The organism is Luteimonas abyssi, from assembly GCF_001482195.1.
GTDB classification, from domain to species: domain Bacteria; phylum Pseudomonadota; class Gammaproteobacteria; order Xanthomonadales; family Xanthomonadaceae; genus Luteimonas; species Luteimonas abyssi.
The window spans coordinates 3,456,384-3,514,054 of the sequence record NZ_KQ759763.1; the positions used below are offsets into that span (position 1 = coordinate 3,456,384).

The following is a 57,671-nucleotide window of genomic DNA, read 5'->3' on the forward strand; positions in this document are numbered from 1 at the left end:
GCGGCGCGGCCTGCTGACCACCGGGGCCGCCACGCGACGGCCCTCTGGCGCCCTCGGGCCGGGGAGCGCCCGCCGACGGCCTCGAGGTGACGCGCTGCGGCCGTTCGCGATGCTCGACCTGCCGCACCGTATTGCCCAGATCGCGCCACGGCGGCCGGCCCGAACCCTGACGTGGCGGCTCCTGATGCGGAGGACGACCGTGCTCCGGTGGACGACCGTGCCCCGGCGGCCGCGGATGCACCACGACCGGCGGGCGGTAATACCCGGGGTGATGGATGTAGCCCGGCCGGCCGTAGTAATAGCCGGGGCGACCGTAGTAGTAAGGCGCGCCATAGCCGTAACGGGCGCCGGCACCCACGCCCCAGCCGCCATGACGGCTGTAGCCGACGCTGCCGTAAGGTGCGCCGTAGGAATACGTCGCCGGCGCGCCCCGGCCGTAGTAGTAGTCGCCACTTCCGCCACGGTAGCCGTAGCTGGCGCAGCCGCTGAGCAAGACTGCGCCGAGCGCGGCAGCGGCGAGTCCGAACGTGCGCAGTTTCATGATGACGCCCCTTCTGATCCAGCCCCAGCTTCATTGCGGGGCATTGAATCGGTCCTTAATCCTGCCAGATTCGGACAAGTGCATTGCGATAGCTGAACCCATCGGGCTTCGGTACGCTTGCCGCGATGCAGTCCCCCACGCCAGCATCGCCCACCTTCCCCGACGTGCTCGCAGCCGCTGCGCGCATCGTGCGCCACGTGCATGCCACACCGGTGCTGCGCACGCGATCGCTCGACGAACTCGCCGGTTGCACCCTGCACTTCAAGGCCGAACACCTGCAGCGCACCGGTGCGTTCAAGTTCCGCGGGGCGAGCAATGCGGTGTGGGCGCTGTCCGACGCCCGCGCTGCGCTCGGCGTGGTCACGCACTCGTCCGGCAATCATGGCGCGGCACTCGCGCTGGCGGCCCTGTCGCGCGGCATTCCCTGCCACGTGGTGACGCCCGCCAATGCCGTGCCCACCAAACTGGCCGCCATCGCCGCCTACGGCGCTGCCCTGCATCGCTGCGAGCCGACCCTGGCGGCGCGCGAGGCGGCCTGCGCCAGATTGCAGCAGCACAGCGGCGCAACCCTCGTGCATCCCTACACTTCCGCCGACGTGATCACCGGCCAGGGGACCGCGGTGCTCGAGTTGCTGCGCACGGCCGGCCCGCTGGACGACGTGGTCGTTCCGGTCGGTGGCGGCGGCCTGGCCGCCGGGACGGCGCTGACGCTGGCGGGGATCGCCCCGGACACGCGGCTCGTCGTGGCCGAACCGTCGGGCGCCGACGACACCGCGCGCAGCCTCGCCTCGGGCGCACGCGTGACCGAGCTGACACCCGACACCGTCTGCGACGGTCTGCGCGCCACGTTGGGCGCTCCCAATTTCGCCCTGCTGCGTGCCGCCGGCGCCGAGACCCTGGTGGTCGACGACGACGCCACCCTGGCCGCGATGCGCCTGGTGTGGCAACGCATGAAGCAGCTCATCGAGCCGTCGGCGGCGGTGACGCTGGCGGCAGTGCTCGCCCATCCGCAGCGCTTCGCCGGACGCCGCGTCGGCATCGTGCTCAGCGGCGGCAATGCCGACATCGCGGCGCTGACGGGAGCGGCGGCGTGAGGCGGCGTACACGGCGTCGTCTGGGCCCGCTGCGCGCGCTGCTGTGGCTGCTCGCGCTCACCCTGCTGTGGCTGATCGGGGTCGCCGCGCACGTGCTCGTGGTGGGCGGCCGCGACGATGCGGGTCGGGCCGACGTCATCATCGTGCTCGGGGCCGCCGCCTACGATGCCCGCCCTTCGCCCGTGTTCGAAGAGCGCATCCGCCACGGCATCGAGCTCTACCAGCGCGGCCTGGCCCCGATGCTGATCTTCACCGGCGGCTATGGCGGCAGCGCGGCACGCTTCTCCGAATCGCAGGTCGCGCGCCGCTACGCGTTGCGCCAGGACGTGCCCGACGACGCGATCCTGATCGAAAGCGTCTCGCGCACCACGCGCGACAACCTGCGCGAGGCGCGCCGGCTGATGCAGGACCACGACCTGCACCGCGCGATCGTGGTCAGCGACCCGCTGCACATGGCGCGCGCGCTGCGGATGGCGCGCGAGGAAGGCATCGACGCGATGGGCTCGGCCACGCCCACCACGCGCTTCCGCAGCTGGAACGCGAGCTGGCGGTTCCTGGCCCGTGAGGTCTACTTCTTCCATCGCGACCACTGGACCCGCCTGACCGGCCGCCGGACGCTGCCCTGACCGGAACATCCACGGAGACCTGCATGCCTGCCGACACGAGCGCATCGACGCGCGCCGCGACCGACCTGATCGGCGCCTACTACGCCGCATTCAACCGCGCGGACTGGTCCGGCATGCTCGCGCTGCTGACCGACGATGTCGCGCACGACCTCAATCAGGGCGCGCGCGAAACCGGTCGCGAAGCCTTCGCCGCGTTCCTCGCACGCATGGACGCGCATTACGCCGAGCAACTCCACGACATCGTGGTGATGGTGTCGGCCGACGGGCGACAGGCCGCCGCCGAGTACGTGGTCCACGGCGAGTACCGCAGCACCGACGAAGGCCTGCCCGCGGCGCGCGGCCAGCGCTACACGCTGCCGGGCGGCGCCTTCTTCGACCTGCGCGACGGGCGCATCGCGCGCGTCAGCAACTACTACAACCTGCAGGACTGGATCGCCCAGGTCACGCGCGACTGATCCATGCCTCGATGGCGCCGCACCACCCGGGCGCCTGACAGCCCGTCACGACAGCGTGTCCGCAGCCTGGCGGCTGCCGACGCCTGCACAGGCGCCACCGATCCATCAGTCTGCGAAGTGGTGTTCAACACCGCCATGACTGCACATCGTCCTCGGACGCCTCGCTGCAGGTCGCTGGTCGGGACCGACGCGTCGGGTCAGAGCTCGGTGCCGTAGCGGTCGACGCCTTCGCGCAACAGGTATCGGGTCGCCAGGGCCCGCTGTTCCAGCGGGAAATCCTGCATCACATCCACCAGCTGCCGGAACGAGCGACAGCGCGCGTCGCGGCTGGCCGGGTCGTTGCCGGTGGCCGACATGCCGATCATGAAACCGTCGTGCAGCATCATCGCCGTGACACCGGCCTGGCGCAGGACCTGCTCGGCCGCGACCGGGTCGTAGGCCTGTACCGGCGCGTTCTGCGACGACGCCGAGACCGCCAGCGCCAGCACCGCATCCACGAACCGCTGGCGGCTGTCCGGACCCAGCGCATTCGCCGCGCGCGAGAGGCCCGGCAGGCTGCGGTCGGCGTCGGCGTCGAACAGGGCGCACAGCGCCTCGGCCTCGCGATCGTCGCGCGAGGCGGCATGCACGGCGTGGTAGACCCGGTCGATGTCCGCATCCGGTGCGCGCAGGACCACGTCGCCGACGCCCTGCAGGATCAGCGCCGGATCGAAGCCCGACAGATCGATGCTGCCGCCGCGCTGCTGTGCGTGCAGCGGCACGACGGCGAAGGCGCAGACGAGAAACGGAAGCACCAGACGGCGGCGGAGGCGGGACGGCACGATGGGCATGATCGGCGACTCGAGGGCGGACGGTCGGGAGTCTAGGGCGATCGGACTGAATCCTGCGCCACATAGACCCCATCCGATCGCGATCCCACGTCCGCGGGCGGTCCGCACCGGCGGCCGCGCCGATCCGATGCCCCGATACCGGATACCTGATGCCCCGATGGCCGCCGCGATCACCGGCTGCGCGCTACGACGGCGGCGCAGATCGCACGGCTTCGGCGAGCCGGCGCGTCACTCGGGCGAAGACAGCGACCACAAGGTTCCGACGTCGGAGGATCCGCACCCATTCGATCCCCGAACGCGACACCGCGCCGTCACGTACCTCGGTGCGGACGCCTTTCGTCAGCCTTCCGGCGCCGGCCGCCGCCGCACCGGAATCGCGTGGGCCGGAAACCGCGCCACCTCGCTGCCACCCTCGCGGATCGGCGCGCCATGGTCGGGCGCCCAGGCCATCGCGGTGATGATCTCCCAGCTCGACGGCAGGGGCGCGTCGGGCGCCGCTCGCTGGGCGTCGTAGGCCTGCGCCGCGCGTGCGAAGCGGGCGCGGCCGGTCAGCGTCCGCCGCCGCTGTTGCAACGCGTTCGTCGCCCCCATCGCGCGCAGCGCGCGCATCAGCGACCCCAGGTCCGGATGCGGCTGCTGCAGCATCTCGCGATCCAGCACCGGATTGCGAAAGCCGGCCTGCATCAGCGCATCGCCGAACTGGGCGATCCCGACGAAGGGGCTGACGTGAGGCTCGTCGTCGGCCTGTGCGAACGCGGTCCGCAGTTCGTGCAGGGTGTCGTGGCCGAAGGTGGAGACCAGCAGCAGGCCGCCCGGCCGCAGCACGCGCCGGAACCCGGCGAACACCGCGGCGAGATCGCCGGTCCACTGCAGGCACAGGTTGGAGAACAGCAGATCGACGCTGTGATCGGCCAATGGCAATGCGGCCGCATCGGCACAGACACGATCGACGGCGCGCGGCCCGAGCCCGGGCAGGCGCCAGCCGCGCGACCGCGCCTGTGCCTGCAGCATGGGCATCGCCGCATCCAGCGCGACGATGCGCGCCTTCGGCCAGCGCGCCCGCATCGCCTGCGCCGCGCCGCCCAGGCCGCTGCCGACGTCGAGTACGGTGCCGGGCACGGCATCGTCGAGATACATCAGCGATTCGAGCAACCAGCCCTCCACCTCGCGCTGCAAGGCGGAGACATCCGCATAGCTGTGCGCGGCGCGGCCGAAGGCGTGGCGGACGTGGCGGCGGTCGAACGGGTCGGTCATGGCGAAGCGTCGGTCGGAAGTTCGGCGAAGCCGTCGCGCAGCACCTGTGCGACGGCGTCGGGTTCGGTCAGGAACGGCGCGTGGCCGGCGTGTGCGAACACGTGCGTGCGCGCATGCGGTGCCAGCGCCGCGGCGGCGGCCATCGCACGGGGACTCACCAGCCGGTCGCGGCGTCCGGCCAGCCACAGGCTGGGTACGGTCAAGGTCGGCAGCACCGCGCGCAGGTCCTCGTGTTCGAGCAGGCCCAGGCCGTCGGCCAGCACGGAGGCGGCCGGCTCGCCGTGGGCGAACACCGCGTCTCGCAGCGCGCGTATCTCGCCGCGGGCGTCGTCCGAACCGAAGGCTTCCAGCGCGATGAAGCGATCGAGCGTGCCGCGGTAGTCCTCGCGCAAGCCCTCGGCGAACCCGGTGAAGATGTCGCGCGACATGCCATGCGTCCAGTCGTCGTCGCGCACGAACCGCGGACTCGACGCCAGCATCGCCAGACCGCTCACCCGCTGCGGATGCCGCTGCGCCATCGCCAGCGCGAACAACCCGCCCAGCGACCAGCCCAGCCAGCGCGCGACCGGCAACCGCGCCGCGAGCGCATCGGCCACCGGCGCGAGCGCCAACGGCAGATCGGCATCGCGACTGCGACCGTGGCCCGGCAGGTCGACCAGGTGCACGGTGTGGTCGGCACGCAGCGCCTCGACCAATGGCGCGAACACGCCGCCGTGCATGGCCCAGCCATGCACCAGCACCAGGTCGGGCCCCTGGCCCGTGGTGTCGATGTGCAACCCGCTCATGCGCCCTTGTCCGTCCGCAGGACCTGAGTCCGACGCGGGCTGCCTGCCGCCGGCCGCGCCACCACCCAGGCGAACCCCGCAATGCCGGCAATCACCACCGCCGCGCCGATCGACGCGGTCGCGCCCGGCCATGCTTCGCCCAGCAACAAGGCGCCCAGCACCACCGCGAACACCACCTCGGCCCCCTGCATCGCTTCGGCCGCGCCCAGTGCCAACGGTTGATCGCGCACCATGCCGGTGGCCTGGAAGAACAGGATCGTGGCGATCACGCCGGCACACAGCGCCACACCGGCGGCCAGTCCGACCTGCTGCATCGACGGCGCCCCCGTCTGCGTGCCGGCGTACAGCGCGACCAGCAGCCACAGCGGCTGGCTGGCCAGGGTCATGCCGAACACGCGCTGGGTGGCGTTGAGCGACTCGCCGGTCCGCTCCAGATGCAGCAACAGCAGTCGGTTGCCGAGCGGGAACGCGAATGCGGCGACCAGCACGCAGGCCAGCGCGATCCAGGCGGCGCGGTCGAGCGCACCGCTGGCGTGGCCCCACTGCATCAGCAGGACACCGGCGAGGATCACCCCGGCCACCGCCAGCCCCGCCGGTGGAATGCGCCGACGCGCATCGCGGTACAGCATCGGCGCGCACAACATGCCGGCGATGACGGTGAACTGGAACGAGCCGGCCACCAGCCAGGACGGACCGCTGGCCGCCGCGAAACTCAACATGCAGTAGAACAGCACGAAGCCGATCGCCCCGCAGCGCAGCCACGCCCATGGATGCGCGGCGATCGCCCGCAGCACCGGTGCGGCACCGCCCTGCAGGCGCATCAACGGCAGCAGCAGCGGCAGGGTGATGAAGTAACGCAGCGCCGCCATCCACGCCCAGTGCCCGCCACCGCTGGCGCTCGCACGGTTGAGCACGTAGGTCATGGTGAAGAACAGCGCCGACAACAACGCCACGCCCACCGCCGCCAAGGCGAGGCGGCCGGTCGTCTGTTCGGTGCTCATGCGGCGCGGTCGCCGTCGCGGGCCTGCGTGCCGATACGTCCGCGCGCGGCCGCCAGTGCATCGACCAGCGCATCCACCTGGCCATCCTCATGCGCGGCGCTCAGGGTGATGCGCAGGCGGGCGCGGCCCTCGGGCACCGTCGGCGGACGGATCGCGGCCACCCAGAAACCTGCGGTTTCCAGTGCCTGCGACCACGCGACCGCGGTGGCATCGTCGCCACACAGCAACGGCTGGATCGGCGTCTCCGACGGCAGCAACTCGAACCCGTGGCGCCGTGCGCCCTCGCGCAGCCGCGCCACCAGCGTTTGCAGACGCTCGCGACGCCAATGTTCGCGGCGCGCCAGCCGCACCGCGGTCAACGAGGCCGCAGCGAGTGCCGGGGGCAAGGCCGTGGTGTAGATGTACGGGCGCGCGGTCGCGGCGAGGTGCTCGATCAGATCCGCATCGCCGACCACCGCCGCGCCGTAGGTGCCGAGCGCCTTGCCGAACGTCACCAGTTGCAGCGGCTGCGCGGCGTGTTCCAGGCGCGCCGCGGCGACACTGCCGCGCCCGTCCGGCCCGACGACGCCCACCCCGTGCGCATCGTCGACATACAGCAACGCGCGCTGCGCGTGCGCGACCAGCGCCAGCGCGCGCAGCGGCGCGATGTCGCCATCCATGCTGAAGACGCCGTCGGTGGCGAGCATCGCCGCGCCGCCCGGCGCTGCGCGCAGCTGGCGCACCGCACCCTCCGGATCCGCATGCGGATACCGGCGCAGACGGCAGCCGGCCAGCCGCGCGGCATCGATCAGGCTGGCGTGGTTGAGGCGGTCCTGCACGCAGACATCGCCGTCGCCCAGCAAGCCCTGCACCACCGCCAGGTTGGCCATGAAGCCGCTGCCGAACAGCAGCGCGCGCGGCACCTGCAGCCAGTCGGCGATCTCGCGCTCGAGCGCCTCGTGATGCGTGTGGTGGCCGCAGACCAGATGCGAGGCGATACCGCCCACCCCCTCGCGGGCGGCCGCGTCCTGCAGCGCGCCGGCCACCTGGAAGTGCTGGGCGAGACCGAGATAATCGTTGCCGCAGAAATTCAACAGCCGGCGTCCGTCCACATCGGCATGCACGCCGTCGCGATGCGTCACCGTGCGCCGGATGCGCAGGCGTTGCTGCGCACGCGCCTGCTCGCGGCGGGCGTTGGCGCGTGCGCGCAGATCCTCGCGGTCAACCATATTGGCGCGTCCATACCGCCAGCGCGCCCCAGGCGATGCCGGGCAGCACCGCCAGCCGGGTCAGCCCCAGCCAGGGCGGCGGCGCGGGCTGGTCCGGTTCGCGGGCACGCGCGGCCTGCGCGTCCTCGACCGACTTGCGCGCCACCAGCATGGCGGCCACGAACAGCAGTAGCATGTACAGCGTGCCGGCGCCGCCGCGGTAGAACAGCACCACGCCCGCACCGATCACCCCCACCGCCACGAACCGCAACGCCGCGCGCAGCGGCGCATCGCCCGCGCGCAGCTCCACCACCAGATGCAGGACGCCGGCCGCCGCGAGCAGCAGCAGGTACAGCCAGGCGCCCCAGGGAATCACGCCGCGCGGCTCCGCCCGCAGTCGACGATGTCGGCATGCACGGTGCCGCCGTGGTCGTGGTCGTCCGCATCCACGGTCACCTGCATCGGCCGCAGGCCGAGGCGCTCGAACAGCGCCAGATCGCGCTCGGTGTCCGGGTTGCCGGTGGTCAGCAGTTTCTCGCCGTAGAAAATCGAGTTGGCACCGGCCACGAAACACAGCGCCTGCAGCTCGTCGCTCATCTGCTCGCGGCCGGCCGACAGGCGGACCATCGACTTCGGCATCAGGATGCGCGCCACCGCGATCGTGCGCACGAACTCGAACGGGTCCAGCTCGACGGTGCCCTGGTCGGCCAGCGGCGTGCCGGCCACCTGCACCAGCCGGTTGATCGGCACCGAATCCGGGTGGGCCGGCAGCGTCGCCAGCGTGTGCAGCAGGCCGGCGCGCTGCGCGCGCGACTCGCCCATGCCGACGATGCCGCCGCAGCAGGTCTTCATGCCCGCGTCGCGCACGTGCGACAGCGTGTCCAGGCGCTCCTGGATCTCGCGGGTGCGGATGATCGAGTCGTAGAACTCGGGGTCGGTGTCGATGTTGTGGTTGTAGTAGTCCAGGCCGGCCGCGCGCAGCGCCTGCGCCTGGGTGCCGCTGAGCATGCCGAGCGTGGCGCAGGTCTCAAGGCCCAGCGCCTTCACCTCGCGGATCATCTCGGCCACCTTCGGAATGTCGCGGTCCTTCGGCGAACGCCAGGCCGCGCCCATGCAGAAGCGCGACGCGCCGGCGGCCTTGGCCTGGCGTGCCTTGGCCAGCACGGCGTCGGTGGTCATCAGCTTGGTCGCATCGACCCCGGTGTTGTAGCGCTGCGCCTGCGGGCAGTAGGCGCAGTCCTCGGGGCAGCCGCCGGTCTTGACCGACAGCAGCGTGCTCACCTGGACCTCGGCGGGATCGAAGTGGGCGCGATGCACGGCCCCGGCGCGATGCAGCAACTCCGGGAACGGCAGCGCGAACAACGCCTCGATCTCGCGCCGGCTCCAGTCGTAGCGGAGACCGGCATCGCCGGACGCGTCGTGGGCGGGCACTGCGGCATCGACCGGGGGCCGGGGGCTGACAGCGGACATGGCGGGCTCCAACGTATGCGGGCGCGTGGGTACGGACGCGGGCCGGCAGTCTGGAAACCGCCCCCGGGCCTGTCAACCGCACGCAGGTTCGGGAAGTTTACGGCAGCATCCCGGACGCCGTCCGGCTGCGGGTGTCCGTGTAGGATCCACTCTGAGTGGGATTTTTGCCCCCAAAGACTGAGAGCGCTCACCCCAGAGGGCGGGATTTCCCTACCAAACGCCGCGGATCAGGCGGGCCGCCGGCTGATCGCCCCATCCGGGACGACGTCAACTGCCTTCTTCGGTCTCAGGCCGACTGCTAGGCAGCAACCCTGCGCAAATCAGACCGAGAACAGCGACTAGGACTAAGCAGTCACCAGCGCTTCTGGTCCGAACCAATCCAAGGCTACAGCGGCCAAAGGAGGCGCATTAGCTTGAGCCACGGGGACCGGTCAAGCCCATGAGCCCATCGTAACCCCAAAATCCGCGGTACCGGGCAGCGGGAGAGGCAAGGTTCCACGCGTGACGGTACGAACACGGCTTCCTGCTCCGCAAAGGGCGAGCGCCTCAACGACGAGCCATGGACTCGCGATGAAGAGCACGCCAAGGGCGATAAGGCTCGCGGGTTGGCTAATTATTCGCAATTATTCGAGATCGCATAATTGACCATAAAAGCACCTGCCGCGCCTTAGGCGCCGAATTTCGGCTCGGTACGTGGACTGAAGAAATCGTTGATACTGGAAGTCGATGCGCGGCTCGGCGTGGCACTACACCAGGTGTGTCGCAGCTGTGAATCGAGTGGAGAAGAGCGTGGTTTACAGGGGGCGCGCACTTCCTTGCACGTTGATAGATCGCGTCGAGGACAGTACGCGCCATAAGGATGAACTCAGGAGGAGTTTCCGTGGCGAACTTTCTTTACGTACCAATCTTGAGATGGAAGCAAGGCGAACAAGGCGCTTTACGGCATGTGGCGGCAGGGGATCGCCAACGCATGCTCCCGATCGCCGAGGTTCAGAACCTGGAGAGCGGTGTAGCTCAGCCTAAGCTGATCCAGCAAATGTCGAAATCAGCTGGTGAAGAGCACTCCATCGGCGTCGACCTAACAGATGCCTACACAGGTGGTCCTGTGCCTCATGCAGGACTAGCAGACGTGTGTCTTCGTCTGCAGCGCGAAGGGATTCAGGCATGGCCCGCGGTGCGAGCGACGGCAGGTCTTGCAGATCCCGCAGGCATGTCTGTGTTCAAGGGCTTTGATGCCTTAATCATCCGCGCGCGGCCCGGCATCAAAATTAATGAACTGGACTTCGTGATCGCCGAGGCCCGAAAATCCTGTGGGCGGCAGACGGCGATCTATCTGGTTCTGGATCTCTTCGCAGTCGGCGAGCGCGATCCCGTCGCTGAAGCGGCCGCGATCGCAGGCGTTGTTGCGCATTACTGCAGCATGCCGGGGCTGACGCAGGTGGCATTTGCAGCGGGATCCTTCCCGATGAGCCTGGGCGGACTGAAGCCAGGTATCAACAACTTCATCGTGCGTCAGGAAGTGGCTATCTGGCAGGCGCTCAAGGCTAACGCGGGTTGTGAACGCGTGGTGTTCGGCGACTATGGCGTGACGAATCCCGAGCCTCTTGAGGAGATCGATCCCACCAAGATGAATCCTGCGGCTGCCATTCGATATGCACTGCCAACGCAATGGCGAATCATTCGAGGGTCAGGCGTACGAAGCAAGGGCAAGGGCGGCATGGGCCAGTACAATGACCTGTGTCGGCTGCTTGTTGCGCTGCCGGATTACTCAGGCAAAGGATTCAGTTACGGCGATGAGCGGTACAACTTCCACGCTCAGCCGGGCACGTCCTCAGGCAGCTACATGACGTGGCGACGCGATGCCACCAGCCACCACATCGTGTTGACAGTTCGTGCCTTGGCCACAGGGGCGATGTGATCGTGCCTGCAAGTCCTCTCGACTGAGCAGGCTACGGAGCACGCGTCCGCGCACCGCGTCGATGGAGATCTGCTCGGCAATGATTGCCTGAAGGTCTCCCCTGGTAGCTCGGGCCCGCACAACGGGTCCGAGCGTCTCGATGACGAACTCGTAGGCATCTTCCCGCCACAGCATTGCCGCGAGCGACGCAGCTTCCTGGCGGCCGTGGCTCATGGCGCTCCGGCGCTCGTGAAGCATGACCCCGTCTTCCGTGCGCTGGGCAACCCAGACACCCCACCAGATCGGAAGCAGCGCTTCGACCTGCTCGACATAGGCAGATGTCGTCACGATCGTCAGCGCGTCGAACACCTCATGGTAGGCGTGCATCTGCCGCGCCAAGCGATCGAGCGTGTCGAAGTCGCTCTTGATCTCGTACCCACTGAGTCGGTCGGAGGCAACGGCAACATCGACGCGAGCCGAGCCGATTCCAAGCTCTTCGATTAAGACTTGGTCGTGCCCGCCGGACCCTAGCAGTTGCGCGAGGACCGCCGTGCGGATTTCCTGCTCGGTCAACGGGTGGGGGCGGTATACCATGCGCCAATTATCGCATAAGCTATGCGAATATGCAAAATAGGACGCATGCCACCGACCCACTCCTACTCGATCTTCGCGTTGCGTTGCGGGAGGAAATGAGCGCGCGCGGGCATACGCAGTTGGATGTGTCAAAGCTTACAGGTATGCCTCAAAGCCAGATCAGTCGATTCTTGCGTGGCGGGGGCAAGCGTTTGACACCGCATCTGAGCGCTCTATGCACATATGCGGGACTCGACCCCAAAACGCATAGCGCGTGTACTGACGCCAGTTTGGAGCTGTCGCAGCTTTTGCGTGAGGTGATCGGTGACAATGCTGCGGCCGCACAGACATTGCTTGTCGTGGTGAAGGCTCTGGCCCCAGCGCTTCAACGCATGCCGGACCAGCGTGCCAAAGAAAGGAGGGCCTGATGACCGCGCTCAATGACATCTATCGCAGCTTGCGAACGGTCGGCCTGACGAAGGGACAGGTCGCCTCAATCCTGCCTGAGTGGTGGGATCCCGAGTTGGCGCGCACATCGTCGGGCTTGCGCGAAACCGCGTTGTTGCTGGCGCGTCGCCTTAGTCTTGACGCGGTCGCGCTCCTCGACGGTCGTATCGAGCATGCCAAGGAGCTCTCTGCGCCCCGCTACAAGCACACAGTACGTGTGACCGAGGAGCAGCTTCGGCCTGCGACGCTGATTGCCTCGTCGCTGGCCAAGGCGATCGTCGGCGCAATGCCTTCGCGCGATGTTTCGCTTGACCCAAGTGTCGAGGTGATTCGCGAGCAGGTGCTGCAACAAGCGCCGCGCGTCGACTTCGATTCGATCCTAGACTTCTGTTGGGGGAGTGGCATTCCCGTCATTCCCTTGCCGAACCTGCCCAACGGCGTGCGGAAGATGGACGCAGCCGCGATCAAGGTTGGAGCGCGCCCGGTGATCTTGATTGCCTTGCGCAACAACTCGAAGGCGTGGCTCAGCTTTCTGCTCGCGCACGAACTCGGGCACCTATCGCTTGGGCATGTGGCTACCAACTCCGCTTTGGTGGAAGGTTCACTCAACGATTCCACGGAGTTCGATGTCGATGCGAACGTGGACAGGCAGGAAGTCGAAGCGAATGAGTTTGCAAACTCGCTTCTGAGCGGTGGCATGTCCGAAGCGATCGTCGCAACCTGGCCTCGTGACCTGCCGCCGGTTTCGATTGCTACCACAGCAATGGCAGCCAGCGCAGAGCTGCGCACCGCGCCTGGACACTTGGTGCTTCGGTACGGCTTCCGGACACGCCGATGGCCTGATGCTCGATCGGCATTGAATTTCCTCGCTGACGATATGGATGCACAAGCAGGCCTCGTCGCGCGGCTGCGAGACGAGATCGATACCCGCCGCATCGGCGATGACTTGAGCGACTACGTCCTGCAGATCACTGGCGTGGCCCCTAGGGGCTGAGTTCGATGACCTCCAGGCTCTTGGTCGACAATGACGTCATGATCAAGCTTGCCCATTGGGGGCTTCTGGATCATTTGCCCGCGTGCTTCGGTCTTCAGTGGGCCCAGATATCGGCTCTGGCGTCGCTAGAGTTCAGGGCCCGCCGGCGAGACACCAAGATTTTCAGATCTCCCCAAGCAGCAGACGATCTGCATGGAGTTCTTATGCTGACGGAAGAAATCCCGCCAGGTGACGCGACCGACATCTCGTGCTTGCAGGGAACTGTTGATCTCGACGCCGGCGAGGTCGAGCTCATCGCAGCCTGTCTGGCAGACCCGCAAGCGATCCTGATCTCAGGTGACAAGCGCGCATTGCGGGCTTTGGTTAGTGGCTGCCCGCCTGACATTTCGGTGCGGCTGCATGGGCGGGTGGTTTGCCTGGAGCAGCTGCTGGTCCTGATCGCCCGGCGCACGTCGTGCGCCATCGTCGTACAAGGCGTCCTCGCCAACCGCGAACTGGACACGGCCATCCGTGCCGTCGTGGCCCCTGGTGGCTGCACGGAAGCGCAGTTCTTTGAAGGCATGGACGCATACGTCGCTCACCTGCGGACCGAGACTGCTAACTTGTTGCTGCAGACGTAGGATGCAGAGCAAGCGTCATCGCAGGCATTCGGGTGAAAGCCAAGGACTTCAGCAAACGCCGCGAGCCGTTTCATGTCACTGCTGCGCAGCCTTCTGAGGCAGGCGGGGGCCGATATGGATGAGGCGCCAGACGCCATCTACCTAACCGGCGGTATGTCGCGCTCGCCCCTCATCAAAACATTGGTTACAGAAGTTTTTCCGCACGCGGACGTCGTCGCCGGCAATGCATCGCTGGGCGTCGTCAGTGGGCTAGCTCACGTGGCTAGTGCCCGTACGGAGCAGATGGTCGAGTCCTAGCAGTTTGATCGAGGGGACGTGGGCGCCACATCGACCTGCGCCGCTGGGAAAACCCCATGCAGATGTAGGCAGCTTAGGCATTGATGGCCCATCCAGGCAGTCGTTGAGCTTGACTTCGCCTGCAGGATGTTCGCTTGCAGCCAAAACAGGAGACCTGTTTCTAAGCCCTGCAGTGTAAAAGCAAGGCGTCGCCGTAATGCGCTTGGCCTTTGCCCTAGCGCTCGTCTGAAGGAGGCGCCCAGTGGATCTCGATACCTGCATTGGAGAAGGCGACCGAAGCGGCGTATAAACGTGATTCGTGGCGTCCGGTGTAGTGCGACCGCAGAGGGTTAGATGCATCGACGTTGATGAAAAAGCCCAAGGGATAGTCGAGCGCATCGAACATCTCGTCCAGCTTGGCGAAATCATCGGTGGCATCGGCGACGCGGGCAGCACGCTTGATCGCCCAGACGGCGAAGTTGTTCTCGCGCACGCTCGTTTTCGATTGGGACGTGGGCACGTGCAACACGATGTCCGGTCGCTGGAACGCGTTGTGACGTCCGCTCTTTTGGTACTCCATCTCCAAGATTGCACCGGGCGCAGGCCAGCCCTGCCGATCGAATTCGGACTGCAGCGCGCAATAGAACCGGCCGTGATACCCCCGCTCGGTGGCGTAGAAGCGCGGTTCGCGCACCATATTGAACGCGGCGCGGGTAGCTTCAACCACTAGAGATCGAATCGGCGTCGGGCTGCTCATTAGGAAGACCACGCACGCCCGATCGACTGCTTAGGCGCTGCCGCCTCCGTCCCTAAGCTCGGGTTTTCATGGACTACGATCACGCGCGAGAGATCGGGTGGCAGTTCCGCTTCGGCGGCTTCCGGCGCCTCGCCTAGGCGTTTCCGGTTACTCATCAGTCGCGCCACGTGAGCAGGAGGGTCTTCGAGCAGGCGAGCGTTTCCATCCAGGTGCTCGCGGGCGAAGGCGGCGGCGCGAGTGGGCAAATCGCCACCTCCATAGCGTGAGCAACACACCAAGCAATGGAACGGCACCATGAGCGGTGCGACAGCGCCAAGTGTCGTCATCGGATTCAGCGCCTTAAGCGCCGGCGCCGATGCCGCCGCCATCCCCCACAGCGAGTGACTCGTTGGGTACGTGCCGCATTTCCATATCGGCACCGGCGTCGTGCCAGCTGGCCACGTGCTATACAGAGCGAAGATCGGAGTAGCCTGGACGAGCGCAGAGGCGTTGATCAGCTTGTCGACTTGGGCAACGCCTTTGGTCACCTTGTGCAGCGACGGAAAGTACGTAGCCCCGATCTTCATTTTTTTGGACTGTATCCGGTAGCCGAACGAGAGCCCGGATGGTCCCGTAAACCACAGCTCCCAGTCCGCCCCATTGACGGCTTCCTGCATCTTGCTGAACGCGTCGACGGTATAGCCACCGGTCGTGGCACCCTTCGCGAGCGCGAGCACAATGCCGTCGGTCAGGGACTCCTCGTTATACGAACACGATAGCTTTGCGGCGTCACTGAGCGTTCGCCACACCCTTCGACTCTGCTTCTGGACCACCGAACACAGCATGCACCTGCTCCTTGGCGACGGGGGCACCGCGCGATCTCGGGCTCCGCAGCAATAACGTACGGGATTCGACGTAGGCGCACCTGCGCCTCCTAACCGAGCATGCCGATCAGGGCTACAGCAGGCAACCAGAGGCCCGGAGTCAGCTCCTCTAAAGCTCAATCTTAGGTCATGATGGTGCAGGGCAAAAGATGCCCCAAGCCAAACTTGTCTAGAGTCGGCTCACGCTGGTCTCCCCATGCCCGTACTAGGGCGACCGCATCCGTGCCCCGGTGAAGCCGGCTTCCGCGCTCGACGGACGCTGCCCGCGCGGCTTGGCGATGAACTCGAACACCGTGGGATATGGGATGCGGATCCTGATGAAGCATCTTGGCAAGCGGTTTAACGGTAGTCGACCAACAGTTGGTCCAAGCCGAACCGTTAGTGGCGCGGCTTAGCTCAGGTGTTTGCGAGGGAGATGCCCGCTGCTAGCCAAGAGCGGACATTGGCACGCAGTTCAAGGCGATAACTAGTGATGAATTTGGCCCACTCTGTCGACTACGATCCTAGCCACTACGGACTTTCGATAATTTAGGCGCCGATTCGGAGAAGGACAGTAGTTTAGCAACTTTGCAATGAAGCGCTCCAAGAGCGGCTTCTAGAAGCTGCTTTTAGGAAACTCCCAGATTATGGAATCTCGTTCTCGGAAAAACCCATACTTTGAGGTGTTTTTACTCCCCCGCCTTGGGAGCCCCCGATCCCAAGCAACTGACTCGCCAGCGCGAGCGCCCCCAGTTGGTAGGTAAACCTACAGTCCGCATGTCGCAGCCAGAACGCCGTACCTTCCCGCAACGCATTCACGAAGCATCACCACCACTGTCCCCGCGTCCGTGGTGCGACCGCGCGCAGCCGCCGGGCATGGCATCGTGATCGCATGTCCGATGCGTCGCACCGCACCCGATGAGCTGGGCCTGGCTGGTCCCGCCCGGCGAAGCCAAATTGATCCTGCCGGCGGCCGTCCTGCTCGGTCTGCCGCTGCTGCTGCGTCGCGACAGCCGGAACGGGGTGTTGGGCTGGTGGGCAGGTCTGGGCCTGGCGACCGCGCTCACGGCGGTCAGCAAGATCGCGTTCTACGGGTGGGGCACCGGCATCCGCGCATGGGACCTCACCTGTTTCAGCGGGCACACCGTGATCGCCCTGGCGTTCTGGCCGGTGGCGCTGGCCCTGTGCGTCCCGGCGACCTGCGGAACCCGGCGCCGGCTCGCGGCCGCGGCGGGGTGGGCCTTCGGCGGGCTGATCGGAATCTCGCGCGCGACGCTGGGCACGCACCCGTGGTCGGAAGTGATCGCCGGGGCGCTGCTCGGTGGCGGCGTCGCCTGGATGGCATTGCGCCTGCTCGGTCGGCATGCGCTGCCATGGCCTTGGCCCGCGCTGCTGGTGGCCGCCGGCCTGGCCGCGGCGTTGGCCGGCCTGGATCGCAAATTGCCCTACTTCAACAGCGAGCGCTGGTTCGCCGAGACCGGACAGGCGCTGTCGGGCCAGGATCGGCCCACCGACCGCCGCGCCTGGCGCCGCGAACGCTGATCTCGCCATGGCGGCCTATGCGGTCACCCGGCGCGCGTGACCGGTGTCGCACCCCAGCGGGACTGCATGGTAGATTGCGCACGCTTGCCGCCCGGGCGCGTGGTCCACGCTTGATCGGGGGACGGCACGAAGACCGGGCGGCATGGAGCCGATCCGGCTTGTGACAGGGGACGCTACATCATGCTCTGGTTTTTGCTTGGCATGTCGGTCGGTACTTGCCTCGGGGCGCTCGTGGTCGGCATCTGCCGCGCGTCCAGCGCCCAGGACGACCGCGCCCGGGACGACGACGCTCAATCGCACACGACCGAACGCCCCGGCGAAGGGTCGCAGGACGACTCGGCCCCGCGCCTGATGCGCCTGTAGCCGTCTGGCGCCGGCGCTGCCTCGGCACCGCCGCAAATCGCACCCCCACAACACGCCGCAGGCATCGCAAGCCGCCTGGGCCGGTGCGTGCCCGGCCGGACGGCATCGCGCTTGTCCGCGCCGACTAGCCCCGACCGTGCGGAAACACCGGCTGCCCGCCGGAGAACAGGCTGCTCGCCTTCGCCGCCAGCCGGCGCGCGATCCGCCCGACCCGACGGTCGAGGCGCTGCCACAGCGCCGATTCGCGTCCCACCCGGACCCACAGGAACGTGCCGGCGATCGCCAGCGCGAGGCAGGCGACCCCGGCCACCACAAGACGCACGCCCGACAGGGGCACGTGCGGCGCCGCCAGGATGACCGCATTGCCGATCAGGAAGTAGGCGAAGGTGTGCCGTCCGACGAAATCGAACACCCGGGCCCGCCCGAGTTTCGACCAGACCGTCGCCACCCCCATCAGGGCCAGCGAGAACAATGTGCCGTAGGCGTAGTAGGCCGGGTGGTTCTGCCGGCGGTAGGCGTTGATGTCGACCATCCGCTCGGCGAACCCGTGGGCGCCGACGGCCGCTACCTGCTGCGCGATCACCGCCACCGCCGCCGCCAGCAGCAGGGCGAGCACGACCGCGTCGCGTCGCCGCGTCCGCACTCGGTCCGCACGGCCGTAGAACACCGAGCCGCACAGCATGCCGGCCGAGAGCAGCATCAGGCTGTGCACCAGGCTGGGCCCGAAAGTGTCGCCGATGCCGGTCACGAAGCCGACGATGTGATGGAGCGGGAACGGCGCCGCGGGCAGCCCGCCGATCGCCGCCCCCCAGGCGACGGCGAACAGCGTCGCCGCCAGTGGCGCGAGTGCACCCCAGCGCACCCGCGCCAGCACGATCAACGGCAGCGCCAGCAGCATGAAGAAATAGAACTTGTAGATCGTGGCGAACAGCGCCGGTGCGATCAGCACCACCGCGCCACCAAGATGCACGGCGCTGTTGCGGCCGGCGACGAAGCCCAGCGCCGCCAGAAACACGAACGCCGCGTAGCAGAAGGCCGCACGCTTGAACGCGGCCGAGGCCGTCGACTCGAGCGCGGGACGCCCCGCGTCGCGGGCCTGGACGAACTTGCGCACGTACACGAGTTCAAGCATCACGCCGAACAGGACGATCAGCGTCGGCGTGGCGGCACGGGTGATCGCCTTGCGCACGAGATCGAGGTCGCCGGTGCCGAGGTCGCCGGTGAAGTTGAGCACCACGTGCGACAGCAGGGCCAGCGTCACCGCCACGAAGCGATAGCGGTCCAGCGAGGCGACGCGCGACGGCGACGCCGGCGCATTCGATCCCACCCCTGCGCCCGGGCCGACGACGGCAGCGCTCATGTGCGCGGTCCGCCGCGGACGGCCGGCATGGACCCCGCCCACGTCGCCCGTCGTGCCCGCGGCGGGTCTGACCGGACGCCTTCTTCCACCGCAGGACGCGGACTATTTCTTGAACACACCGACCAGCGCCTCCTGATCGAACACCAGCAGCGCCGAGATGCGCTGCCGCTCCATCAGCACCAGCGCATCCTCGACCCGGGTGCCCACCGTCACCCGGACCGGATCGCGCACCATCAGGTCGGCGGCGCGGCGATCGAAGAGATCCTTGCCGTAGCGCTCCATGCCGCGGCGCACGTCGCCGTCGGTGATGATCGCCCAGCCGTCGTCGCCGGTGCGCACGATGGCGAGGCCCAGGCTGGAACGGGTGATCGCGTTGATCACGTCCATGATCCCCATGCCCTCCTCCACCAGCGGCAGGGTGCCGCCGGTCATCTCGTGCTCGACCCGGCTCAGCAGCCGCCGCCCCAGCGAGCCGCCGGGATGGAAGCGGGCGAAGTTCTCGGGCTTGAAGTTGCGCGCCTTCATCAGCGTCACCGCCAGCGCGTCGCCCATCGCCAGCGTCGCGGTGGTCGACGAGGTCGGCGCGAGCTGCAGCGGGCAGGCTTCGCGGTCCACGCGGACGTCGAGGTGGCAATCCGCCGCGCGCGACAGCGTCGAGGCCGGATTGCCGGAGATCGCGACCAGGAAGTTGCCGTTGTCGCGCAGGAACGGCAGCAGCTTGACCACTTCGTCGGTTTCGCCCGAGAACGAGATCGCGACGAAGACATCTTCCGGCGTCACCATGCCGAGATCGCCGTGATACGCCTCGCCCGGATGCATGAAGAAGCTCGGCGTGCCGGTGCTGGCGAGCGTCGCGGCGATCTTCTTGCCGATGATGCCGGACTTGCCCATGCCGCAGACGATCGTGCGGCCCTTCGATTGCAGGATGTGCGCGACGGCGGCGTCGAACTGGCGGTCCAGGCGCGCGCCCAGTCCCGCGATGGCCTGCGCTTCGATCTCGAACACGCGCCGGGCGCATGCCGCGTAATCCGGCTCCAGCCGGCTGACCACATTCACCATGTCGATGCTCCTGGGAAGACGGGGCTGCGCGGGGCGTCGCGCAGGGGTTCGATGCCGGCGGACCGCCAGGCCCGCACTCAGCGGATGTCCAACGGCGCGAAGCCCTTGACCAGGTCGTCGAGCGCCTTGATCTGGGCGAGGAACGGCTCCAGCACGTCGAGCGGCAGGGCGCTCGGGCCGTCGCAGCGGGCGTTGTCCGGATCGGCATGCGCCTCCAGGAACAGCCCGGCCAGACCGACCGCGATGCCGGCGCGCGCCAGCTCCACGACCTGCCGACGTCGGCCGCCGGAGGCCTCGCTGCCGGCATCGCGGCGCTGCAGGCTGTGGGTGACGTCGAAGATCGCCGGCAGGCCGCCGGTGGATTCGACCATCTCGCGGAAGCCGAGCATGTCGACGACCAGATTGTCGTAGCCGAACTGGCTGCCGCGTTCGCACAGCAGGATCCGCTCGTTGCCGGCCTCGCGCAGCTTGTCGACGATGTGGCGGATCTGGGTGGGGCTGAGGAACTGCGGCTTCTTGATGTTGACCACGCGCCCGGTGCGGGCGATGGCGACGACCAGGTCGGTCTGCCGGGCGAGGAAGGCCGGAATCTGCAGCACGTCGGCCACTTCGGCCACCGGCGCTGCCTGCGCCACTTCGTGCACGTCGGTGATCACCGGCACGCCGAACGCGTCCTTGATCCGCTGCAGGATCCGCAACCCCTCGTCCAGGCCGACGCCGCGGAACGAGCGGATCGACGAGCGGTTCGCCTTGTCGAACGAGGCCTTGAACACGTAGGGGATACCGAGCTTGCGGGTCACCTCCACGTAACGCTCGGCGGCGGCGAGCGACGAATCGAGATCCTCGAGCACGTTGATGCCGCCGAACAGCACCATCGGAGCCTGGTTGGAGACGAGCACTTGATCGGAAATTCTGACGTCCATGGATGCCTTGGAATGAGTCGATGGAAACAAGGGGAAACCGCGTGCCGGGTCAAACCGGTGCGGCGGCAGCGGTAGGGACCGACGCCGGGCGGGTCGGACGCATCTGCGCCCGGGCCAGCAAGGCCTGCGCGCCCGCATCGGAGAAGGGACGGCCGTCGCTGGCGAAGTAGGGTTCGTCGATCAGGTAACGCGAGACATAGGCGGCCATCCGGCGCCGGTCGAACGCGGCGTACAGGGTCTGGCCGAGGAAATGCACTTCGCGGTCCATCAGCATCGCCTCCAGGCCGACGGTGGAATTGATCGTGACCACGACCTCGGCACCGTCGATCAGGCGGAAGGTGTTGCCGTCGCTGATGTGGAATCCCAGCGCCGGCTTGAGCGCATGGATCTCGTCGAGCACCTTCTGGTTGAGCTCGGCCGGATGCGGCTTGATCACCAGCGGCAGGCCTCTCGACGTCGCGAACGCCACTGCTTCGCGCAATGCCTCGATCAGGTCGCCCTTGTGGTAGTTCAGGATCACCTGCGCATCGGTGCTCACCTGCAACGGAAAGAACGCGTAGCGAAGGCCATCGGGCAATGCGTCGAATTCGATCTTCGCCGGCTCGAGCTTGCGCAGTTCCGACAATCCGTATTCGTTCTCGCTGCACAGGCCGAGTGCGCGTTCGGCTTGGCAGAACAGGATCTGCACGAACTTCAGCACCCGCGTCTTCAGGCCCACACCCTTGGCCTGGGCCACCACGTGCGAGACCTTGCGCGAGGCGACGTAACGGGCGCGCCAGGCCTCGAAGCCATCGAGGTCGGGATCGAGCGCATCGAGAATCGCGGGATCGTTGAACAACAACGATTGCCGGTCCGTGCCCTGGGGGTCGGCGAAGATCCGGTTGTCGACGTTGCCGTAGCCGGTGTACAGCGTCGGCACCCCGGCCACGCGCGCGGCGTCGGCCAGACCATGCTGGCCGGCGAGACGCCCGCTGGGCAGCACCATCAGATCCCAGCGCTCGGCACCGACGTGCGTTTCGAAGAACGCACGGTAACCGCCGTACACCACCTCCGCAGTGGCTTCGCTCAGCCGTCCCGTTCGCACGCTGAAGCCGTCGCGCAGCGATGGCGTGCCATCCACGCGCTTGCGGCGCGGGTAGAACACTCGCTCGCGCTTGACCCGCAGATACAGATAGATCGCGAGATTGTTGGCGATGTAGTCGATGCGCGCTTCAGGCACGGCATCGCCCAGCCGCCGGAACAGACGGTAATCCTCCGGATTGGAGATGCTGACGAGAATGCGGGTGTAGGGCGTCATGAGGGCTGGCTTCCGGAAAGCGCGTCCGCGTAGAGATCGAGCAGGGCCCGGTTCATGCGTTCGGGCGTGAAGTGGTCGAGGTAGCGCGTTCTGCTGGCCTGGCCCATCGCGGCCCGATCCCCGCGTTCGAGCGCGTCCATGGCGCGGGCCAGATCGGTATCGAAGCGGTCGAGCGAGAACGCGAAACCGGTTTCGCCTTCGGCGACCAGCGATGGCAAGGCGCCCCGGTCGGAGACCAGCACCGGGGTACGGTTGCGGTAGGCCTCCAGCACCACCAGGCCGAAGCCTTCCCAGCGGCTGGGCACGATCAACGCCTTGGCGCCCGCATACAACGCATCGATGCGGTCGGACTCGACCCAGCCCAGGAACTCGATGTTGTCGCGCGGTGCGAACGCGCTCGCGCCCGACACCACCGCGTCGCCGACCACCCGCAGACGTTCGTCGCGGCCTGCCCAGAAACGATGCAGGAGATCGAAGCCCTTCTGCTGGTCGAGCCGGCCGACGAACAGGTAGTAGTCGCCGGGACTGACATCGGTGCCGGATGCGGCGACGTCCTGCGCGGCATCGGTCACCGAGTTGCGGATGGTGACGCTCTTCGCGCCGAAGCCGCGCGCATCGAGCAGACCGCGCTCGTAATCGGAAATCGCCACCACGCGCGCGGTGCGGCGCAGCAGCAGACGCTCGACGGCGGCGAAGGCCGCGGCGGACGACGCGCCGGTGCGCTGCGGATCGAACGCCACGCCATGCGGTTGGTACACCACGCGGGTGCGGCTGCGCCGCGGCAGCGCCAGTCGGCAGGCCAGGCCGGCGAAACTGCTGTGCACATGCAGGATGTCGGGCGGATCGTCGGCCAGCAGCCTGCGGGTTTCGGACAGCAGGTGCCGGCAACGGGAGGCGCGGCCGTCGCCGCCGAACGTGCGGACGCCCAGCTTCGGCGACCCGTGCCGCACCGCCACATGGGCCTGTTGGCTAGATGGGATCACGAGTTGCACCGAGGTCACGGAGGGGCTGCGGAGCTGGTGGCCGACCACCGAGCCCAGATACGTGGAGATCCCGCCCTTGACGGTCTCGGCGGCGTGCACGATTTTCATACGGGATCTCGCGGAACGACAGGAACGCCAGGAAGGAGAAGATCGCGAATGTCGGCACCAGGATCAGGGCCGCATCGGAGAAGGTCGCGAGGAAGTAGAGGAAGCAGCCGTGGCAGGCGCGCTTGCGGATCCGGTCGCGGGCATCGTCGGAGATCAGGCACCCGATGTTCAGCACGATGTTGGAGAAGAACAGCAGGAACAGCGGAATCCCGAGCAGGCCGATGAACTCCGCGATGGAGACGTAGGGAATCTCGTAGGAGAACGCCAGCGCCTCGGACGCGATCAGGTCCGCATCGAACAGGATCCGCAGGTACGACGATCGCCCGCCCAGGCTGGAATCGAGCAGGAACGCGCTGTCGCGCTCCATGTAACGCATCATGATCACGATCGCCAGCGAAGCGAACGACAGCAGGAAGCCGCCCACCGCGATCCGCTTGACGCTGACCGTCCGGCTCGATGCGAACGTGTCGAGCAGGAAGAACGCCATCAGTAGCAGCCACGACGTCCGCGAGAGCGTCAGCACGATGCTGATCACCACCAGCGCGAACCACAGGCGACTGCGCTCCAGCTCCTTGTACAGCGGCAGCAGCATCAACATGCACACGCCGTAGATGTTGCCGTTGTTGTAGGTCGACACCAGCTTCGACAACGCGCCGCGGTCGTTCATCCGCTCCTCGAGCGTCTTCTCCGCACCGAAGGTCGTGGTCAGCCCCGGCAGCTCGAAGAAACTCCCGGTCGCGGTCTTGAACGCGAACAGCACCACGCCGTAGGCCGCAGCGAAGCGGATGCAGACCTTGGCGACGCCGAGCGCGCTGGCGATCTGTTGGTCGGTCGCGGTCTTGAACAGGGCGAAGAAGAACACCGGCATGACGATCAGCGCGCTGACGTAGCCGGCGTAGCTGGCCATGGCGCCGATGCCGTTGGACATCGTGGTCAACGCGAACAGCAGCCAGAACGGCACCAGGAGCATCAGATACAGATCCGAGCGGGTGATCCGCCAGCGCGCGCCGTTGAGCGCGAGGTACAGGAACAGCAGGGGGAGGCCAGCCGCGGCGATCAGGTACAGGGTGTTGAACGGAATGCCGCCCAGCGCGAATCCGGATTTCGGAAACGCGATCATCGCCACCACCGTGGCGTTGAGCAGCAGATGCGAGCGCGCGCTCACGGTCGCGGCACCCCGGTCGCGGATGCAGGGGCCGCCCCTGGACGGACGTCGCCTGCCGACGCCGCACAGGCGTCGGATCGCAGCGGCTGGCGGTCAGGCGCGCTCATTGGCTCCTTCGCGTCGCAGGACCGACTTGAGCCGGCCGCGCACTCCGGTCAGGCCGAGCCAGTAGTAGGCCCAGTACAACTGGAACGCGGCCAGCGACGACAGCGACCGCGCCCGGGCGGCCGCCAGGCCCTGGGCGTACAAACCGTACTCGGCGAAGTACTTGAGCTTCTTGCGCTCCAGGAAGTCGCGCTCGCCGGGGCTCAGCAGCGACAGCGAAAACAGATGATCCAGCAGCGCCTGGAACCGCTCGATGCTGGCCGCGCCGCCGGCCCTGGCGACGTGCGAAATCTGGTCGGCGGATCGGTTCTTGTGCCAGATCGCGACCGGCGTCTCGAGGATGTGCGTGTTCGAGGTCTTGCACAGTTCGATATGGAACTGGGTGTCCTGGAACTTCTGCAGTCCTTCGTGGAAATTGGCGCGTGACAGTGCGCGCGCGCGGACCAGGGACCCGTTGGTCTGCAGCTTGCAGATGTCGGCGAGGTCGTCGGCCACCGGCGTCCGATAGCGCCGGTAATCGAGCAGGCGATCGACGCCCGCACCCTGCCCTTCGCGGATGATCACCCGACCGAACACCGCGTCGACCTCGGGATGCGCATCCAGGTAGGCGACCAGCGTGGCGAGCTTGTCGGGGAGATAGAGGTCGTCGTCGTCGAGGAAGCAGACGTAGGCGCCCTGCGCCACCTCGGTGCCACGGCGGCGCGAATAGCCGCCGCCCATCGGGCGCGGATTGCGATGGATGCGCAACGTCCGGCCCGGCGCGTCCTGGAACAGCGGCGCCAGCACCGGCACGGGATCCCGGGTCGAACCGTCGTCGACGACGACGACCTCGATCGCCGGATAGCGCTGCGCGAGCACCGAGCCGACCGCGCGCAGCAGATCGTCCAGGCGATCCCGGGTCGGCACGATGACGGAGACCAGCTCAGCCATGCGCCGCCCCCACCCGTGCGGTCCGACCTTCGGCGAAGATCGCGCGGAACCCGTCGGCGAGCTTCGCCTGCTCGGCGCGGCCGTCCAGCGGCGGGGCGGCGAGCGCGGCGCGCACCGCGGCCGGTGTCGCCTGCGGCATCGGCACCACCAGATCCGCACGGCCGAGGGTTTCCAGCAGACCCGAGATCTTCTGGTTCTTCTCGTCCACGCACGCGACCAGCCGCCCGCAGACGCTGGCGCCCAGCAGCAGCACGTGCAGACGGTTGGAGACGACCACCCCCATGTCCCGGTAGAAAGCCTGCATCCGTGCGATATCGCGGGTTTCCTGGAAGATTTCCACCGGAGCGCCGAGCCGGGCCTGCAGCCGGTCGCGGATCGCCTCCATGCCGGGGCGGTCGCGCTCCACCTGCACGGCGATGTGGCAACGCGCGCCGTCGGACAACGTCTCCGCCATGCGCTCGACCATCGTCATGCAGGCGTCGAACTGTTCGGCGTGCTGGTCGGTCCTGAAGCTGAAACACACGTCGCGACGGCCTGTCGACACCGAGGGCGGCGACGGCGCATCGAACAGGTTGAACGCCAGATCCGGGAGCAACCCGTCGCAGCCCACGGCGTGGTGCTCCAGCAAGCGCAACGAGCGGGCATCGCGCACGTAGAAGGCATGCAGAAGCGGCCGGCGGCGACGCAGGTGGGTGATGTAGTTCGCGCCGATCCGCTCGAACGAGGGCCCGACGTGGCACAGGCGCACCCCGAGCAGCCTCAGGACACGAAGCGGCAACAGCGCGAGTGCCTTCTTCGCCAGTTGCAGGCGGTTGAACTCGCCGAACAGGCCGCCCGGCAGGAAGAAGTAGTACGGTCGGTCGCCTCTGAGCAGGGCTTTGACCATCTCCAGGAACAGCCGCGGGCGCCCCGATACGCGCGTCGCATCGGTGGGCAGGTCCAGCATGTCCACGAACCAGTCCGGCGCGATGCCGGTGTCCACGACCAGCGTGCCGCGCGCGGCGAGCAGGCGGATCAGTTCGCGATTGATCAGCGCGTCGCCCAGGTTCTCGAATTGCGTCCTGATCGACAGGAAACTCACGTTCATCGCCCATCTCCCGGGATGTGGTGTCGGATGACGCCGTAGATCACCCGATTCGATATCGCGTAGTGCAGCGCCATCAGCACGGCGTACACGAGCACCGTGCGCCCGGCGCTCCATCCGGATCCAGCGGCGACCAGGAACGTGGCGGCCACCAGCGCGAACCGCACCGCGTTCATCCGGAAGAACAGATCCTGTCGGCGGAACAGCGTCAACGCATTGGCGAGTGGGGACGACACGAACTGAAACATCAGATAGATCGACAACAGCCGCGCGAACTCGCCGGCCGGTGCCCAGGACGCACCGAACACCGTGGCGAACAGCCACGGGCCGGCCACGGCCAACGCCAGCGTCGGCGGTGCCGCCAGCACCAGCAGGCGGCGGGTCACTGCGCGGGTGATCGCCAGCACGCGCGCCGGCTCGTTGCGGCCGATCGCCGAGATCTCGGCGAAATAGGCGTTCCCGGTGCTGGTCCCCAGCAACGTGATCGGCACCGCCATCGTCGTCAATGCCAGCCCGAGCTGGCCGGCCGTATCCATGCCGAACACCTGCGCGGCGAAGATCGCCGGCCCCTGCAGCGACGCCATCATCAGCAGATGCGACGGCAGCCGGTAGCGCGGCATGTCGCGGAAGTGCCGGGCGAGTTTCGCCATCGTCGGCCAGCGGATCCGCCGGCGATGCGTGCGCAGCGCGCGCGCGCCCGAGCCCAGCAGCCAGAGCGATCCCCCGCCCTGCTGCGCGAGCTGGCCGATCAACAGGCCGGCCGGCTTCAGACCGGCCAAGCCCAGACCGATCTTCAGCGCACTGCCCAGCATGGCCTGGCCAGCCTGGCTCACCGCCAGCGGACGATAGGCCTTGTGGCGCACGCTCCACAGGCTCAGCGTTTCGTACAGCGCCGCCAGCGCCACCGCGGGGGCGATCAGCAGGGCATAGGGCGCCAGCGCATCCAGCGACGCCGCGGCCAGCAGTCGCGGCCCGACGCTCGCCGCGGTCAGGCCCAGCACGATGGACACGAGCAGCAGGATGCACAGGTTGAGCGCGAGCAGATTGGCCGCCGTCGCATCGCGCCGGGGCACGGGCAGCACGGTCAGATAGCGCAGCGTCGCCAGCGGCGCGAGGACGGCGACGAGGGCGACGAACGTGGTGAACACGCCCATCTGCGCGGGCGTGTACAGCCGCGTGATCACCGGAATCGTCGCGAGTCCGACCAGCTTCGCCGCCACGCCGCCGGTGGCCAGGGTCAGCATGCCGCGGAACACACCGCCGGCGTCGCGACCGAACAGGCGCGACCGCCAGCTCGAGCCCGGCGCGCCGCGCACGGCGGCAGCGGCGCCATCAGTCGCATCGCGCATCGCGCACCGCCTGCGGACATGCGAATGCCGGAGCTGCGGTCACGGTCGCGCACGCCGGTGGGCGTGCGACACGCGCGCAGGGAACGACAGCTGCCGGCGCGGTCAGTCCGCCCCGAACAGATCCCGGCTGTAGACCTTGTCGGCGACGTCGCGCAGCTCCGCCGGAATCCGGTTGGCCACGATCACGTCGGCCTCGGCCTTGAACGCCTCCAGGTCCTTCACCACGCGCGAGCGGAAGAACGTGTCCTCGGTGAGCACCGGCTCGTACACGATCACCTCGATGCCCTTGGCCTTGATCCGCTTCATCACGCCCTGGATGCTCGATGCGCGGAAGTTGTCCGAGCCCGCCTTCATCACCAGCCGGAAGATGCCGACCACCTTCGGATTGCGGCGCACCACCGCATCGGCCACGAAATCCTTGCGGGTGCGGTTGGATTCCACGATCGCGTTGATCAGGTTCTGCGGCACGTCGCGGTAGTTGGCCAGCAGCTGCTTGGTGTCCTTGGGCAGGCAGTAGCCCCCGTAGCCGAACGACGGGTTGTTGTAGTGCGATCCCACGCGCGGATCCAGACCGACCCCCTCGATGATCTGGCGCGTGTCCAGATCCAGCGTGGCGGCATACGAATCCAGCTCGTTGAAGAACGCCACCCGCATGGCGAGGTACGTGTTGGCGAACAGCTTGATCGCCTCGGCCTCGGTCGAGGCGGTGAACAGGACTGGGATGTCCTGCTTGACCGCGCCCTGTTGCAACAGCGCCGCGAACGTTTCGCCGTCCGGCGAGCGCTCGCCCACCACGATGCGGCTGGGGTGCAGATTGTCGTACAGCGCACAGCCCTCGCGCAGGAACTCGGGCGAGAAGATCAGCTTGTCCGTTGCGTATCGGGCACGAGTGGACGCGGTGAAGCCGACCGGCACCGTCGACTTGACCACCATGACCGCGTCGGGGTTGATCGCCTGCACGTCCCGGATCACCGACTCCACCGAACTGGTGTCGAAGTAATTGCTGACCGGGTCGTAATCCGTCGGCGTGGCGATGATGACGAAGGCCGCACCCTCGTAGGCCTCGCGCTTGTCGAGGGTGGCGCGAAAATCCAGCGTCCGCTCGGCCAGGAACGTCTCGATCTCGCGATCCTCGATCGGCGACCTGCGCTCGTTGAGTAGCGCGACCTTGGTCGGATCGATGTCCAGCGCCACCACTTCGTTGTGCTGGGCGAGCAGGATCGCGTTGGAGAGGCCGACGTAACCGGTACCGGCGATGGCGATTTTCATGGAGATTCGAAGGGCTCCTGACAAAGAAAAAGCAGAGATCGACCGTGGCTGGCGCGCTCGCGCACGCCGCCGAGCCGGCATGATGCCCTATGCTGCCGCCGCGGTGGGAACGCCGGTAACCCGGCTCGATCCGCCGGGCAACCCGCCGCGGATGCATCGCGCCCATGATCCGGGCGAAGCAACGGACGGATCCCGGACTAGTACGCATTGCGACCGAAGAATCCCTTGAACGCCGTCATGGCGATGATCCGCAGGTCCAGCGCGAGCGACCAGTTCTGCAGGTAGTACAGGTCGTACTCCACGCGCCGCGCCATCTTTTCCAGGGTGTCGGTCTCGCCGCGCAGGCCGTTGACCTGCGCCCAGCCGGTGATGCCGGGCTTGACCATGTGCCGCTGCATGTAGCTCTGCACCAGTCCCTTGAACTGCTCGTTGTGGGCAAGCGCGTGCGGACGCGGGCCGACGATCGACATCGAGCCCTGCAGCACATTGAGGAACTGCGGCAATTCGTCGAGGCTGGAGCTGCGCAGGAACGCACCGAAGCGGGTGATGCGGGGGTCGCCGCGGGTCGCCTGGGTCACCCGGCCCCCGTGCTCCTGATGGACGCGCATCGAACGGAACTTCCAGACCTCGATGGGCTTGCCGCCGAGCCCGTGGCGCATCTGCCGGAACAGCACCGGGCCGGGCGAACTGAGCTTGACGCCGATGGCGATGGCCAGCAGCAACGGGGCGATCATCAGCACGATGAGCCCCGCCAGCAGGCGGTCCTGCAGCGCCTTGATCACGCGGGCATTGCCGTCGAACGGGCTCGATCGCAGGTTGAGCACCGGCAAGCCGGCCACCTGTCCGGACGAGTGATTGAGCAGTTGCAGGCCGAACAGGTCGGGGACGAACTTGATGTCGGCCGTGGCGTGCTGCAACTGGCTCAGGGCGAAGGAGATCTTGGCCTGTTCGCACATCGGCAGTGCGATCCAGACCTGGTCGATGTGCCGCGACTCCACGTAACTGCCGAGCTGCTCCAGCGTGCCCACCAGCGGTGCACCGTCGAGCTGGCAGCGATCGGCGTGGGTGGCGAACCAGCCACGCAAGTCGATCCCCATCCACGGGTTGTCGCCGATGGTGTCGACGATGCGCTGCGCATCGGGATTGGCGCCGATGACGACGGCCGTGCGGACATCCATGCCCCGCGCCCGCACCCACGCTGCAGCGCCACGCACGCCGATCCGCAACGCCACGGCCCCGAGCAGCCCGAAACAGAACCAGGCCGCGATCCAGGTCCGCGCATAGTCGCCAGCGGTCTTGAGCAGGGCGGCGTAGAGCAGCAGCAGGCCGAACAGGAGTGCCCACTGAACGCCCAGCTTGATGCATTCGGCGGCCAGGCCCTGCCCTCGCCAGCTGCGGTACAGACTGGAGCCGTTGAACACTAGCAGGGCCAGCAGCACGCTGTGCGCGATCGCACGCAGGTACTCGATGGGCAGCTCGATACCGCCGAATCGCCAGCGATACGCCAGGACGCCCGCCAGGGCGACGATGGCGATGTCCCCGCACCGCAGCGTCCACGCGAACACGGCGGTGAACTTGTTGGTGTCAGGCCAGGCCTGCCGAACTTCCTGACCCACGCTCATGTACGACATGACGGACGCTCCGGTTCACGACGCTTCCAGACCCCCCTGTCGTTCTTTCTCTGGACGGCTCCGCCCCTCCCCGCCGTGACGCGGCAGGTAGAAAAGTGACGTAACCAGTCTTGTTTTCGCAGGATACGCCAAGTTTGCGGCGCTGCAGCAAGGCGCGCTGAATTTTCGCGGCCACTTTGACGTTATGTGAGTCTTCTCACACCCCGCAGCGCGCATGGATCGCGTTTCGGCTCAATCGCCGATGCGCTGGAAGTTGTCGTAGAAGAAGGTGGTGTCGCGCTCGCCGGTCATGCCGTACAGCGAGTAGCGACGCGCCAGCCGCGCACCGCCGTCGCGGGTCAGCGGCTGCCAGGTCAGCGTGGCGCGGCTGCGTGTCGCCCGCGGCAGCATCAGATCGAAGGGGATCGAGAAGAACACCCCGTTGTCGAAGCTGCCTTCGCCGAACTGCGCCGACGACACATTGGTCTGGGTGACCCAGGCGCCCATGGTCGCGCCGTTGTCGAAGATCCGGGTGACCGCGAGGGTCGCGCCCCAGTCGCCGGCCAGATAGCGGCCGGCGCTCAGCGTGGCGAGCACCCGCGGCTGCATGTCGAGCTCGTAGTAGAGCGACACATGCCCGGTCGCCACGTCGTAATCGCGGAAGCGAAAGTCCTGCTCGAAGCCGCGCTGCCGGACCCAGTTCGCGTCGACGCCCAGCGCCCAGCGTTCGCCCACCGGACGGTAGAGCAGCTCGCCGCCGACGCCGCCGAACATCGATTCGAGCATGCCCGCGTACGCCATGCCGTAGACATCGCGCGACAACCGGCGGGTGCCGGTGAGCTGCAGGTTGGGCATCACCAGGTCGGAAGTGACCAGATAGCGGCGCATGTCGGTGCGCACGCGCGGCAGGCGACTGGGCGCGTCGTACCGGAAGTTGTCGTAGTTGTCGAGCAGGTTGTAGCTGGCGGTGCCGCTGAGCCAGAGGCTGCGGTTGAAACGCAGGCTTGCCGAATAGTTGGCGTTGATCTGGTACATGACGAAGCCGTCCGGCCCGCCCAGCACCTGCCCGTACCCGAGCCCGAAGCCGCCCTGGTAACGCTGCAACGGCGCCTCGTAGAGCACGTCGCGCGACTGCGCACCGGGCGCGGCGATCTCGGTGCCGCGCTTGAGGTGATCGAGATCGACCCGGTGGTTGGCGTAGTCGACGAAGGCGTCGCGGCGCACGCTGGCCTCGGCGATCGGCATGCCGGCGTTGGTGTGCTCCACGGTGAACCAGTCGAAGCCGTCGGGCAGCGCGTTGTCGAGCACCCGCGCACTGCGCCCCAGGCCCTGTGCGGAATAGAAATAGCGTGCCTGCTGGCCCCGGACCACCACCTCCTGCCCACGCACGGCGATGTGTTCCACCGCAAGGCCGGCCTGGTCGCGCAACTGGCCGGCCACCGCGTCCCAGTCCACGCCCGCCAGGGCCTGCATCCGGTCGCCACGCTCGGCCCGGGCCTGCTCGGCGACATCCCGGTAACCGCCACGGGAGACGAAGCCGGTGGTCCCGGCTCCGGGGCCGGGGACTGCCCCGGAGCCGCCATCGGCCGAGACGACGGCATCGCGGTCGCGGACCGGCATCGGGTCCGGATCGAGCGTCTTCGCCACCGGCCGACGCTGGGCCAGGTTGGTCCGCAGGGTCAGCGCGAACATCGCCTCGGTGCCACGCTCCCAGCCCATGCTGAACTGGATGTTCGGATTGACGGTGAACACCGCGCCCACGTTCACCGGACTGGTCCGCTCGAGTTCGCGAATGCCGCGCGGCTCGTTGCGGTAATCGTTGCCGTCGTACTCCAGCTTCACCTGCAGACGATCCCAGGGGGTCTGCCAGGCGATGCCGCCGAACATGCCGACGCGGCCACGAAACATGCTGCCGCCGTTGAACTGTCCGGCCCCGGTCACCCGGGGGCGGGTCTCGAAGCGGTCATTGATGACGCCGAGCGGATTGCCAAAGTCGCCGCGGTTACCCATGTACCCGGTGGCGAAGCCGAGACTGGCGTCGACGCTGCCGAAGCGCTTGCTGGCCACCACGTACTCGCTGGAGAACAGGCCGGTACCGCCGATGTCGCGCACACCCATGGCGACCTGCGGCATCCAGCGGCTCTCCTGCCAGAGCCGCAGCTTCATGTCGATCGACTTGTCCTTGACGTTCTGGTCGCCGCTCAGCCCCGGCGGCCCGTAGCGCGAACCGGAAATGTTGACGTAACGGAACGCGCCCTCCATCCATTCGAATGGCTGCATCGCGACCGTGTAGCGGTCGTAGGGCGTGGTATGGGACGCGGTGAAGGCGAGCTCGCCTTCGCCGGCGAACCGCGCGGTCGGCGTCTGCAACAGGCCCACTTCGCCCCAGCCGCTGCGGCTGAGGTTCTGCGCGTGCAGGCCGCCGCTGACCGCGAGCGCCAGCAGGCCGAGCACGGGCGGCCGGAGCGTCGCGGCCGTCCACTGCGCGGTCGCCCGTCGCGCCCTCGTCGTTCGCGCCCTCATCGCGCCGGCGCGTCCGGGCCGGGCAACGGTTGCGTCGCCAGGAAGGCGGCCATCGCGGCATTGACGCCGGGCGCGACATCGCGCACCGCGGCCTCCGAGATCGGCACGTACAGCACCGCGCCCGGGGCCAGCGGATAGGCAGCGCTTCGATTCCACGGCGCGGTGCCCAGACGCTCGACATGGCCGTCGGGCTGGATGGCGTAAAGCCAGTCGCGGTCGGCCTGCGCCAACGGCGGACACGTGTCGAGATAGGCGCGCGCGTCGCGCAACGCCACATGCGGCACCTCGCAGGCGGCCTCGAGCGCGCCGTCCAGTCGCACCGTGCGCGGCCGCAGCGGAAACACGAAGCGATCGCCGTCGTGCAGGGGGCGGTTCGCCGGCGGGTCCACCTCGAGCCCGCGCGGCTCCAGCATGGCCGGGACGCGGCCGGTGGCCGGCAGCGCACGGATGCGTGCGTGCAATCGCGCCAGGCCGGCGACCTCCGGGTACGCCGCCTCCAACATGCCGAGATCGTGCAGCAGGCCGGCACGCTCGCGGACCTGGGTTGCGAGCGCGGACCGGGTCAACAACGCCGCACCCAGCAGATAGGCACGGCGATCCGGCATGCCCGCCAGCACCGCATCGGCCCGGCGCGCACCCGGGGCGAAGGCGTGGGCACCCGGCTGCAGCACCGCGCCCTCGACCGTCACGTGCAACGCCGGCGCCGGCGCGGCCGGGGACTCGGCCAGCGCCGGCGGGCACGCGCCCAGCACGAGCGCCAGGACCGGCCCGCACCACCGCCGCGCGCTCATTCGCCCGCTTCCGCGCGATAGGGCTTGAGCTGGACGATCTCCAGCATCCTGCCCGGCGCCAGCATCTGCCGGCTCTTCAGCACGAAGCCGTCGTGCGGATCGGCCCAGTACTCGTTGACCGCATCCACGCCCGGCCCCCGCAACCGCTCCTGGAAGTGCAGCACCTCGCGCTCGCTGTCGAGGATCGTCACCCGCGCGGGACCCAACGGACGCAACTCGCCATGCACCGGCACGTCGTAGCGGTAGCCGCTGCGCCAGTCGTAACGCCGCGCCACCTCGACCGGTGCGTGCAGCGCGGCCAGCCGGGCGAACGGGTCGTCGCCTTCGATCCGGATCCCGGCCGCATCCGTGCTCAGGCCGTAACTGCCAGCCAGCAGGCCGTCGCGCAGATAGACGATCCGGCCATCGGCGCTGAACCACGACTCCAGGCCGCCATCGTCGACATTGCCCAGCAGCAACAGACGACCGTCGACGAGGATCTGCGCATGCGGACTGCGGGCGACCGCATCCGCTGTCGGCGGCGGCGGCGACGCGTCGCCCACGACCGCCTGGCGCACGGTCTGTATCGCGGTGATGCCGAGGCTGCCGCAACCGGCCAGCAACCAGGGCAACGCCGACACGGCCGCCCAACGGGACAGCGCGCGCAGCCGGCCGTGGCCGCGGCGGCAGTGGGCGGGCGAAGACGCGAGTGGAGACGTCATGCCGCTCAGAGATCGGTGCTGGTCCGGATCGACGTATTGATGATGCTGGAGAACGGCAGCAGCTGGGTCACGAAGCGGTTCCAGCGGGTGATGCCGGCCGCGCCCACGAACACCACGTCGCCGGGCAACAGCTCGAACTGGCTGGCGACCGCGAATGCCGACGGCGACTTCGCCTCGAGCTGGTAGACCGCCGACGGCGCCTGCGCGAGATCCTCGGTACCCCGGATCACGTAGACCGCATTGCCCTGCGCACTCGTCTGCGCCAGCCCCCGCGCCCGGCCCAGCGCCTGGCTGAGACTGATGCTGCCGGCGCGGAAGCTCTGCGCGCCGGGCAGGTTCACCTCGCCGACCACGAACACTTCTTTCTGTTCCAGGTACGGCACGTGGATGTGGTCGTTGTCCTTGAGGAACACCGGCGAGCCGGCCACACGTTCCAGGTCCAGCGTGTACGTCACCCCGTCGCGGGTGAGCCGCAGGCCCGACAGGTCCGCCTGGCTGGGGTCGAGCCCGGTCCGGCTGATCGCATCGGCCAGCGTCATCGGCACCACGGTGAGCGGCAGGGTGCTCGAATTCTCGACCGCGCCGGTCACCCAGACCCGCTGGCTCGCGTGGTCGAGCACGGAGACGTCGACCTGCGGCGATTCGATGTAGGTCGCCAGCGACGCCGCCAGCCGTTCGCGCAATTCCACCGGCGTCTTGCCGGCGGCCTCGACGACGCCGATGTAGGGATAGAACAACGTGCCGTCGGCCTGGACCACGCGGCCGGCCGCGTTCATCTGCTGCTGCGAACCGGCGGGCACCGTGAGTTCGGGGTGTTCCCACACGGTGATGTAGAGCACGTCGCCGGCACCGATCCGGTAGACCGGCGGCCGGTACTCGGTCAACACGCCCGGGACCGGCAGGTCCTGTTCGCGGGCGGCCGCATCCATGGCAATGAGCCGAGGCGTGATCGCGATGAGTTCGATCCGTCCGTCGTCGCTGATCGTGCCTGCGCCGGACGAAGGGGCCGACGCACGCATGTGCTGGCCGGGCGACCACACGCAGGCAGACAGGCCCAAGGCCACGACCGCCGAGGCGGCGGCAAGCGAAACTAAACGGGACATCCCGGACTCCGCGAAAACGTAGGACGTACCCAATACCCACGGCAAACCCCGCCCGGGACGGCCGGGCAGGGTCCGATCGAACGGACTGGGACGACAGGTCCGCACCCGCTCCCCACGGCGGGCACGGCGCGCTGGATGGGTCAGTTGGACCCGGTGGTACCTGTAGTGCCAGTCGTACCTGTAGTGCCGGTCGTGCCCGTGGTCCCGGTCGTACCGGTGGTGCCGTCGGCATCCTCGCCGCCGCCGACCATCAGGGCCGCACCCGCGGCGACACCAGCACCGACGCCAGCACCTGTGCCATCCGCCGCGGGCTGGGCGTTGCCGATCGCCTGTGCGGTACCGGCGGGAATGCCGGCCTGGCTGGGCGCGACGGCGGGTTCGGCCTGCGCCGGGTTCTGGGCCGGTTGCGCCTGGGAGGCGGTCTGGGCGAATGCGAGGGGGGTGAGGACGAACGCCGCGACAGCGGCGACGCCGACGAACAGAGGAACGGAAATCTTCATGGGGGATCTCCACATACGGGTGGGGGGGCCGAGCATGCGGGGTTGCAGCCCAGATACGCTGCATTGCACCAAGGGCCTTTCGAAGCTAGGGGATGGCGCGCACGGCAGTCAAGGCGCGCGACGTGAGCGCGGTATCAAAAACGCCAAGACGTCCACATCGATTCAAGTGCGGTTGCGGAGAAATTTGCGCCCCGTCCCAGCACGGCCGGTCCACCCGCGCGGCAGGGTCGCGACGTGGATGCGTTCGGTTATGCTGCACCGCACACAGGAGGGATCCGGAATCGCTAGCTCTGTCCAGACGAGCCTCGCTACGCGTGGCCAAAGGGAGTCGGGTGTTCCACAGGATCTTGTTCGTCTGCGTCGGCAATGTCTGTCGCAGCCCCACCGCGGCCGCGCTTCTGCAGCGGCGCCTGGAACGTGACGATCCGGACATCGGATCCGCCGGCCTGCATGCGCTGGTGGGACAGCCGATCGATCCGACCGCACACGACGTGCTGCGCGCGCATGGCGGCGACGCCGACGCGCACCGCGCGCGGCAGCTCGACCGCGCGTTGCTGGCCGCTTCGGATCTGATCCTCGTCATGGAGCGCAGCCATGCCGAAGGCATCGTGCGTCCCTATCCCGAGGTCAGCGGCCGGACGTTCCTGCTCGGCAAGTGGCGCGGCGATCTCGAAATTCCCGACCCGTACCGGCAACGACGCGAGGCGTTCGAACACGTCTACGGCCTGATCGACGACTGCGTGAGCACCTGGTTGCCCTACCTGCGCGCACCCTCTTCCGGCGCCACGCGCCCCCCGCGAGCGAACGCCACCCCATGATGACCAAGGAAGCCGCCGACGCCCCCCTGCGCAGCGACGAGATCGATCTGCGCGAATTGCTCGGGGTCCTGATCGATCGCAAGTGGCTCATCGCCGGTATCACCGCCGCGTTCCTGGTGTTGGCAGCCGTCTACGTCATGGTCGCCACGCCCATCTACCGCGCCAACACCATCGTGCAGGTGGAGGCGCGGATTCCGTCGCTCCCCGGCATGCCCGACCTGGCCGAGATCGGTGTGGGCGGCGCCAGCACCACCGCCACCACCGAGATCGCCCTGATCACCTCGCGCACGGTGATCGGCAACGCCGCCGAGGCGCTGGGACTGGACGTGACCGTCGAGCCGCACAGGCTGCCGCTGCTGGGCGATCTGCTCGCCCGCCGCTTCCGGCCGGCCACGCCCGGCGACGTCGCCGCCCCCCGCTTCGGCCTCAGCCGCTACGGCTGGGGCGGCGAGCGGTTGGAGATCTTCCAGCTCGAGGTGCCGGACGCCCTGGTCGGCCGTGAGCTGACCCTGATCGCCGGCGCCGACGGCACCTATGGTCTCTACGACGAAGACCGCCTGCTGCTCAACGGCCGCGTCGGCGAGACCGCACGCGAGGGCGAGACGATGCTCGCGGTCGAAACCCTGCATGCCCATCCGGGCACGCGCTTCAGCGTGCGCAAGCGCAGCCGGCTGGCGGTGATCGCGCCGCTGCAAGGCCAGGTGAACGTGGTCGAGATGGGCCGCGCCTCCGGCATCCTGCAGTTGCTCTACGAACACGAGGACCCGGGATTCGCGCAGACCTTCCTGCAGCACGTGGCCGACGCCTACGTGCGCCAGAACGTGGAACGCAACTCGGCGCAGGCCTCCTCGCAGCTGGAGTTCGTACGCGAACAGCTGCCGGGCGTGCGCCGCCAGGTGGACGCCGCACAGGACGCGCTCAACGCCTACCAGACCAGCGCCAATTCGGTCGACATCAACATGCAGACCAAGGGGCTGCTCGACCAGGAAGTCGCGGTGGAGAGCTCGATCCAGCAGCTGCGGTTGAGGCAGGTGGAGATGGATCGCAGCTTCACCCGCGCGCATCCCGCCTATCGTGCGCTGCTGCGCCAGATCGACGAACTCGAAGCGCGCAAGCAGGGGTTCCAGCGCCAGGTCGGCGAACTGCCCGACACCCAGCAGGAACTGCTGCGACTGACCCGCGACCTGCGCGTGAGCGATGCGCTGTACACAGAACTGCTCAACCAGGCGCAGCAGCTCGACGTCGCCCGCGCCGGCACCGTCGGCAACGTCCGCGTGATCGACCCGGCCGTGGTCGGCTCGACGCCGGTCAAGCCGCGCAAAGCGCTGATCCTGCTCATCGCCACCGCATTCGGCGGCTTCATCGCCGTCGGCGTCGTGTTCCTGCAGCGCATCCTCAATCCCGGCATCGAGGATCCGGCGCAGATCGAGGAGCTCGGCCTGCCGGTGTACGCGGCGATCCCGCTCAGCGACGCCAAGGATCTGGCCGAACTGCGCAAGCAACGGCGCGGCGACGGCCGCCAGCACCTGCTGGCGCTCAACAACCCGGCCGACCTCGCGGTGGAAGCGCTGCGCAGCCTGCGCACCAGCCTGCACTTCGCGATGCTCGACGCCAAGAACAACATCCTCACCGTCTGCGGTTCGCGGCCCGAGGTCGGCAAGACCTTCGTGACCGCCAACCTGGCCGCGGCGATCGCCCAGGCCGACCAGCGCGTGCTGGTGATCGACGGCGATCTGCGCAAGGGCGCATTGCACAAGCTGCTCGGCGTGTCGCCGACCGATGGCCTGTCCGACGTGCTGGCCGGCAAGATCGCCGCCGACGACGCCATCCACGCCCTGTCCGGCCTGGAGAACCTGCATTACCTGGTGCGCGGCGCCACCCCGCCGAACCCATCGGAACTGCTGATGCACCCCCGCTTCACCAAACTGCTAGAGACGTTGGCGCCTCGATACGACCTGGTGGTGATCGATACCCCGCCGATCCTCGCGGTGACCGATGCCGGCATCGTCGCCCGCCATGCCGGCACCAATCTGCTGGTCACCCGCTTCGGCATGAACCAGCCCAAGGAAGTGCAGCTGACCATGAAGCGCTTCGAGCAGAACGGCGTGCACCTCAAGGGCGCGATCTTCAACGCGGTGGAGCGACGCTCGGCGGGCTACCACAGTTACGGCTACTACGAGTACACATCGAGCACGGGCTGACCCGCACCGGACGGCCAAACACGACCCACGGGCGGGGTGTTTCCCGACAGCACGGATCGCATGCGGGCCGCACGCTGCGGTCATGACCGACTCGAAGGCCACCCGATACCGGGACCTCCTCCGGCACGCCGCTCAGTGGTTGTTTCCCGCGCGATGTCCGGTCTGCCGGGAAGCGGTGGCCGCCGACAGCGGCCTGTGTCCAGCCTGCACCGCGCGCCTGCCCTGGCAGGGACCGGCCTGCAGGTCCTGCGCGCTGCCGTTGCCGAGCGCCGGCGTCGATCTCTGTTGCGGCGCCTGTCGGCGACGGCCGCCGCCCCTCGAGCGGATCCACGCCGCCTTCGCTTACGGCTTTCCCATCGACCGGTTGCTGCCACGTTTCAAATTCCATCGCGATCTCGCCTGCGGGCGGCTGCTGGCGGACTGGATGGCGGCCGCGTGCGCCGATGCGCCGCGGCCCGAGGCGCTCGTACCGGTTCCGCTGCATGCCAACCGCCTGCGCACTCGCGGCTACGACCAGGCGCTGGAACTGGCCAAGCCCCTGGCGCGACGGCTGGATGTCCCGCTGCGAACCGATCTGCTGCGTCGCCTGCGCGACACCCGCGCGCAATCGGCGCTCGATCGTGCGCATCGACGGGGCAATCTCCGCGGCGCGTTCGTGGCGGTCGCCAGCGCACACATGCCGGGACACGTGGCGCTGGTCGACGATGTCATGACCACCGGGGCCACGCTGCATGCCGCCGCGCATGCGCTGCGCCGCGCCGGCGTCGGGCGTGTGGATGCCTGGCTGTGCGCCCGGGTGCCCTGATCGACGGCCCGACACGCCCGTCGCCTCGCATCGCGTCGCGTGCGCGGCGATCCCGGCATCGGAAGCGACATCGGGCACGGCACCGGGAGCGTTCGGGCCATCCCCCACGGACACCGACACGCAGCGGCGTGGATGGCCCGCCGCGCCTCAGTCCAGTGCGAGCGCCAGTGCCAGGCCGGCGAAGACCGCCATGCCCACCCAGTGGTTGTGCAGGAACGCGCGGAAACAGGCCTCTCGATCGCGATGCCGGGTGAGCACGAACTCCCACGCCACCAGCATGGCCGCCACCGCCCAACCGAGCCAGTACGCCGGGCCGAGCGCGGCGAGATGCCCCACCAGCGCCAGACACGCCAGCATCGCCGCGTACAGCACGCCCTGGATCAGCAGATCGTGGCGGCCGAACAGGATGGCGGTGGACTTCGAGCCGGCGCGCAGATCGTCTTCGCGGTCCACCATCGCGTACCAGGTGTCGTAGGCGGTCGCCCACAGGATGTTGGCGGCATACAACACCCAGGCGATCGCCGGCACGTGGCCCTGGATCGCCGCGAACGCCATCGGGATCCCCCAGCCGAACGCGAGCCCGAGATAGACCTGCGGCAGGTGGGTATAGCGCTTGAGATAGGGATACGACGCGGCCAGCAGCGCACCGACCACGCTCAGCAGCACGGTCAGCCGGTTCATCGTGAGCACCAGCGCGAATGCCGCCAGCATCAGCACCACGAACAGCCACAACGCCTCGCGCCCGGACACCCGGCCGCTGGCGAGCGGGCGGTCGCGGGTGCGCTCGACGTGCGGATCGAGCCAGCGGTCGGCGTAATCGTTGATGACGCAACCGGCCGCGCGCGTCAGCCAGACGCCTGCGGTGAACACGAACAGCACCCACGGGGCGGGCATCCCGTCCGACGCCAGCCACAACGCCCACCACGTCGGCCACAGCAACAGCAGCCAGCCGATCGGCCGATCCGCGCGGGTGAGCCGGGCGTACTCGCGCAGGCGCTCGCGCCAGTGCAGCGGCGCGGGCGCCGGATCGATTGCGGGACGCTGGGCGGCGGGGGATGTGTCGACGGTCAAGACGGCTGGATCCTGCGGGAAGCGGGGCGCGACGGGCGGCATCGACGGCAGTGCCGACGCGACGCTGCACGGCGCGTCGCACACGGGCTCGCACCAAACGCCCGGATCATGGACAATAGCCCGCTACGCGCCTGTAGCTCAGCCGGATAGAGTAGCGGCTTCCGAAGCCGTTGGTCGGGGGTTCGAATCCCTCCAGGCGCGCCAGTTTTTCGCGATAGTTCCAGCAGTAGCTTCAACCAGCAGTCGCTTCAAGGGGAAACGCCAGGGGCGGGTCGACGGCCTCCGGCAGGGAGCAGCACGGCGGGTCGCCGGTTCGGCGGCTTGCTCTTATACTCCGCCGTTAGCTGTGGCCGCAGGCCACGTGCCACAGGGTGTTTGCGTGCGTAACTACGACCTCGACTTCCTGAAAAAATTCTCGCTGGTGATCCTGTTCCTGATGCTGGTCACTGCGGGCCTCATCGGACTGGCCGCCTGGCTGCATCGTTCGATTCCGGCCGAAGTGCCCGACGCGGTCGTGCAGCAGCGCGTCGACCGCATCGCGCCGGCCGGCGAGGTATATGCCGGCTCGACCGGTGCGGCGGCTTCGGCCGCTGCAACCGCCGCGGCCGAAGCCGCCGCCCGTTCGCAGGTCGCCTACGGCGGCACCCTGGACGGCAGCGTCATCTACCAGAACCTCTGCGCCGGCTGCCACACCAGCGGTGCGGGCGGTGCGCCGACGCTGGCGCGCGCGCAGTGGGCCGCACGCCTGGCCCAGGGCGAAGACACCTTGCACCGGCACGCGATCGAAGGCTTCAGCGGCGCGGCCGGCCTGATGCCCGCGCGCGGCGGCAACCCGGCGCTGACCGACGAGCAGGTGATCGCCTCTGTCGACTGGATGATCGAGAACCTCCAGTAAGCCCGACCGCATCCGCCCACGACGCCGCCGCAAGGCGGCGTTCGCATGTCCGGCCCACGCAACCGCGCCATCGGACCCCCACATGCCGACGCCCCGCCCTGCCACATCCGTTCGTTCTCCCGTCGCTCCGTCGATCGCCCTCGCCCTGGGCTTGAGCCTGGGCGGCTGCGGGGTGGGCACGGTCGCACCCGCCGGGCCGGCCGGCTCCGCCGACGTGATCGCCATCGGCGAAGTCCAGGGCCCGGATGCCCGTAGCCCGCTGGAAGGGCGCACGGTGGCCGTCGAAGGCGTGGTGACCGGCGCGTTCTCGCGCCATCTGGGCGGCTGGTTCGTGCAGGACGGCGGCGACGGCGATCCCGCCACGTCGGATGCACTGTTCGTGCTCGACGACACCGCGGATGCACCCCGCCAGGGCACGCGGGTACGCGTGCACGGCCGCGTGGTCGAACACGGCGAGCCCGGCGCCCCGACGCTCACCGCGCTGGTGCCCGAGCGCGTGCGGACGCTCGACCGTGCACCGCTGCCGGCACCGGTGGTCCTGGATGCGCCGCCGGACGACTGGACCGTCTACGAAGGCATGCGCGTGCGGATCGACGCCCCCATGACCCTCACCGGGCATCACGAGCTGGCCCGGCGCGGCGTGTTGATGGCGAGCTTCGGCGATCGCCTGTACACGCCCACCGAGATCGCCGCGCCCGGTCCCGGAGCGCGCACCGTCGCCGACGACAATGCGCGCCGGCTGCTGCGCCTGGACGATGCGCGCGCGGACACCGCACGCCGGGTCTGGTATCTCCCCGACGATCACCAGGCGCCGCGCAGCGGCAGTCCCGTGTCCGATGTGGAAGGCATCGTCGATGTGCGCTGGGGCGATGTGCGGCTGCAGCTCACCGCACCGCTGCGCGTCGGCGTCGCCGCGCGCCCGGATCCTCCGCAGGTGCCGGGCGACGTGCGGGTGGCGGCGCTCAATCTGGAGAACCTGTTCAACGGCGACGGCCACGGCGGCGGTTTCCCCACCGCGCGCGGCGCGCGCACGCCGGAGGAATACGCGACCCAGCTCGCCCGCCACGTCGCGACCCTGCGCGCGCTGGATCCCGACATCGTGGCGCTGATGGAGCTCGAGAACGACGGCGACGGACCCGAATCCGCGCTGGCCGCGCTGGTCGATGCCCTCGCCACCGACGGTACGCGCTGGCGGTTCGTCGCCGCGGGCGACCACAGCGGCGGCGACGCGATCCGCGTCGCGCTGATCTACCGCGCCGACCGCGTCCGCGCCCACGGCGCGCCGGCGACGTTGACCGAAGCGCCGTTCGGCGCCGGCAGCCGGGTGCCGCTCGCTCAGGCATTCGTGCCGGTCTCCGGCGGCCCGGCGCTGGTCGTGGTCGCCAATCACTTCAAGTCCAAGGGCTGCGGCGAGGCCCGGGGCGCTGACGCCGACCAGGGCGACGGCCAGGCGTGCTGGAACGCCCACCGCACCGAAGCCGCGCGCCGCCTCGATGCCTGGCTGGCCAGCGATCCCACCGGTGCCGGCAGCGGGCTGACCGCACTGCTGGGCGACCTCAACGCCTATGCGATGGAAGACCCGCTGCGCCTGCTGCGCGCGGCCGGCTGGCGCGATGCGTTCGCCGAGGCCGGCATCGAGCGGCCCTACAGCTACGTGTTCAATGGTCAGGCGGGGCGTCTCGATCACGCATTGCTCAGCCCGGCACTGGCCGCACGCCTGGCCGGCGCCGCACTGTGGCACGCCAATGCCGACGAGCCGTCGTCGCTCGGCTACCGCGACGACGCGTCCCGGCACGTGTGGCGCAGTTCCGACCACGACCCGCTGTTGCTCGGCTTCCACCTCGCACCCCCGCACTGAGGCCGACCCGTCGCGCTTGCGGCGGCGGGCGACGCGCAGAGCCCCACCGCGACACCGCGTCGGTCATTCGCAATCACGACTCGACCTGCTCTAGGCAACCGAAGCGCCGAGAACACCATCGAGGCGAGCCGTGTCCGGGTGGCCGGGTGTCGCGACCAGCGCGCCAGGGATGGCGCGCGCCCGAGTCGGGACAGGATGTCCTGACCGAGGGAGAAGCGACACCCGGCCGCCCGGACACGGCGTCCCGACGACATCCCCGCCCCCTAGCACGCGGCAGGATCACTCGTGTGTCTGCAGATCCGCGTGCGACTTGCACACCACCGCGAATGCACGTGCCAGATCGCCCAGGCTGACCTCGGCGAACCGCGCCGCCAGCAATGCCTCGGCGTCACGCAGCGCATCGTCGATGGCCGCATTGACCACGCGCTCCACCGCGCACTGCGGGTTGTCGCGCTCGTTGCCGATGGCATGGATGCGTGGGCCGCCCAGCGCGCGATGCACGTCGAGCAGCGTCACCGCGTCGAGATCGCAGGCCAGCGTCCAGCCGCCGCCGTGCCCCTTGTCCGAACGCACGTAGCCCGCATCGCGCAGTCCGCCCAGCGTCCTGCGCACGACCACCGCGTGGGTATCGAGCATGCGGGCGATCTGCTCGGACGTGAGCGGGCCGGGCGCGTCGGCCATGTGCAGCAGCACGTGCAGCACCCGGGAGAGTCGGCTGTCGGTTCTCATCGCATCGCGCGGCACGGGCCGGAAGGGGTCCGCAGTCTCGCACGGGCGCACTTGCCCGGCCCGGTTCGGGCAGGTCTGCGGTCGGTCCGTCAGGCCGCGACGGCGCTGCGCGCGTGGATCAGCGAGGCATGCGCACCGAAGGCCGCCATCGCGCCGTCGGCCACCGCGAGGGTGACCGAGCCGAACGCACGCGCGACATCACCGCAGGCGAACACCCCCGGTACGGTGGTCGCACGGCGCTCGTCGACCTGGATCCACGCACCATGCGGGGCGTGCTCGACCGCGCAGCCCAGTCCCGCGACCAACGCCGCGGCGATGGTGGTGTGCGGCGCGACGAACAAGCCTGCGAACCGCAGCCGTGAGCCGTCGGCCAACTGCACGTCGGCCTCGCCGTCGATGCCGGTCACCCGGCGGGTTTCCACCGTCACCCCGCGCCGGTCGAGCTGGGCGCGCTGCGCCGCATCGGGTTCGAACGCGCCGTTGAGCAGCAGCGTGGTCGGCCCCCAGTCGGGCAGCATCAGCGCCTGGTGGAGCGCGAGCTCGGAGGTCGCCAGCACCGCGATGGCGCGTCGGTCGAGTTCGTAGCCGTGGCAGTAGGGGCAGTGGAACACCGTCCGCCCCCAACGCGCGGCGAGGCCGGGAATCTCCGGCAGCCGGTCCACCACGCCCGTCGCCAGGATCAGGCGCTCACCGCGCCAGCGCGCGCCCGACGCGCCGGTCACGACGAAGCCGGCCCCGTCCACCGCCGCCGCCTCCACCCGGCCCTCGTGCCAGGACACGGTGTCGTAGGCCAGCACCTGCTCCCGCGCGATCCCGGCGATCGCCGCCGGGGTGTCGCCGTCGCGGGTCAGGAATCCATGCGAGGACGCCGCGAATCGGTTGCGCCGCTCGCCCGCATCCACCACCAGCACCCGCCGACGCGCACGCGCCAGCGTCAGCGCCGCGGCCAGCCCGGCGTAACTGCCACCGATCACGATCACTTCTGTTTCGGCTTCTGTTTCGGCTCCGGCACCCATCTGACCGCTCCCACGACACGATTGGCATCCGATGATGGCGCTCGTCCATCTATTTTGCAACTTCAATTGTTTCTTGATGGGCGATGACGGGACACGGACACCACGCTCGGTATCATCGGCACATGAATACGCCCGATGCCAATGCCGTGGAGTTCCCCACCGTCGGCGCCACGCTCACCCTGCCCGGCCCTGCCGGCGCGCTGGAAGTGGCAGTCGATCCGCCCGACGACGACGTGCCCGCCCGCCCCTTGATCGCGGTGATCTGCCATCCCCTGCCCACCGAGGGCGGCACCATGCACAACAAGGTGGTGACCATGGCCGCGCGTTCGCTGCGCGAGCTGGGCGCCACCGCGGTGCGCTTCAACTTCCGTGGCACCGGCGCGTCGGAAGGCGAGTTCGACCAGGGCGAGGGCGAGCTGGACGACCTGCGCGCCGTGGTGGCCTGGGTCCGCGCGCAACGACCCGACGCCACGGTGTGGCTGGCCGGTTTCAGTTTCGGCGCCTACGTCAGCCTGCGCGCCGCGGCCGAGCTGGCGCCCGGCATGCTGATCTCGATCGCGCCGCCGGCCGGCCGCTGGGATTTCGATGCGATCGAATTGCCGACCTGTCCCTGGCTGGTCATCCAGGGCGAGGCCGACGAAATCGTGTCGCCGCAGGCGGTCTACGACTTCCTGGAAACGCGTGAAGCCGACGTGGAACTGGTCCGGATGCCCGACACCAGCCACTTCTTCCACCGCAAGCTGATGGACCTGCGCGGCGCGATCAAGCACGGCGTGCGCGACCACCTGCCGCCGGAAACGCCTGCGGCATGACCCGTCATGCAGGAGCGCCGCGCACCCCGCGGCCGCACGTCCGCACCGTGACCCGTGGACGCACCCTCGTCGCCGTCGTCCGTCGCACCCGATGAGCGCGCCCACCCCGTCGCAACGCTACGAGGCCGGCATCGCCGACGGCACGCTGCAGGAAGATCCTGCGCAGCGCGCGGTCCTGCCCGAGCTCGACCGCCTGCATGCCGCCCTGTGCACGCCGCCACCGAAAGCCGGGGCGATCCGTCGCCTGTTCGGCGGGACGACGCCGGAATCGATTCCCGGTCTCTACCTGTGGGGGGGCGTCGGCCGCGGCAAGACGTTCCTGATCGACCTGTTCGCCGACGGCCTGCCCCTCGAAGAGCTCCGCACCGCAGCTGCGCCCGGCGTCCCTCTCCCGCCTGGCGGGAGAGGGGGGGACCGTTCGCAACGCGAACGGTGGGGTGAGGGCGAAGGAGTCTCGGATACCGCGTCGTCTGCAGCTACGGAATCGTCTGCGGCCACGGAAAACATGCCGCAAGCCGGAGCGCCCTCATCCGCCCCTTCGGGGCACCTTCTCCCGCATGCGGGAGAAGGCACATCGTCGGACGACGCTCCGGGAGCGTCGTCCGGGCGGCCATCCGGCCTGCCCACACCCGACCCCGCGCTGGGTCGCAAGCGCCGCACCCATTTCCACCGCTTCATGCGCGTTGTGCACGAGGGGCTGCGCGCCCACAGCGGCGAGCGCGACCCGCTGGCCGCGGTGGTCCGCGACTGGCATGCGCGCGATCTGCGCGTGCTGGTGCTCGACGAGTTCTTCGTCACCGACATCGGTGACGCGATGCTGCTGGCGCGTCTGCTCGACCGCATGTTCGCCGAAGGCATCGTGCTGGTGACCACCTCGAACATCGAGCCGTCCGGGCTGTATCGCGACGGCCTGCAGCGCGCGCGCTTTCTGCCGGCGATCGACCTGCTCGAACGCCACTGCCATGTGCGCGAGATGGTCAGCGATACCGACTACCGGCTGCGTGCGCTCACTCGGTCGCCGGTGTACCGCACTCCGCTCGACGCCGAATCCGACGCGTGGCTGGAGACGCGCTGGCGCGCCCTGGGCGGCGGCACGCGCCATCGCGATTGCGGCATCGTCGTCGACGGACGCCGCATCCCGGTGCGCGCCCGCGACACCGGCATGGTGTGGTTCGACTTCGATGCGATCTGCGAGGGCCCGCGCGGTGCCGCCGACTACATCGACGTCGCGCGCGAATTCCAGAGCGTCCTGGTCGGCGGCGTGCCGGTTCTCGACGCCACTCGCGACGACGCCGCCCGGCGCTTCGTCACCCTGGTCGACGAGCTCTACGACCGCCACGTCAACCTGGTCTGCACCGCCGCCGCCGAACCGCCGTCGCTCTACAGCGGCGAGCGGCTGGCCGCGACCTTCGAGCGCACCGCCTCGCGCCTGATCGAGATGCGCAACGAGGAGTACCTGGGCCGGCCGCACCGGCCCTGATCCCGATCCGACATTCCGCCATGGAATGTCGTCAGTCCGAATCACCATTTTTTAACCATTGTGTGCCGTGGCTCACTCGCCTGCCCGTTCATTTTTTGCGGTGCAGCACGATGCCCCAGCGTTCCCTCGTCGCCCTGGCCGTTCTCGCGGCGCTCGGCGCTCCCGTCTCCGGCTTGGCCCAGACGCCCGCCGGCGATGAGGCCCGGACCCTCAATACCGTCACCGTCACCGGCTCCAACATCCGTCGCGCCGAGGCCGAGGGCGGCAACCCCGTCCAGGTGATCAGCCGCGAGATCCTCGAAACGTCCGGCAAGGTCACCGTCGCCGACGCGCTGCGCGGCATCTCCGCCAACACCGGCAACGCCGCCAACGAGACCAGCAACAGCGGCTGGGCCTCGGGTTCGGCCGGTATCGGCCTGCGCGGGCTGTCGCAGAAGAACACGCTGGTGCTGCTCAACGGTCGCCGCGTCGCCAACTACGGATTCCCGGCCAACGGCCTGTCGGACACCTTCGTCGATCTGAACGCGTTGCCGCTGGTGGCGGTGGAGCGGATCGAAGTGCTCAAGGACGGCGCCTCTGCGGTGTACGGCTCCGACGCCATCGCCGGCGTGGTCAACATCATCACCCGCCGCGATTACCAGGGCTTCGAGGTCGGGGCCAGCCACGGCAGTTCCGACGAAGGCGGGCTGGACACCAGCCGCGCCCACGTCGTCGGCGGCGTCGGCGATCTCGACGCCGACGGCTTCAACCTGGTGTTCGCGCTGGAGGCCTACCAGCGCAACCGGCTCGACCAGGATCAGCGCGACCTCACCCGTTCCGGCATCTACGAGGGCCTGCCCGGCGGCCGCTGGAACGGCTGGAGCGCCCGCGGCGCACGCTTCCTCGTCGACGGCACCTCGGTGCCGCTGCTCGACGATGCCGGCAACTGCCCGGACGGCATGGCGCTGGTTCCGAGCGCGCCGATCGACGGTCTGCCCGGCGACACCTGCGCGATCAACCTCGCGCCGTACACCACGCTGATTCCCTCCACCGAGCGCTACCAGGGCTTCCTGGGCGCCACGGTCAAGCTCACCGAAAACACCGAGCTGTTCGGCGAGGCGCGCCTGAGCCGTATCCACAGCGCGTCGATCTTCGGCTCCAGTCCCTACTTCACCCTGGAAGGCGGGCGCTTCGCGCTGAATCCCAACAGCGGGCTGGCCGAGCCGGTGTCGAACCTGCTGCCGGCCGGAAATCCCTACAACCCGTACGGCGTCGATGTCCCGCTGGAATACACGTTCTTCGACCTCGGGCAGTCGCTCAAGACCAACCGCTCCGAAGCGTTCCGCATCCTCGGCGGCGCACGCGGCCGCGGCGAACGCTTCGATTGGGAGCTGGCCACGTTCTTCGCCCGCAGCAGCGAGGAAGAAACGGTCTCGGCCGGCTTCGCCAACCGCTGGACGCTGGCCGATGCGCTGGCCGACGGCAGTCTGAACCTGCATGCGCCTGGCGAGACCCCGCAGGCGGTGCTCGACGCGATCCGCCTGGGCACGGTACGCCGGGCCGATTCCAGCCTGCACGGGATCGACTTCAAGCTCACCGGTGACCTGTTCGAGCTGCCCGCCGGCCCGGTCGGCTTCGCCGCCGGCGTCGAGGCGCGCCACGAGTCGCTGGTCTCGCGCAATCCCTGGCAGATCGATGCCGGCCTGCAGATCCGCCCGGCGATCGCCGCGGTGGACGGCGACCGCGACGTGGCCGCGGTGTACGCGGAATTCAACGTGCCGATCGTCGAGCGCCTGGAACTGCAGCTGGCCGGCCGCGGCGACCGCTACAGCGACTTCGGCAGCGCGTTCTCGCCCAAGGCCGGGCTGCGCTGGCAGGCGCTGGACACGCTGCTGGTGCGTGCGTCGGCGTCGCGCGGGTTCCGTGCGCCCTCGCTGTCGGAGAACTCGGCCTCGACCAACATTTCCTACGGCTCGGTCATCGACCCCTACGACCCGGATGTTCCCGGCTCCCAGCAGAGCCCCACCTTCTTCACCCTCGGCAACGCCGATCTCGATCCCGAACGCACCCGCAGCTACAACCTGGGCGTGGTGCTGTCGCCGTGGGCCGACACCAGCCTGTCGGTGGACTGGTACCGGATCGAGCTCGACAACCTGATCGGCACCAACAACACCGCCACGCTCGTGCGGGAAAACGACCCCACCGTGGTCATCCGCAACGACCGCGGCACGCTGGTGGCGATCAACAACCGCTACCAGAATCTCAGCGAACTCACGACGTCGGGGCTGGACGTGGAACTCGGCCAGCGCTGGCGGACCGCCACGCTGGGCGACTTCGACCTCTCCAGCGTGTTCACCCACGTGCTCGAGTACCGGCGCCCGACCACGGTCGGCGGCCTGCTGGTGGACTATGCCGGCAGCAACCTCGGCCCCTCGCTGCCACGCAACAAGGCCACCACCCGGCTGGGCTGGACGATCGGCGATATCGAGACCGCGCTGACCTGGTACCGCACCGGCGGCTACGACCAGCGCGCGAGCACCGCGGCGAGCGCGGTGCAATCGCGCGTGGACAGCCACGACCAGTTCGACCTCTACCTGGGCTGGTCCGGCATCGAACGCCTGACCCTGTACGCCAAGGTCGACAACGTGCTCGACGAGACCCCCCCGCACGATGCGTCGTTCCCGGGCGTGCGCGCACCGTACGACTTCACCCAGTACGACCTGCGCGGCCGCTACGTCCAGGTCGGCTTCGACTACCGCTTCTGAGCCACCGCCGCCGGCGGCGGTCCGACCCGGCACGTCGTGCCGTGCCGGGCCGCGGGCCGGCCACCACACAGGTCACGCAATGCCCACGTCGTTTCGTTCGCTGCTCGGTTCACTGCTTCGTCCGTCGTCGCGCCCGTCTCCCGGGTCGCGGACCGGCCGCTCGACCGCACCGCGGTTGCCGGCCCGATCGCACCCGGGCGGGACGGCGCGTGCCCCACGGCTGCTGCGCGCATTCGCCGCGCTGTGCCTGTGTGCGCTGCCCGCGGTGTCGGTCGCCCAGACCGCGTACTACTTTCCCGACGTCGATCCGGCCACGCTCGATCCAGCCATCCCCACGCCGGAGCAGTTCCTCGGCTATCCGATCGGCAGCCACTACACGCGCCACGACCGCATCGCCGACTATCTGCGCGAACTCGCGCGGCTATCCGATCGCGTGCACGTCGACGAGATCGGACGCAGCTACGAAGAGCGTCCGCTGCTGACCGTGCTGATCACGTCGCCGGCCAATCATGCGCGCCGCGAGCAGCTGCGTACGGCCCACGCGACCCTGGCCGATCCGGATGCGCCCGCCGTCGATCCGGCGCAGGTGCCGGTGGTGGTCGGCCTGTACTACAGCGTGCACGGCAACGAGACCTCCAGCGGCGAGGCGATGCTGCTGACCGCCTACGCCCTGGCCGCCAGCCGCGACCCGGAGACGCTGGACTGGCTCGATCGCGCCATCGTGCTGATCGATCCGGCACAGAACCCCGACGGCCGCGACCGCGCGGCCAACTGGCACAACGCGTGGGCCTCCAACCCGCCGGTGGCCGATCCGCTCGACAAGGAGCATGTCGAGCCGTTTCCGCGCGGCCGCTTCAACCACTACTTCACCGACCTCAACCGCGACTGGCTCGCAGCGACCCAGCGCGAGACGCGGGCGAAGCTCGACGTATTCCACCAGTGGTTGCCCAACATCCAGATCGATTTCCACGAGATGGGGTCGGGCAGCACCTATTACTTCGAGCCCTCGCCGTCGAGCATGCACAGCCCGCTGCTGCCGCAGGCGTCCTACGACTTCAACGTGGTGCTGGCGCGCTACCACGCACGGGCGCTGGACGAGCTCGGATCGCTCTACTACACCCGCGAGAACTTCGACAATTTCTCCCCGGTCTACGGCTCCACCTATCCCGACTTCCACGGCGGCGTCGGGGTCACCGTCGAGCAGGCCAGCTCGCGCGGCCTGGTCCAGGACACCCCGAACGGCCCGCTCGAGTTCCGCTTCACCATCCGCAACCAGCTGGCGATCGGCCTGGCCTCGATCCGCGGCGCGGTCGCCGAACACGCCGACCTGTTCGCATTGCAGAAGGACTTCTTCCGCTCCGCGCGCGAGCAGGGCCGCCGCCATCGGCATGCCGCCTACGTGTTCGGCGATCCGCACGACGCCGACCTGAGCCGGCGCCTGCTCGATCTGCTGCTGGTCCACCGGATCCGGGTGCATGCGCTGGACGCACCGGTCACCGTCGACGGCGAGACCTTCGCCCCCGGTAGCGCCTGGGTCGTCCCGGCCGCGCAGCCGCAGTTCCGCCTGGTGCATTCGATCTTCGAGGAAACGCCCGAGACCGGCGGCGGCGTCTACGGCAGCACGTCGTACGCGGTCGCCCATGCCTACGGCCTGCGCAACGTGCGCCTGCGCCGCGCGCCCCGGCTGGGCGCCGCGGTGACCGCCTTGCCGCCGGCGGCCGCCGGCGTGACCGGCGGGACGGCCGGCTACGCCTACGCCGTCGACTGGCGCGACCTCGGCGCACAACGGATGCTGGCGTCGCTGCTGCGCGACGACGTGCGGGTACGGACCGCGTTCTCGCCCTTCACCGCGCGCACTGCCGATGGCGAGACCGCCTTCGGCCACGGCACCCTGGTGGTGCCGGTGGCCGGGCAGGCGCAGGATCCGGCCGCGCTGTACACGTTGCTGGACAGCGCCGCACGCGATGCGGGCGTGCGGGTGCACGCACTGTCGACCGGGCAGAGCCTGGCCGGAATCGACCTGGGCAGCGACGGCATCCGCCCGCTGCGCGCACCGCGCATCGCGCTGGTCGTGGGCGAGGGCGTCAACGCGCCCGAGATCGGTTCGACCTGGTTCGCATTGAGCCAGCGCCTGCAGTGGCCGGCCACCCGGCTCGATCCCGCGCAGATCGGCCGCGTGCCGCTGCGCGACTACACCTCGCTGGTGCTGGCCGGCGGGCGCTACGACTGGGACGACGCCACCGTCGCCACGCTGAAGCGCTGGATCGAGGAAGGCGGCTCGTTGGTGGCGTTCGGCAGCGCGGCGCGCTGGGCCCGCGATCGCGGTCTGCTCGGCCCGACGGCCGCGCCGGCAACGGCCGATGCCGGCGCGCACCCCGAAGGCCCGGCCGGCGAAGGGCGGTCCGATGGACATCCGCGCCTGGACTTCGGCACCCGCCGCGACGTGCTCGCCGAAGCGCGCAGCGCCGGCAACCTGGTCTCGGCCGATGCCGACATCACCCATCCGCTGGCCTTCGGCGTGCCGCGCCGTCGGATCTTCGTCAACAAGGAAACCGACATCGCCCTCCCGGCGCTGCCGGACCCCTTCGCCAACGTGGTGCGCATCGACGATGCGCCGCTGGTCAACGGCTACCTCGGCGCGGATCTGCGGGCGCGCCTGGCCGGCGCCCTCTGGGCCCAGGTCGCCCGGGTGGGCGAAGGCAACGTGGTCCTGTTCGCCGACGACCCCGCCCATCGCAAGTACTGGCTGGGCACCGAGCGCATGCTGGTCAACGCGCTGTTCTTCGCCGACCACCTGGCACCCGCGCCGCGGCCTTAGCGGGTGTCGCACGCACGTGCGAGGCGTCCGCCGCCGCGCCGTGCACGCAGGCGGGCGCTTGCCCGCATCTGGTGCGGTCGGAGGACAAGGACGGCGGCCGCGCATCGTTCCACCCGCGGCGACACCCGGCGCGCGACACAGTGTTGCCTGCCGCAGGACGGCCGCAGCGGATCGTTGCCCCACCATCGAGGGATGATCCGCCCCACGCCTCGCCGTCGGCGTACCGCTGTCGGCACGCCGTCGCCATGACCCTGACCCAGCTGCGCAGCTTCCTGACGATCGTGGAGTGCGGCCACAACATCACCCTCGCCGCACAGCGGCTGCATGCGACCCAGTCCGGCCTGTCCAAGCAGCTCGCGCAATTGGAATCGGCGCTGGGTTGCCAGCTGTTCGAGCGTCGCGCCCGCGCGCTCACCGGATTGAGCGATGCCGGCCGGCAGGTGCTGGCGCACGCACGGAGGCTGCTCGCCGAGGCCGACAACATCCAGACGCTGGCGGACAACCTGCGCAGCGAGCGCCGCGGACTCCTGCACATCGCCACCACCCACACCCAGGCCCGGCACGCGTTGCCGCCGGCCCTGCAGGCGATGAAGCGCGACTGGCCCGATGTGGCCGTCCATGTGGTGCCCGGAGAAGACGACGACACCCTTCGCCAGCTCGTCGACGGACGCGCGGACCTGGTCCTGCTCAGCGGCAGCGGCGCGCCGCCGACCGACCATGTCGCGGTGCCGCTGTATCGCTGGCGCCGCCGCGTGGTGGTCCCGACCGGGCATCGCCTGGCCGCGCTCGGACGGCCGCTGCGCCTGCGCGACCTGGCCGACCTGCGCCTGGTCAGCTACGCCTCCAGCCGATCGCCGGGGTCGTCGCTGCAACGCGCCTTCGCCGCCGCGGGGCTGGCGGCCGACATCGCGGTCACCGCCCGCGACGGCGATCTCATCCGCGCCTACACCCGCGCCGGACTCGGCGTGGGCATCGTGGCGGAGATGGCCCTCGACGCCGACGCCGACCTGGTCGCCCCCCCGCTCGCGCCGGACCTGCTGCCGGCCTGCACCACCTGGCTGCTGCTGCCGCGCGATCGCGTGCTGCGCGATTTCGGCTTCGCCCTGGTGGCCGCCCTGGCCCCGCAGCATGCGCCACTGGAACTGCGCCGCCTGATCGCCCACGGCGAACCGTTGTCGCAACCGATCCCGGACTGGCACAGCTGGCGCGCCGCACGCGTGGCCACCGACCGCCGCGGCGTCCGGTCCGCGCCACGTCGGCCCGCCCGCGCCGCCACGAGGTGACCGGGCTCGAGAGGCAGCCCGCACGCGAGGTCACCCCGCATGACCGGCCGGCGCCGACGCGACGCCCACCGAACGCCGCGGCCACGCTGGCGCCATGTTCACTCCCGCACGTCCAGGCTGCGCTTCGATGCGCCCCGGAGAGCCCCCGATGTCCGCTCCGCACCGCCCGGCGTTCTTCGCCCTCATCCCGCTCGCCGCCTGTGTGCTGGCCGCCTGCGGTCCGCAACAGACGCCCTCGGTGCCGGCCGCGCCGAGCACGCCGGACGCGCCCCGCCCCGCCACCCCGGAACCCGGCGCCGGTGCACCAGCCGGGGCCGCCGGGGCCGCGCCGCTGCTGGAGGATGCCGCGATCGGCCTGCGGCTGGATCCCGTCCCCGAACTGGCGCCCCGCGACCCCGGGGCCGGCGACGGCTATCTGGATGGCGGTGGCTGGAACGCGCTCGCCGAATCCGGCGCCCAGGGCCAGACGCTGGGGGCGTTCGTGCTGGCCGGCTCCGACGACATCACCACCGGCGAACTGCGCATCGGCCGCAGCGATGCGCCCGAGGCGGTCCGCACCTGCCAGGCCGTGCCGCCGGGCGCGGCCGGCCCCGCCGAGCCGGCGGAGATCGGCGGCGTCGCCTTCAGCCGCTTCCGCGCCGGCGACGCAGGCATGAGCCACTTCCAGACCATCGAGGCTTATCGCGCAGTGCATCGGGGCCAGTGTGTGGCGATCGACCTGGTGGTGTCGGGCACCCGGCCGGAGGTCTACGACCCGCCGCGCCAGGCCCCGTTCGACACCGAGACCGCATTGGCCCGGTTGCGCGGGACGCTGCCGGCCCTGCACTGGTCGCAGATGCCCTGAGACGCTCTCGGACGCCGCGCCGGCACATGCGCGCGTCCAGGCGCGCGCGCCGGCGCTCCGATCGCGCGCCTCCATCCCAGGCCCGTCACCGGGGTTGCGCGGCGCATCAGGATTTGCCTCTCGGCCCGCGGCTCGCACCTCGGGGCACGTCATTCCGCATGGCGCTGCGCTCCCGGGCCTCGACCGCGAAAGCGCTATTGACGCCCCCGTCATTTGGACCCATATTTTGTGCTCGCCGATGACGCGACCCACTAGGGGCTGTGGAATTCGCTCCGGACCCGTCCGTGAAGCCTGCGTCAAGAAAAGCGTTTCGATGTGCCGATGCCGACTGTAGGTACCCGAGCAGACATGCACCGCCCAGAGCACCTCGTACGAACGCGCCGTGGTCGACAGGCCCGGTCTTGCCTCTACACCTTCTGATTGCTCGCGATCGGCCGAATTCACCTTTCAGTCGCGGCAGCGCGACCCTGGACTCAAAGGACGACCATGACTAGCCCTGAGACTTTTGCTGCGACCGACGCCCCGGCTAAGACGGATACGTCGAGCCCGGGCCTTTCCACCCCTTCCGCGGCGCCGCCCGTCGTCGACGTCGACGACGTGGTGCCGCCGCCCCCGAGCGCCGCCATGCATACCGCTACTGCCGAAACCGCCGACGCCGATGCCGACGTCGCCACCTGGATCACCAAGGAAGCCGGCAACCGCCGCATTCCGTACACGCGCGAGCGTCTCGAGCGCAGCATCGACCGCACCCACGCCGAATTCCCGCAGCTCGACATCGCCGACTACAAGCGCAGCGTGTTCGGCTTCGTCGAGCGCAAGGACGCGGTCAACGCCGACGACCTCACCGACCATCTGATCCGCGAGGCCGAGGCCCGGGTCGACGTCACCGCGCCGGAGTGGGAGTTCTTCGCCGCCCGCCTGTACCTGCACCGCCTGTACAAGCGCGCCAGCCGCAACCGCTTCTACGACGCCGAGCAGAAGTACGGCTCCTACGTCGGCCTGCAGGAGTCGCTGGCCGACCGCAACATCTATTCCAACGACATCCTGCGCGCCTATTCCAAGGAAGAGCTGCAGGAAGCCGGCCGCATGATCGAGGCCGAGCGCGACAAGCTGTTCGCCTACAACGGCCTGTACCTGCTGGCCACGCGCTATCTGGCCACCGACACCTCGCGCGCCGTGTTCGAGCTGCCGCAGGAACGCTGGCTGACCATCGCCCTGTACCTGATGCAGAACGAGACCAAGGGCGGTCGCGAGCGCCGCATGCAGCTGGTCGGCGAGGCCTACTGGGCGCTGTCGAACCTGTACATGACCGTCGCGACCCCGACCCTGCAGAACGCCGGCAAGGTCGGCGGCCAGCTGTCGTCGTGCTTCATCGACACCGTCGACGATTCGCTGCAGGGCATCTACGACTCCAACACCGACATCGCCCGCGTCTCCAAGGGCGGCGGCGGCGTCGGTGCCTACATGGGCTACGTGCGCTCCAGCGGCTCGTCGATCCGCGGCGTGCCGAACTCGTCCGGCGGCGTGGTGCCGTGGATCAAGCAGCTCAACAACACCGCCGTGTCGGTGGACCAGCTCGGCCAGCGCAAGGGCGCGGTCGCGGTGTACCTGGACGTCTGGCACCGCGACATCGAGAACTTCCTCGACCTGCGCCTCAACAACGGCGACCAGCGCCTGCGCGCGCACGACGTGTTCACCTCGATCTGCATCCCCGACCTGTTCATGGAGGCGGTCGAGCGTCGCGGCGACTGGTACCTGTTCGATCCGCACGAGGTCCACCGCGTCAAGGGCTTCTACCTGCAGGACTTCTTCGACGAGAAGAAGGGCGACCCGAACGGCAGCTTCCGCAGGAAGTACGAGGAAGTGGTGGCCGACGAGCGCAT

The 57,671-nt window shown here is 69.0% G+C and carries 49 protein-coding genes and 1 tRNA gene (2 of these 50 cut by a window edge); 20 read left to right on the forward strand and 30 right to left on the reverse strand.

From position 1 onward, the window contains the following. Positions 1-541, reverse strand: the 5' portion of a protein-coding gene (locus RG19_RS14880; RefSeq protein WP_058835956.1) for a hypothetical protein. Its footprint begins 98 nt before the window's first position; 541 of the gene's 639 nt are visible here — the first part of the coding sequence; its start codon is at positions 539-541; its stop codon lies beyond the left edge, outside the window. A 125-nt stretch (positions 542-666) separates the two neighbouring features. Between RG19_RS14880 and RG19_RS17925 the strand changes: the two genes are divergently transcribed. Genes RG19_RS17925 through RG19_RS14895 form a run of 3 tightly spaced genes read left to right on the forward strand, consistent with a single transcriptional unit; the run spans position 667 to position 2,716 of the window. Further along, positions 667-1,635, forward strand: a complete 969-nt coding sequence (locus RG19_RS17925; RefSeq protein ID WP_058835957.1) for a pyridoxal-phosphate dependent enzyme — start codon at positions 667-669, stop codon at positions 1,633-1,635. Then, complete coding sequence (locus RG19_RS17930) at positions 1,632-2,261, forward strand: YdcF family protein (RefSeq protein ID WP_058835958.1); 630 nt, start codon at positions 1,632-1,634, stop codon at positions 2,259-2,261. The genes RG19_RS17925 and RG19_RS17930 overlap by 4 nt, the downstream gene beginning before the upstream one ends. A 23-nt stretch (positions 2,262-2,284) precedes the next feature. After that, positions 2,285-2,716 carry a ketosteroid isomerase-related protein gene (locus RG19_RS14895; RefSeq protein WP_058835959.1) on the forward strand — a complete coding sequence of 144 codons (432 nt, stop codon included), beginning with the start codon at positions 2,285-2,287 and terminating at the stop codon, positions 2,714-2,716. A gap of 197 nt (positions 2,717-2,913) precedes the next feature. On the opposite strand, the gene RG19_RS14900 is transcribed toward RG19_RS14895, so the two are convergent. The 7 genes from RG19_RS14900 to bioB all read right to left on the reverse strand — a co-directional run bounded on the left by RG19_RS14900 (position 2,914) and on the right by bioB (position 9,243). After that, positions 2,914-3,537 (reverse strand): hypothetical protein, encoded by a 624-nt coding sequence (locus tag RG19_RS14900; RefSeq protein WP_157515288.1) that lies wholly within the window; start codon positions 3,535-3,537, stop codon positions 2,914-2,916. Positions 3,538-3,885: 348 nt separating this feature from the next. Next, entirely contained in the window at positions 3,886-4,800 is a 915-nt protein-coding gene (bioC, locus tag RG19_RS14905; RefSeq protein ID WP_058835961.1) for a malonyl-ACP O-methyltransferase BioC, read from the reverse strand. Continuing rightward, entirely contained in the window at positions 4,797-5,576 is a 780-nt protein-coding gene (bioH, locus tag RG19_RS14910; RefSeq protein ID WP_058836656.1) for a pimeloyl-ACP methyl ester esterase BioH, read from the reverse strand. The genes bioC and bioH overlap by 4 nt, the downstream gene beginning before the upstream one ends. A 5-nt stretch (positions 5,577-5,581) precedes the next feature. Next, positions 5,582-6,586 carry a multidrug resistance efflux transporter family protein gene (locus RG19_RS14915; RefSeq protein WP_058835962.1) on the reverse strand — a complete coding sequence of 335 codons (1,005 nt, stop codon included), beginning with the start codon at positions 6,584-6,586 and terminating at the stop codon, positions 5,582-5,584. Further along, positions 6,583-7,794 carry an 8-amino-7-oxononanoate synthase gene (bioF, locus tag RG19_RS14920; protein WP_058835963.1) on the reverse strand — a complete coding sequence of 404 codons (1,212 nt, stop codon included), beginning with the start codon at positions 7,792-7,794 and terminating at the stop codon, positions 6,583-6,585. Before bioF ends, RG19_RS14915 begins: the two co-directional genes overlap by 4 nt. Next, on the reverse strand, positions 7,787-8,149 hold the full coding sequence (locus RG19_RS14925) for a hypothetical protein (protein WP_058835964.1): 363 nt from the start codon (positions 8,147-8,149) through the stop codon (positions 7,787-7,789). The genes bioF and RG19_RS14925 overlap by 8 nt, the downstream gene beginning before the upstream one ends. After that, positions 8,146-9,243 (reverse strand): biotin synthase BioB, encoded by a 1,098-nt coding sequence (gene bioB / locus RG19_RS14930; RefSeq protein WP_082672704.1) that lies wholly within the window; start codon positions 9,241-9,243, stop codon positions 8,146-8,148. Before bioB ends, RG19_RS14925 begins: the two co-directional genes overlap by 4 nt. An 859-nt stretch (positions 9,244-10,102) precedes the next feature. On the opposite strand from bioB, the gene RG19_RS17355 reads away from it, so the two are divergent. Next, entirely contained in the window at positions 10,103-11,161 is a 1,059-nt protein-coding gene (locus RG19_RS17355; RefSeq protein WP_082672705.1) for a beta family protein, read from the forward strand. On the opposite strand, the gene RG19_RS17720 is transcribed toward RG19_RS17355, so the two are convergent. Beyond that, entirely contained in the window at positions 11,075-11,734 is a 660-nt protein-coding gene (locus RG19_RS17720) for a sce7726 family protein (RefSeq protein WP_058835966.1), read from the reverse strand. The two genes, RG19_RS17355 and RG19_RS17720, sit on opposite strands and share 87 nt — an antisense overlap. A 406-nt stretch (positions 11,735-12,140) precedes the next feature. Here RG19_RS17720 and RG19_RS14940 point away from each other — a divergent pair, with 406 nt between their 5' ends. Together RG19_RS14940 and RG19_RS14945 are read left to right on the forward strand one after the other, a co-directional pair. After that, positions 12,141-13,154 (forward strand): ImmA/IrrE family metallo-endopeptidase, encoded by a 1,014-nt coding sequence (locus RG19_RS14940; protein ID WP_058835967.1) that lies wholly within the window; start codon positions 12,141-12,143, stop codon positions 13,152-13,154. A gap of 38 nt (positions 13,155-13,192) precedes the next feature. Further along, positions 13,193-13,774, forward strand: a complete 582-nt coding sequence (locus RG19_RS14945; protein ID WP_157515289.1) for a hypothetical protein — start codon at positions 13,193-13,195, stop codon at positions 13,772-13,774. A gap of 511 nt (positions 13,775-14,285) precedes the next feature. Here RG19_RS14945 and RG19_RS14955 read toward each other — a convergent pair. Together RG19_RS14955 and RG19_RS14960 are read right to left on the reverse strand one after the other, a co-directional pair. Further along, entirely contained in the window at positions 14,286-14,807 is a 522-nt protein-coding gene (locus RG19_RS14955) for a hypothetical protein (RefSeq protein ID WP_157515290.1), read from the reverse strand. Beyond that, positions 14,807-15,631: a DUF6615 family protein gene (locus RG19_RS14960; RefSeq protein ID WP_058835971.1), complete on the reverse strand. Its 825-nt coding sequence runs from the start codon at positions 15,629-15,631 to the stop codon at positions 14,807-14,809. Before RG19_RS14960 ends, RG19_RS14955 begins: the two co-directional genes overlap by 1 nt. Before the next feature lie 936 nt (positions 15,632-16,567). Between RG19_RS14960 and RG19_RS14965 the strand changes: the two genes are divergently transcribed. Beyond that, positions 16,568-17,191 (forward strand): phosphatase PAP2 family protein, encoded by a 624-nt coding sequence (locus RG19_RS14965; RefSeq protein ID WP_058835972.1) that lies wholly within the window; start codon positions 16,568-16,570, stop codon positions 17,189-17,191. Positions 17,192-17,678: 487 nt separating this feature from the next. Here the strand turns inward: RG19_RS14965 and RG19_RS14975 are convergent, their stop codons facing one another. The 16 genes from RG19_RS14975 to RG19_RS15050 form a co-directional block, all read right to left on the reverse strand. Next, entirely contained in the window at positions 17,679-18,914 is a 1,236-nt protein-coding gene (locus tag RG19_RS14975) for a hypothetical protein (protein ID WP_058835974.1), read from the reverse strand. Between the two features lie 102 nt (positions 18,915-19,016). Then, on the reverse strand, positions 19,017-19,973 hold the full coding sequence (locus RG19_RS14980; protein ID WP_058835975.1) for a KpsF/GutQ family sugar-phosphate isomerase: 957 nt from the start codon (positions 19,971-19,973) through the stop codon (positions 19,017-19,019). A 77-nt stretch (positions 19,974-20,050) separates the two neighbouring features. Next, positions 20,051-20,896, reverse strand: a complete 846-nt coding sequence (gene kdsA / locus RG19_RS14985) for a 3-deoxy-8-phosphooctulonate synthase (RefSeq protein ID WP_058835976.1) — start codon at positions 20,894-20,896, stop codon at positions 20,051-20,053. A gap of 49 nt (positions 20,897-20,945) precedes the next feature. Next, positions 20,946-22,193 (reverse strand): capsular polysaccharide export protein, LipB/KpsS family, encoded by a 1,248-nt coding sequence (locus RG19_RS14990; RefSeq protein WP_058835977.1) that lies wholly within the window; start codon positions 22,191-22,193, stop codon positions 20,946-20,948. Next, on the reverse strand, positions 22,190-23,275 hold the full coding sequence (locus tag RG19_RS14995) for a glycosyltransferase family 4 protein (protein WP_238376707.1): 1,086 nt from the start codon (positions 23,273-23,275) through the stop codon (positions 22,190-22,192). Before RG19_RS14995 ends, RG19_RS14990 begins: the two co-directional genes overlap by 4 nt. After that, entirely contained in the window at positions 23,163-24,449 is a 1,287-nt protein-coding gene (locus RG19_RS18325; RefSeq protein WP_058835979.1) for a hypothetical protein, read from the reverse strand. The genes RG19_RS14995 and RG19_RS18325 overlap by 113 nt, the downstream gene beginning before the upstream one ends. 93 nt (positions 24,450-24,542) lie before the next feature. Further along, entirely contained in the window at positions 24,543-25,484 is a 942-nt protein-coding gene (locus RG19_RS15005; protein WP_058835980.1) for a glycosyltransferase family 2 protein, read from the reverse strand. Further along, the gene (locus RG19_RS15010) at positions 25,477-26,571 is read right to left on the reverse strand and encodes a polysaccharide pyruvyl transferase family protein (protein WP_058835981.1); all 1,095 of its coding nucleotides are present in this window, start codon (positions 26,569-26,571) and stop codon (positions 25,477-25,479) included. Before RG19_RS15010 ends, RG19_RS15005 begins: the two co-directional genes overlap by 8 nt. Further along, a complete protein-coding gene (locus RG19_RS15015) occupies positions 26,568-27,917 on the reverse strand; it encodes a lipopolysaccharide biosynthesis protein (RefSeq protein WP_058835982.1) in 1,350 nt (449 codons plus the stop codon). The genes RG19_RS15010 and RG19_RS15015 overlap by 4 nt, the downstream gene beginning before the upstream one ends. Before the next feature lie 102 nt (positions 27,918-28,019). Beyond that, positions 28,020-29,186 carry a nucleotide sugar dehydrogenase gene (locus RG19_RS15020; protein ID WP_058835983.1) on the reverse strand — a complete coding sequence of 389 codons (1,167 nt, stop codon included), beginning with the start codon at positions 29,184-29,186 and terminating at the stop codon, positions 28,020-28,022. 197 nt (positions 29,187-29,383) lie between these two features. Continuing rightward, a complete protein-coding gene (locus tag RG19_RS15025) occupies positions 29,384-30,817 on the reverse strand; it encodes an undecaprenyl-phosphate glucose phosphotransferase (protein ID WP_058835984.1) in 1,434 nt (477 codons plus the stop codon). 231 nt (positions 30,818-31,048) lie between these two features. Next, positions 31,049-33,250, reverse strand: coding sequence for a YjbH domain-containing protein (locus RG19_RS15030; protein ID WP_058835985.1), 2,202 nt, complete (start codon positions 33,248-33,250; stop codon positions 31,049-31,051). A gap of 65 nt (positions 33,251-33,315) precedes the next feature. Next, positions 33,316-34,110, reverse strand: coding sequence for a capsule biosynthesis GfcC family protein (locus RG19_RS15035; protein ID WP_058835986.1), 795 nt, complete (start codon positions 34,108-34,110; stop codon positions 33,316-33,318). After that, complete coding sequence (locus RG19_RS15040) at positions 34,107-34,811, reverse strand: YjbF family lipoprotein (protein ID WP_058835987.1); 705 nt, start codon at positions 34,809-34,811, stop codon at positions 34,107-34,109. The genes RG19_RS15035 and RG19_RS15040 overlap by 4 nt, the downstream gene beginning before the upstream one ends. Before the next feature lie 5 nt (positions 34,812-34,816). Continuing rightward, the gene (locus tag RG19_RS15045) at positions 34,817-35,914 is read right to left on the reverse strand and encodes a polysaccharide biosynthesis/export family protein (protein ID WP_058835988.1); all 1,098 of its coding nucleotides are present in this window, start codon (positions 35,912-35,914) and stop codon (positions 34,817-34,819) included. A gap of 140 nt (positions 35,915-36,054) precedes the next feature. Further along, positions 36,055-36,414 carry a hypothetical protein gene (locus tag RG19_RS15050; RefSeq protein ID WP_058835989.1) on the reverse strand — a complete coding sequence of 120 codons (360 nt, stop codon included), beginning with the start codon at positions 36,412-36,414 and terminating at the stop codon, positions 36,055-36,057. A 332-nt stretch (positions 36,415-36,746) separates the two neighbouring features. Between RG19_RS15050 and RG19_RS15055 the strand changes: the two genes are divergently transcribed. The 3 genes from RG19_RS15055 to RG19_RS15065 all read left to right on the forward strand — a co-directional run bounded on the left by RG19_RS15055 (position 36,747) and on the right by RG19_RS15065 (position 40,238). Beyond that, a complete protein-coding gene (locus RG19_RS15055) occupies positions 36,747-37,232 on the forward strand; it encodes a low molecular weight protein-tyrosine-phosphatase (RefSeq protein WP_058836657.1) in 486 nt (161 codons plus the stop codon). Beyond that, complete coding sequence (locus tag RG19_RS15060; protein WP_058836658.1) at positions 37,232-39,433, forward strand: polysaccharide biosynthesis tyrosine autokinase; 2,202 nt, start codon at positions 37,232-37,234, stop codon at positions 39,431-39,433. Before RG19_RS15055 ends, RG19_RS15060 begins: the two co-directional genes overlap by 1 nt. 82 nt (positions 39,434-39,515) lie before the next feature. Next, positions 39,516-40,238, forward strand: a complete 723-nt coding sequence (locus RG19_RS15065) for a ComF family protein (protein WP_058835990.1) — start codon at positions 39,516-39,518, stop codon at positions 40,236-40,238. A gap of 147 nt (positions 40,239-40,385) precedes the next feature. Here the strand turns inward: RG19_RS15065 and ubiA are convergent, their stop codons facing one another. Next, the gene (gene ubiA, locus RG19_RS15070) at positions 40,386-41,309 is read right to left on the reverse strand and encodes a 4-hydroxybenzoate octaprenyltransferase (RefSeq protein WP_425599710.1); all 924 of its coding nucleotides are present in this window, start codon (positions 41,307-41,309) and stop codon (positions 40,386-40,388) included. Positions 41,310-41,436: 127 nt separating this feature from the next. Here ubiA and RG19_RS15075 point away from each other — a divergent pair. The 3 genes from RG19_RS15075 (at position 41,437) to RG19_RS15085 (ending at position 44,062) form a co-directional block, all read left to right on the forward strand. Continuing rightward, positions 41,437-41,513 (forward strand) — tRNA-Arg (locus RG19_RS15075). A gap of 175 nt (positions 41,514-41,688) precedes the next feature. After that, a complete protein-coding gene (locus tag RG19_RS15080; RefSeq protein ID WP_058835991.1) occupies positions 41,689-42,204 on the forward strand; it encodes a c-type cytochrome in 516 nt (171 codons plus the stop codon). Between the two features lie 82 nt (positions 42,205-42,286). Next, a complete protein-coding gene (locus RG19_RS15085) occupies positions 42,287-44,062 on the forward strand; it encodes an ExeM/NucH family extracellular endonuclease (RefSeq protein ID WP_058835992.1) in 1,776 nt (591 codons plus the stop codon). 279 nt (positions 44,063-44,341) lie between these two features. On the opposite strand, the gene RG19_RS15090 is transcribed toward RG19_RS15085, so the two are convergent. Beyond that, on the reverse strand, positions 44,342-44,791 hold the full coding sequence (locus tag RG19_RS15090; RefSeq protein ID WP_058836660.1) for an Rrf2 family transcriptional regulator: 450 nt from the start codon (positions 44,789-44,791) through the stop codon (positions 44,342-44,344). 89 nt (positions 44,792-44,880) lie between these two features. Then, positions 44,881-45,807, reverse strand: a complete 927-nt coding sequence (locus RG19_RS15095; RefSeq protein ID WP_058835993.1) for an NAD(P)/FAD-dependent oxidoreductase — start codon at positions 45,805-45,807, stop codon at positions 44,881-44,883. 122 nt (positions 45,808-45,929) lie between these two features. Between RG19_RS15095 and RG19_RS15100 the strand changes: the two genes are divergently transcribed. The 7 genes from RG19_RS15100 to RG19_RS15130 all read left to right on the forward strand — a co-directional run. Beyond that, positions 45,930-46,619 (forward strand): alpha/beta hydrolase, encoded by a 690-nt coding sequence (locus RG19_RS15100; RefSeq protein ID WP_058835994.1) that lies wholly within the window; start codon positions 45,930-45,932, stop codon positions 46,617-46,619. Between the two features lie 91 nt (positions 46,620-46,710). Further along, entirely contained in the window at positions 46,711-48,099 is a 1,389-nt protein-coding gene (zapE, locus tag RG19_RS18445; RefSeq protein WP_082672709.1) for a cell division protein ZapE, read from the forward strand. 110 nt (positions 48,100-48,209) lie between these two features. After that, positions 48,210-50,843 carry a TonB-dependent receptor plug domain-containing protein gene (locus RG19_RS15110; RefSeq protein ID WP_058835996.1) on the forward strand — a complete coding sequence of 878 codons (2,634 nt, stop codon included), beginning with the start codon at positions 48,210-48,212 and terminating at the stop codon, positions 50,841-50,843. 175 nt (positions 50,844-51,018) lie between these two features. After that, complete coding sequence (locus tag RG19_RS15115) at positions 51,019-53,661, forward strand: M14 family zinc carboxypeptidase (RefSeq protein WP_425599711.1); 2,643 nt, start codon at positions 51,019-51,021, stop codon at positions 53,659-53,661. Positions 53,662-53,906: 245 nt separating this feature from the next. Then, positions 53,907-54,944, forward strand: a complete 1,038-nt coding sequence (locus RG19_RS15120) for a LysR substrate-binding domain-containing protein (RefSeq protein WP_058835997.1) — start codon at positions 53,907-53,909, stop codon at positions 54,942-54,944. 148 nt (positions 54,945-55,092) lie between these two features. Next, positions 55,093-55,788 carry a hypothetical protein gene (locus RG19_RS15125; protein WP_058835998.1) on the forward strand — a complete coding sequence of 232 codons (696 nt, stop codon included), beginning with the start codon at positions 55,093-55,095 and terminating at the stop codon, positions 55,786-55,788. A 486-nt stretch (positions 55,789-56,274) separates the two neighbouring features. After that, positions 56,275-57,671: the 5' portion of a ribonucleoside-diphosphate reductase subunit alpha gene (locus RG19_RS15130; RefSeq protein ID WP_058835999.1), read on the forward strand. Its footprint extends 1,093 nt past the window's final position; the window shows 1,397 of its 2,490 coding nt (coding positions 1-1,397); the start codon lies at positions 56,275-56,277; its stop codon lies beyond the right edge, outside the window.

Bases quoted from the DNA above. Each gene is read 5' to 3' on its own strand.
- RG19_RS14965 (WP_058835972.1), top strand. From the start codon at position 16,568: ATGAGCTGGGCCTGGCTGGTCCCGCCCGGCGAAGCCAAATTGATCCTG.
- bioF (WP_058835963.1), bottom strand. From the start codon at position 7,794: ATGGTTGACCGCGAGGATCTGCGCGCACGCGCCAACGCCCGCCGCGAG.
- RG19_RS15090 (WP_058836660.1), bottom strand. From the start codon at position 44,791: ATGAGAACCGACAGCCGACTCTCCCGGGTGCTGCACGTGCTGCTGCAC.
- RG19_RS14955 (WP_157515290.1), bottom strand. From the start codon at position 14,807: ATGAGCAGCCCGACGCCGATTCGATCTCTAGTGGTTGAAGCTACCCGC.
- RG19_RS14915 (WP_058835962.1), bottom strand. From the start codon at position 6,586: ATGAGCACCGAACAGACGACCGGCCGCCTCGCCTTGGCGGCGGTGGGC.
- RG19_RS15010 (WP_058835981.1), bottom strand. From the start codon at position 26,571: ATGAACGTGAGTTTCCTGTCGATCAGGACGCAATTCGAGAACCTGGGC.
- bioC (WP_058835961.1), bottom strand. From the start codon at position 4,800: ATGACCGACCCGTTCGACCGCCGCCACGTCCGCCACGCCTTCGGCCGC.
- bioB (WP_082672704.1), bottom strand. From the start codon at position 9,243: ATGTCCGCTGTCAGCCCCCGGCCCCCGGTCGATGCCGCAGTGCCCGCC.
- RG19_RS15040 (WP_058835987.1), bottom strand. From the start codon at position 34,811: ATGACGTCTCCACTCGCGTCTTCGCCCGCCCACTGCCGCCGCGGCCAC.
- kdsA (WP_058835976.1), bottom strand. From the start codon at position 20,896: ATGGACGTCAGAATTTCCGATCAAGTGCTCGTCTCCAACCAGGCTCCG.
- RG19_RS15035 (WP_058835986.1), bottom strand. From the start codon at position 34,110: ATGAGCGCGCGGCGGTGGTGCGGGCCGGTCCTGGCGCTCGTGCTGGGC.
- RG19_RS15020 (WP_058835983.1), bottom strand. From the start codon at position 29,186: ATGAAAATCGCCATCGCCGGTACCGGTTACGTCGGCCTCTCCAACGCG.
- RG19_RS15065 (WP_058835990.1), top strand. From the start codon at position 39,516: ATGACCGACTCGAAGGCCACCCGATACCGGGACCTCCTCCGGCACGCC.
- RG19_RS14945 (WP_157515289.1), top strand. From the start codon at position 13,193: ATGATCAAGCTTGCCCATTGGGGGCTTCTGGATCATTTGCCCGCGTGC.
- RG19_RS15095 (WP_058835993.1), bottom strand. From the start codon at position 45,807: ATGGGTGCCGGAGCCGAAACAGAAGCCGAAACAGAAGTGATCGTGATC.
- RG19_RS15005 (WP_058835980.1), bottom strand. From the start codon at position 25,484: ATGGCTGAGCTGGTCTCCGTCATCGTGCCGACCCGGGATCGCCTGGAC.
- RG19_RS15025 (WP_058835984.1), bottom strand. From the start codon at position 30,817: ATGTCGTACATGAGCGTGGGTCAGGAAGTTCGGCAGGCCTGGCCTGAC.
- RG19_RS14895 (WP_058835959.1), top strand. From the start codon at position 2,285: ATGCCTGCCGACACGAGCGCATCGACGCGCGCCGCGACCGACCTGATC.
- RG19_RS14975 (WP_058835974.1), bottom strand. From the start codon at position 18,914: ATGAGCGCTGCCGTCGTCGGCCCGGGCGCAGGGGTGGGATCGAATGCG.
- RG19_RS14940 (WP_058835967.1), top strand. From the start codon at position 12,141: ATGACCGCGCTCAATGACATCTATCGCAGCTTGCGAACGGTCGGCCTG.
- RG19_RS15060 (WP_058836658.1), top strand. From the start codon at position 37,232: ATGACCAAGGAAGCCGCCGACGCCCCCCTGCGCAGCGACGAGATCGAT.
- RG19_RS15050 (WP_058835989.1), bottom strand. From the start codon at position 36,414: ATGAAGATTTCCGTTCCTCTGTTCGTCGGCGTCGCCGCTGTCGCGGCG.
- RG19_RS14990 (WP_058835977.1), bottom strand. From the start codon at position 22,193: ATGACGCCCTACACCCGCATTCTCGTCAGCATCTCCAATCCGGAGGAT.
- RG19_RS17720 (WP_058835966.1), bottom strand. From the start codon at position 11,734: ATGGTATACCGCCCCCACCCGTTGACCGAGCAGGAAATCCGCACGGCG.
- RG19_RS15120 (WP_058835997.1), top strand. From the start codon at position 53,907: ATGACCCTGACCCAGCTGCGCAGCTTCCTGACGATCGTGGAGTGCGGC.
- RG19_RS14960 (WP_058835971.1), bottom strand. From the start codon at position 15,631: ATGCTGTGTTCGGTGGTCCAGAAGCAGAGTCGAAGGGTGTGGCGAACG.
- RG19_RS15100 (WP_058835994.1), top strand. From the start codon at position 45,930: ATGAATACGCCCGATGCCAATGCCGTGGAGTTCCCCACCGTCGGCGCC.
- zapE (WP_082672709.1), top strand. From the start codon at position 46,711: ATGAGCGCGCCCACCCCGTCGCAACGCTACGAGGCCGGCATCGCCGAC.
- RG19_RS17355 (WP_082672705.1), top strand. From the start codon at position 10,103: ATGAACTCAGGAGGAGTTTCCGTGGCGAACTTTCTTTACGTACCAATC.
- RG19_RS17925 (WP_058835957.1), top strand. From the start codon at position 667: ATGCAGTCCCCCACGCCAGCATCGCCCACCTTCCCCGACGTGCTCGCA.
- RG19_RS14980 (WP_058835975.1), bottom strand. From the start codon at position 19,973: ATGGTGAATGTGGTCAGCCGGCTGGAGCCGGATTACGCGGCATGCGCC.
- RG19_RS15110 (WP_058835996.1), top strand. From the start codon at position 48,210: ATGCCCCAGCGTTCCCTCGTCGCCCTGGCCGTTCTCGCGGCGCTCGGC.
- RG19_RS15045 (WP_058835988.1), bottom strand. From the start codon at position 35,914: ATGTCCCGTTTAGTTTCGCTTGCCGCCGCCTCGGCGGTCGTGGCCTTG.
- RG19_RS15125 (WP_058835998.1), top strand. From the start codon at position 55,093: ATGTCCGCTCCGCACCGCCCGGCGTTCTTCGCCCTCATCCCGCTCGCC.
- RG19_RS15015 (WP_058835982.1), bottom strand. From the start codon at position 27,917: ATGCGCGATGCGACTGATGGCGCCGCTGCCGCCGTGCGCGGCGCGCCG.
- RG19_RS15085 (WP_058835992.1), top strand. From the start codon at position 42,287: ATGCCGACGCCCCGCCCTGCCACATCCGTTCGTTCTCCCGTCGCTCCG.